Genomic DNA, 57,671 nt, shown 5'->3' with positions numbered 1-57,671 from the left:
TCCTCGCGGAGCGGGACCGGATCGCCCGCGAGATGCACGACATCGTCGCCCATTCGCTCGCGGTCGTGATCGCGCAGGCCGACGGTGGCCGGTACGCGGCCTCGCCCGAGGCCGGGCGGTCGGCCCTGGTCACGATCGGCGACTGCGCCCGGCAGGCGCTGGGCGACCTCCGGCGGATGCTCGGTGTCCTGCGGGACGGTCCGGCGTGACCGCCACGCCGATCCGTGTCCTGCTGGCCGACGACCAGGCGCTGGTCCGGGCCGGCTTCCGGATGGTCATCGAGTCCCAGGCGGACCTGACAGTGGTCGGCGAGGCGGGTGACGGTCTCGCCGCGGTCGACCACACCCGGCGCCTGAACCCCGATCTGGTCCTGATGGACGTGCGGATGCCGGTGCTCGACGGCATCGAGGCCACGCGGCGGGTGCTCGCCCTGCCTGACGCGCCGAAGGTCCTCATGCTCACGACGTACGACCTCGACGAGCACGCGCTGGCCGCGATCCGGGCCGGGGCGAGCGGCTTCCTGCTCAAGGACGCCACCCCCGAGGAACTGCTGGCCGGGATCCGGACGGTGCACGACGGGGACTCGGTGATCGCCCCCTCCACCACCCGCAGGTTGCTGGACCGGCTGGCGCCCCCGCTCGATCCCGTCGCGACCAGGTCGGCGGCGACGCTGACCGGGCGGGAGCGGGAGGTGCTGGCCGGGATGGCCCGCGGCTGGTCCAACGCCGAGATCGCCGAGTGGCTCGTGGTCGCGCCGGGAACGGTGAAGACCCACGTGGGCAACATCCTGGCCAAGCTGCGAGTGCGGGATCGGGTGCAGGCGGTGGTCCTCGCCTACGAAGCGGGAGTGGTCCGGCCCGGCGAGCGGTGACGGGCGCAGGTGACGTCGGTCCGGGGCAGGGCTCCGCCGAGCAGGTACGACTCGACGGCTTCGGTGACGCAAGACGTCGCGTCGAAGAGATAGATCCCGTGCCGGAAGGCGCCGTCCAGCGTGACCATCCGGGATCCGGTCAAGGCGCGGCGCAGCGCCAGTTGTCCGGCATACGGCGTGACCGGATCCCCCGTGGCGCCCACGAGCAGCGCGGGACGGTCGTCACCGATCGGAACGGGTGCTTCCGCAGGCGAGACGGGCCAGAAGGCGCAAGGCGTGATGTGCCGGGCAAGCGGGCCGAACAGGGGCTCGGCGGCCCGATGCGCCCGGATGTCCCGGTAGTAGCTTTCAGGATCGCGCGAGGCTGCGCGGTCCGCGCACTGGTTCGCGACCGTGGCGCTGAACCCGAACGACGGCTCGACGTTCGGGTCGGTGTACAGGGAGAGTTTCCACTCCTGCGTGGGTGTCGGCGTGACGGTGAGGCCGCGGGCGGCATCACGCAGCACGGCGACCTGGGAGCTGAACTCCGCGTAGAACGCGTCGCTGTCGTCGACGGTGAGCAGCAGGCCGGGGAGCATCGCCGCGTCGACCCGGTGACCGCCGACGCGCAACGGTTCGCGGGCGGCGGCACGGGCGATCCGGTCCACCGTGGCCAGGACCTCGTCCGTGGTGGCGCCGAGGCGATGGCGTGCGTCCCGGCGGGCGGCCCATTTCACCCAGTCGCGCAAGGCAGCGGCGTCCGCCGGCGCGGTTTCCCGGGTGAGCGCGGGACCGGCGGCCTCGGGGGCGGCGGCGCTGTCGAGCACCATCCGCTCCGTGCGCCGAGGGAAGAGCTGGCGGTAGACCGCGCCGAGGTGGCTGCCGAAAGACCAGCCCAGGTAAGAGATCTTCGCTTCCCCGAGGGCGGCTCGCACGAGGTCCAGATCACGCGCGATGTCGCGGGTGGACGCGTGCGCGAGGAGATCGCCCCGGTCGGCGCACCTCTCCGCGAGATCCCGCGAGACCGCCACGCTGCGGTCGAAAGAAGCCCGGTCCGGGCTCGCCAGCTGAGCGCTGTGCAGGTACCGCCCGGTGGGCCAGCCGCATTCCAGCGGTGCGCTGAGCCCGAAGAACCGCGGGTCGATCCCGACGAGGTCGTACCGCGCCGCGAGCGACGGCGAACCGGACGGAACCTCCGGTGGCAGCCCTTGTGCCAGTAGGGCCACGCCGTCACGGGAGGGGCCGGGACCGCCGGTGTTGACCACCAGGGTGCCCAGGCGGCGCGTGGGGTCGGTCGCGGCACGGCGCGCGACGGCCACCGAAAGGGTCCGGCCGTCCGGATCGGCGTGGTCCAGCGGCACGGTGACCTCACCGCAGGTCGCCCCGGCGGCGACGAGCCGTTGCCCCGTCTCGTCCTCCGGCCCGGTCCGGCAGTCGTGCCAGTTGATCCGTTGCGCCGGGAATGCCGAGGCCGGTTGTCCGCCGCACGCCAGGAGCACGATCGCAAGGCCCGCGGTGAGTACTTTCCTTCGCTTGGTCATACCTGGACGCTAAGCGCGGAAACCCGCGGAGACCTCTGCCCTCAGGCCGAAATCCGCTCCTCGCGACTACTCCCGGAGGCATAGGGTGCCCGGCGGAACGGGGCGGCCAGGGTCGGCAGGACGTGGCGGCGATTGCGGATCAGGGCGGCGAGCGCGATGACCGCGTAGACACCGCACAGGACGTAACGCGCGGTCTGGCCGGGCAGCGCGAACTGCACCGCGAACAGGCCGAGCAGCGTCCAGGCGGCCCAGCGCGGGAAACGCAACGCGAGCAGCGCGGCGACCCCCAGCAGGGTCTGGGTCGCGGTGAGGAGGAATTCCTCGATCTGACGGGCGTCCAAGCGCAGCGCGCCACCACCACCGCCGAGGACGTAGGCGATCGGCAGGCTGCCGACGAGCAGCGTCCATTGGTTGACCTTGCTGGAAAGCAGGGTGCCGATCGCCGCGCCGCCCTTGCCGCGGAGCGCGAACAGGATCGCCACGATGAACTCCGGCGCCTCCGACGCCAGCGGCGCGAGCCACTGCACGAGCAGGAACCGGTCGATGCCCAGATCCGTCCCGACGGCGATCAGGTTGTGCGCGAACGGTTCCGCACTGGCGAGAATCACCACGGCCGCGAACACGAACAGCGTGGTCACGAGGATCCGGCGGGACCGTCGGGGCAGGGCGCCCAGAGTGGCGGCCGGGCCGACCAGTTCGGGTTCGCCCGGTTCGGCGCGGGAGACCTTCCAGAGGTAGAACACGAAGAAACCGAGCAACGCGAAGCCGAGGACCAGCGAGATCTGCCCGGTCCCCGGGATGACGAACGCGACGATCGAGGCGATCGCGAGGAAACCGAGCTCGATCCGGTACGGCGCGTCGAGGATCAGCTCGCGGACGGTGGCGCCGCTGCGTTTCTTCGCGACGGCGAGCGCGATCAGCACGACGGTCGACCAGCCGAGGCCGAGCAGCAACCGGTTGGAGCCGGTCATGTTCGCCGCGGCATAGGCGATGTATTCGGGATTCGAGCCTGCCGTGTAGGCGAAGTACAGGTCCACCGCGTACTCGGGAAGCACCGCGATGACGGCCAGCACGGCGATCGCGAGTCCGCCGGAGATGTCCACCTGCGCGGCTTCGGCGGCCCAGGCAAGAAGGAAAGAGGCCGCCACGACGGCCAGCCCGAACAGCAGCAGACCGGCCACCGCTCCCGGTTCGGCACCGGAGAACCGCAGGACGAGTGCGGGCACGGTGAGCCCGGCGCACAGGCCGATGGGCCTCAGTCGGTTGACGATCACGGACCGAGATTCCCGTCGGCGGACGGGTTACCACAACCGTTTCCTTTTTCCCCGACTCAGCGAGAATTCTCTTGCGGGACAAGGAAACCGGAAGATCGTCATGCCGAAACCGGGACGTCGCCCCGCCGGAGTACCCGGCTTGGCCTGCTCCTGCGTTCCTCGCGAACGACCGCGACGGCCGGGAAGGGTGTCGCGTCCGGCTGCCGAAGGCGTGCCCGCGAGCCGGACCGGGAAGTGCGCCCGATCACACCACGCGGGCAGGCCGAAGGCGATCAGCCCCGGGCGTTCGGATCGATCACGTCGCCCGCCAGCCCGGTGGCGGCGTCCCCGAGGGCGCCGGTGGAGTCGACGACGCCCTGACCGGCCGCGGTGGCCGAGTCGACGGCGTCCTGGCCCGCGGCGGTGGCACTTTCGGCAAGGCCCTGACCGGTCTCGGCCAGTCCGCCGGTGGCCTGGCCGACCTGGTCGGCGGCGCCGGAAAGGTCGACGCCGGTCAGTTCGCCGACCTTGTCGCCCGCGCCGCCCAGAAGTTCGGCGGCCTTTTCCTTCAGCGAGTCGAACAGGCTCATCAGGGATACTCCTCGGGTCGGTCGTGCGAAGGCGGCTGAAAGTTCACCGTACAGGACAAATCGGGCACGGTGCGCGACAGCCGTCGCTCCGGACAGGTGAAATACCGGGGAGCGTTCAGAGACAGGGCGGCCGGTAGCGATCGATCGAGAGGCCGCGAAAGTCGAGCTTGTTCGGGGTCTTGCCGACGAAGACCAGTCCTCGCGCCTCGGTCAGCGCCGAAGCGAAGGAGTAGCCGGGCGTGCCCAGCTCGGGCAACGTCGTCCAGGCGTCGGACTTGAAACCGAAGAACTTCTTCACGATCTTCCCTCCGGTCGACGGCACCTTCGTGAGCCACTTGTCGCCGCCACTCCAATGCGACGCGGGACGCAGTTGGACGTAGAGGTCGTCGGTCGCGCTGTAGGTCATCCAGAAACCGGCGGACTTCGAGAGATCGGCCTGCGCCTCGAACTGATTTCCCAGCCAGACGACGACCACGTGCCATTCGGCGTTGAGGAAGGTCACCTTCGCCGCGTAACCGCCGCGTTCGCGGACGAGCAGGCTGCCGGTCGGCGGCACCGTGGTGCCCTCACCGGAGGCGAGCCAGTGCTGCAACCGGTCGATCGACGGAGTGGCGCATTCACAGCCGTGCCGTGACGGATGCCCACCGGAGGCGTTCGCGACGACACCTGGGCCGATCAGCGAGGCCAGGAGCATCGACGCGATCACCGCGAGCGTACGACCGAAAGGAACCCTGGATCCTCCGCGCATCCCTGGAAGTTAGCACAGCGATCACCGAAAACCGCCACACAGTGGGAAAGCGGGCGCCCATGCCCCACTCAGCGGGAAATGTCCTTTGTGGACAATTGCGCGAGCTCGGCGGCGAACAGTACGGCGGGATCGAACCCCATGCCGGCGAAGTGCCCGGCGAGCTCGAGAGACAGGACACCGTGGATCCGGGTCCAGAACGTCACGGCACGACGGAGAACCGCCGATGACACCGGCAGTCCGCCCGCCCACTCGCGATGCTCCCCGAGATGGCCGTCGAAGGCCGTCGCGCACCCGTCGTCCGGGTCCGCCGCATGCACCTGGAGCAGCACGGCCATGATCTCGTTCGAGATCTCCGTGGTGTCGCCAGGCGCGCGATAACCGGGGATCGGCGTTCCGTAGAGGAACAGGTACCGCTGCGGGTCCGCCAGCGCCCACTCCCTGATCGCGTAGGCGACTTCGGCCACGCCGCCCGGCCCTGCCGCCGCCTGGACGGCGTCAGCGAGGCTTCGATAGGCGTCGCGGATGAGGTCCGTGATCAGGTCGTCACGGCTGGGGAAGTACCGGTACAGCGCGGGGCCGCTCATGCCCACGTGCTTGGCGATCGCGTTGAGGGACAACGCGGACACGCCCGTCGTGGCCAGCTGCTCCCACGCGTGCCGTTTGATCTCCGCGCGTACCTGTGCCCGGTAACGCTCACGCGAAGTCTTCACGTCCGTGTCCATCGATCACCCTTCCAGACCTGGTTAGAGGTTATCACTTCACCTATTGACACTCACCCATTGTGGTTATAGCTTCTAACTATCGCAACTGAAGCTAACGAGGGCTGATCCACTACCGGACCGAGACCCTGATCAAGGCTCCGCTGAGCAGGATCTGACGGCTCCAGACCGACGTCGAACGCTGGCCGTCCTGGCAGGAGCCGGTGCTGAGCAAGGATCTCAAAGCCGCCGCCGAGTCCCACTGCCGACCGTATCTCGAAGCTACCCCGACCTCAGGAGGAAACGATGTCCACTCAGACGCTCGACCGCGAAACCACCGTCCGCCGCGCCCCGCGTTCCGTCATCATCTCGGCCTGGGCCGTCCCGATCATGATCGTCGGCCAGTTCGCGATGATCGCCATCGTCCCGGTCGCCCTCGTCCTGATCGGCACTCTGCGCGACGCACGGCTCAAGGCGCTCCGCTGGGGCGCGATCGCCCTCACCGCGGCCTACGCCACGCCCTTGGCGCTCTGGGCGATCGGCCCCGAACGCGCACAGAGCCTCTCCAAGGACATGCACCCGGTCTTCGCCGCGATCATCGTGGCCGTGGGAGTCGCGTTCGCCGTCGCCTGTCACGTCCTGCGCCGGAAGTCCCGCAAGTAGGTGACTAGTTGCGGGGAGGGCCGTCGGTGAACGAAGGAATCACGCCGTAAGAAGCCTTCCGGGAGGCCCGGCGCAACGTCGCGAGCACGGCGGGCCCCAGCACCAGGATCGCCACCGCGTTGGTGATCGCGCGCCCCGTGTCCCATCCCGCCGTCGAGGTCAGCAGGGTGAACACGGCGAACCGGTGCAGGTTCTCCAGCAGCGGGGCGCCGGGGACGTAGGAGATGTGCCCGTCGTGGTAGGGCACTTCGGCGTCTGTGATGAACGGCCAGAACCACAGGTTCATCAGGAATCCGAACACATACGCGACGAAGATCCCGTACGCCACCAGCATCGCGATCTCGGCTTTGCCGGTGACGCGGCGCGGCAGCAGTCCCGCGCCCATCCCGATCCACGCCGAGCACATCATCTGGAACGGCAGCCACGGTCCCACCCCGGCGGTCAGCAGCGCCGAGGCGAACAGCGACGTGCAGCCCAGCACGAAGCCGAAGCCGGGTCCGAGCACCCGCCCTGCGAGCACCAGCAGGAAGAACACGGTCTCGATACCCGCGGTCCCCGCCCCCAGGGGCCGCAGGGCCGCGTTCACCGCGGACAGCACGCCGAGCATCGCGAGAGCCTTGGAATCCATGCCCCCTTCGGACATCTCGGCCAGCACGATGACGATCAGGATCGGCAGGATCCCGATGAACACGAACGGCGCGTCCGGGCCGTGCTGCATCGACTGTGGTTCGACGCGGACCAGGAGCGGCCAGATGAACATCATCAGTCCCGCGAGCGACGCGAGGCCGAGCACCGTTGCCGAGCGCGGACCGAGCCGGACCGCCGGTGCCGTGCTCACGGGACCTCCCGCGGAAGCGCCGATCGGACCTCTTCGACGGTCAGCCAAGGCTCGCCGAGGATCTTCGCGATCTGCGTGGCGAACGCCGGGGAACCGCCGAGCACCTCGCCGGTCGGGCCGTCCGAGACGACCTCCCCTTCCGCCATCACGATCACCCGGTGCGCGATCGTCGCGACGAACTCGACGTCGTGGGTGGCCACGACGATCGCCTTGCCCTCGGCGGTGAGCGTCGCGATCATCTGTGCCAGCGCCGCCTTCGCGGTGTAGTCGAGGCCGCGGGTCGGTTCGTCCAGCAGCATGATCCTCGGCGCGGCCGACAACTGCACCGCGAGCACGAGCGCGAGACGCTGCCCCTCCGAAAGGTCACGCGGATGCGACGCGGGGTCGATGCCCGGAGCGAGCCTGTCGAGCAGGTTCCGGCAATGCCCCGGCTCCGCACCCGATTCCGCGTCGGCGGCCTCGCATTCGGCGGCGACGGTCTGCAGGTACAGCAGGTCGCTCGCGGTCTGCGGCACCATGCCGACGAGGGCGCGGGCCGCGGCGCTGCTCAGCGTCTTCGGATCCTGGCCTTCGACGGTGACCTTGCCACCCTGCCGGGGGCCGGAGCCCTGCACCGCCCACAGCAGCGAAGACTTGCCGGAGCCGTTGCGCCCCATCATCGCCAGCACCTCGCCGGCGCGCAGGGTCAGGTCGACCTCCCGCACCGCGACCTTCGGCCCATACCGCACGACGACCCCGGACGCGGTCAGCAACTCTTCGCCGACGGTCGCGTTCCGCGCGGGCGGAGTCCCCAGCGCCAGTGAGGAGGCGCGCCGCCGGGCGTCGCGCACCGACATCGGCAGCGGATCCCAGTCCGCCAGCCGTCCCAAGTGGACGATCGGCGGCGCGATGGGCATGTCCTTCAACACTTCCGACGGGGTTCCGTCGACCACTCCCCCGGTGCCCTCGACGTGGATCATCCGGTCCGCGAACGGGATCACACGTTCCATCCGGTGCTCGGCCATCAGCACCGTCGTGCCGAGGTCTTCCACCAGCCTGGCCAGCGTCGCGAGCACCTCCTCGGCCGCGGTCGGGTCCAGCGCCGACGTCGGTTCGTCCAGCACCAGCACCTTGGGATGGGTGGTCAGCACCGCGCCGATCGCCACCCGTTGCTGCTGGCCGCCGGACAGTGTCCGCAGCGCACGCCTGCGCAGTTCCGCGATGCCGAGGAGGTCGAGCGTCTCCTCCACCCGGCGGCGCATCACCTGCGGGCTCAGGCCGAGCTGCTCCATGCCGTACGCGAGTTCGTCCTCGACCGTGTCGGTGACGAAGCCCGCGAGCGGATCCTGGCCGACGACGCCGACCAGATGCGCGAACTCGCGCGGCGGGCGGGACCGCGTCGTCACGCCGTCGACCGAGACCGTGCCCTCGAGGTGACCGCCGGTGAAATGCGGGACGAGACCGTTGATCGTGCCGAGCAGCGTCGACTTGCCCGCCCCCGTCTGGCCCGCGAACAGCACGAGTTCGCCTTCGCCGATGGACAACGTCACGTCGGACAGCACCGGTTCGGTGCGGCCGTGATAGGTGAACGAAACGTGGTCGAGTTCGATCATGCGTGCGCTTCTTCTTCGAGTGCGGCGTACGGGGGTTCGGGGACCGGGGTCAGGAACGCGGGAAGCACGCCGATCAGCACCCCGAGCAGCGGCCCCCACGACAGCGCCGGCCAGGACAGGTCGATCAGCGACGGGTTCATGTTCATCGGGTTCACGCTGGACGTGACGAACAGGGTCACCGCGACACCGATCCCGCTGACGGCGACGACGATTTCCGGCAGGTGCCAGCGATCGGGCCGGTAGCGGGTGCGCTGGACGCGCTTGCCCGCCGACCAGAACCCGATCAGGCCGATCACGAGCCCCACGGAAAGCACCGGTGCGGCGAGGTAACGGGGCGTCGAACCGTCCAAAGTGGCGTAAACGCCGACGCAGACACCGATCAGGCCGACGATCATCAGCGTTCCCGTGATCAGCCTGGTCCGCGCTTCGACCAGTCCCGCGCGGCCGTAGCCGCGTGAGTCCATCGACGCGGCGAGCTGCAGTGAGCGGGAAAGCGCGTCCTCCAGCACCGGGATCAACACGGTGTGCAGGGCCTTCACCTTCTTCTTGCCCGAGCCGCCGCGCAGTTTGCGGGCCCGCCGGACCCGCAGCACGCTCTCGGCGAGTTGCGGGAACACCGACAGCGCGACGATCACCGCCGTGCCCACTTCGTACAGTGCCGGCGGCATCGCCTTGAGCAGCCGTTTCGGGTTCGCGAGCGCGTTGGCCGCGCCGAGGCAGATCACCATCGTCGCCAGCCGCATCCCGTCGTAGAGCCCGCCCAGCAACGATTCCGCGGACACGTCGCCGAAGAGCCGGATGCCCGCCGCCCATTCCGGCAGCGGGATTTCGGGTAGCCGCAGGATGATCGTGGACCCCTCGGCGCCGCCGAACACGATCCGGAAGAACACGCGGATCGCGACGATGAACGCGCCGAGGTACAGGTAGAGCCGGAACGCCAGCGCCCACGGCGCCTCACTGCGCCGGGCCACGACGACGTATCCCGCGACCGCCACGATGGTCAGCAGCAGCCACGGGTTCGTCGTGCGGGTCGCCGCGACGGCGAGCCCCAGCGCCCACACCCACCACGCGGCCGGATGCAGATCGCGCGGCAGGAAGTAGGACGTCATCAAACTCCTTGTGCGCGTTTGCGTCTGCGGGCCACCAGGAATCCTGCCACGCACAACGTCAGTACAGCGGCGCCCGCCGCCCAGGGCGCCCAGTCGCTGGCTCCGGACTCGCGTTCGATCACCGCGTTGACGTCTTCGGCGTTCTCACCGCCGGTGAACGCGACGTTCGACGACGGGTCCTGTGCCTTCGGCCGCGCCGAGGCGCTCGGACGCGGCTTGGGCGGCGGCAGCGCGCCGGAACCCGGCCCCGCGGCCGGAACCTCCCCGGCGCCGGGTTCCGCACCGGCCGTCGATTGTGGACCGTCGCCCTGCCGGCCGTTCCCGGCCTGTGGCCTCTGCTGCTGCTCGTTCGGGTCGCCGGTGACCGGCTTGGTCTCCTCGCGCGGCACGCATGGCTGATTCTCGGTGCCCGGCCGGACGGCGGAGACCCGCGGGACCGGATTGCTCTGTGCGGTGGCGTTCAGGGAGAACGACCAGCCCTCGAAACCACCGGGGGTGAAGTCGCGGTTCTTGACGCCCCACTGGCTGTAGTCCCACGCGCAGTTGTTCGAGGCGTGCCAGTAGGACCAATAAGCCTGCGCCGGTGGCGTGTCGACGCACAGCTCCCGGTACTTGTCGCGGCCGGTGATCGGGACGTTCTCGGCCGCGGACGGGCGGTTCTCGACCCGGCAGACGAACGACTCGCCCCAGCGCTGCACCCCGGCGATCTGGAAACCGGCGCCCTTGAGCGCGTCCAGTCCGGTACCGCGCGTGGCCTGCGGGTTGCAGCGCACGATGGTCGTACCGCCGAGTTGCTGGAAGTCCACCACCACGGTGACCCCGGTGGCGTCCTTGCAGAACCCGGGGTATCCCTTGCTCTGGTCGACGGCGTGCGCGGACGGCGCCGTGGCGGCGATCAGGAAGACCGCCGCCACCGCTGGGAGGACCCTCCTCACGGGATGGCCGGGTTCCTCGGCGTGACACCGGGCGGCGGGTTGGTGGTCGCCGACTTGTTCAGCGAGAACGACCAGCCCTCGAATCCGCCGGGGATCACGTTGCGGTTGAGGGCACCCGAGCTGCTGTAGGTCCAGGTGGAACCGGAACCGTCGGCGTTCCAGTAACCCCAGTACGCGCCGGCGGGCGGGGTGGTGACGCACGGTTCCTTGTAGCTCGGGTTGGTCGACAGCGGGATGGTCTCCGTCGCGGACGGGCGGCCTTCCAGGCGGCAGACGAAACCGAGTCCCCAGCGGGCGGTGCCGGCGACCGCGATCCCCGCGTCCTGCAACGCTTTGATACCCGTGCGGGCGGTGCCCGGCGCGGCGTTGGGCGAGCAGCGGGTGATCGTCGGCGCGGCGGTCCCGCCATTGCCGTCCAGTTCCTGGAAGTCGACCACGACGGTGACGCCGGTGAGCGCGTCGGCGCCGGTGCAGATCCCGTCGTAGCCCTTGGTGGTGTCGACCGCGTTCGCGGGTGCGGCGGACAGCCCGATCAGTCCGATGAGGACGGACGTGACGGCGAGCAGTCTCTTCATGGTGTTGCCCCCTTTTTCTTGATGGAACGGCGAAGTGCGAAGACGAGCGCGATCGCGGTGAGCAGTAGTACGGTCAGCCCGACGAGCCCCCAGATCACCCACCGCGGCTGTGAGTCGGACTGGGCCGCGGCCAGCACCTGTGTGCCGGACGCGGCGGTGCCGGCGGGCTGCGCCTCGGACAGCGGAAGCCGGATCGCGGGCGACAGCGGCGAATCCGCGGCGGTGAGCCACGATCGGCCCGCGACCCCCTGCGCGGCGGCCAAACTGGTCGGGAAGTCGGTCTTCCCGTCGCTCGCCGCGACGGATCCCTTGGCGAAACCGCCGTCGGCCTGGACCAGTTTGCCCAGTGACCGCGCGGTTCCGCTCGCGTCGAGGCCGGCGGTCTGCCGCGCGGCGGCGACGGCGGCGCTGAGCGCGACGTCCGGTTCGCCCGCCTCACCGGTCACCATGCCCTCACCGGTCGGCCGGACGCCGAGCGCGCCCACCGCGGCGACGAACGCCGACACGCGCCGCTCGGTCCAGCCGTCCGGGCGCCTGGTCGACGGCGCGGCGTCGGTGTGCGGACGGGCGGCCAGCGCGGTGACCGCGGCGGTGGTCGCGGCAAGGTCGCCGGAACCGCATTCCGCGGTGTCGAGGTGCTTCGGGAAGGTTCCGTCGGCGCACTGACGGGAAAGGAGCAGTTCGACCGCCGGGCCCGGATCGGCCGCGGTGGCGAGCACCGCCCAAGCGTGCCGCTCGACCGTCTCGTCGGCGTCGGCGAACGATCCGGCGTCGGTGAACTTCCCATCGGCGCCGCGCAACTTCACCAGATCGGCGCGCAACTGCCCGGCGACATCCGACTTCGCGAATTCGGCGACGAGCACGAGTTTCGCGAGCGGTTCGGCATACGACGCCTCGCCCTGCTCGTACGGCGCGCCGTGGGCGTAGGCCTTCACTGCTTCCGGCTTCAGCAGGAACTGTGAAGCGCGGGCGACCGTCTCCGGCTGCTGGTCCAGTGCCCGCAGGGCCAGTACCAGATCGGCGGTGGCGTCGTAGTCGACGTAGGTCTTGCCGTCCTCGGTGACCTCGACGTGGTCGCCGCCGGCGAGCCGGTTCGTCAGGTAGGCGCCGAGGCGGGAAGCCGGTGTCGCCGTGACCGGGGTGGCGATCGCCGTCGGCGGCGGGACCCGGGCGCCGGTGGACGCCCTGGGTGTGACGGCCTTCTTGGGTTTCGGCGTCGTGGTCTTCGGTGCGGGCTTGTTCTCCCGCGGTCCGGCCACGGGCGGGGTACTGGTGACGGTGACCGTGCTCGGCGCGGGCGCGCTGGTCGACGAGGACGTTCCCGGCGTCGGCGTCACCGATGTCGTCGTGGTCGTGGTGGTCGTGGTGGTGGTCGTCGTGGTCGTGCTGGTCGGCGCCGGATCGCTCGTGGTGGAAGCCGGGGTGCTGGTGGGCGACCCCGTTTCCGACGGTGTGGTCGGCGTTACCGAGACGCTGCTGGTCGGCGGCTGACCGCCACCCTTCGCGAGTGTGTAGAAGCCGATCTGCGCCAGTCCGAGCGAGGCCTGGGAACCCGCGCGGATCCAGGTGTCGAGCCCGTTGATGCCGGAGGTACGCGCGGCCTCGTAGGAAGCCGGGTCGTAGGCGATCGCGCCGAGTTCGCCCGCGAGCTTGTTGCCGGAGTCGGCGGTGGCGTTCGCCTGCGCGGATTTGAGGTACCGCACGCCCTTGTCCACCGCCGCGTCCGCGCCGCCCGCGTCGGCCAGTGCTTGGACGATCACGCCGGTGCTGTTGGTGTTCGGCGCCTCGGTGCCGACGCCGCCACCCCAGCCGCCACCGGCGCTCTGGTTCGCCTTGAGCCAGGACACGGTCTTGGCGATCGGGGCGTCGAGGCCGGTCGCGCCCGCCTTCCGCGCGGCCAGCAGCGCCGAAAGCGCGAGGCCCGTGGCGTCGCCGTCGGACGGGGACAGGTCGAGCGGCTTGCCCTCGTCACAGGTGGAGACCTTGTGGCCGTCCGGGGTGACGTGGTCGCCGGTCTCTTTCGTCGGGATGTAGGCGAAGAAGACGCGGAAGTAGCCCTCGGAACACTGCTGGGTCAGCAGTTTGTCGATGGCGAGCCGGTCGTTCTCGCCCACCGCGGCGAGCCCGATGACGCCGAGCGCCTGGCCGAACATGTTCGCGTTGTTGCTCACCGAGCCGGCGAGATCGGGGTCCTTGGAGTAGTCGCTGACGCGGCCTTTGTCGGGGCCCTGGCGCATGATCGCGCCCTTGGTCTCGGCGACCATGTCGTGACCGTCGAAGTTCCGGGGGTCGCGGCCGGCGACTTCCGCGGCGACCAGGGTCTTGGCCGCGGCGCCGCCGACGACGACCTTGTCGTACCCGGCGCCGGGAACCAGCCCGTCCCAGGTGAAGTAGTCGGTGGCGTGGCCTTGGTCGTCAAGGAACTTCACGATCGGTTCGGCCTTCGCGCCGTCGCCGGAGGCGTACATCGCGAAAAATACGTCGAGCATCAGGCCGTGGTCGGGCAGTGCGCCGCCGTTGGGGTTCTCGAGCGTGCCGTCCGGCTTCAGCTTCGTCGCGAGCCAGCGGGAATTCGCCTTCGCCGCGCCGGGATCGTTCGCGGCCGTCGCCGTCCCGGTGAGCAGTGCGGCGACCACGCCGACACTGACGGCGAACGCCACTGCGGCGAGATACCCGCGGCGCATGACCCCTCCTTGCGGCATTGCGGAGGACAGCGCGGGACGCCGCAGTCACCCCTGCTTATCGCGACAGTGGTTCGGACTTCTTGATCGTTCATCCGCCCGTGCGGTACCCCGGCTCGCCCTGGTGAAGGGCCCACGGTTGCGCGACAGCGCCGGATTTCGACCGGCTTCCCCGTCACGGGCGGCGGTGTTCAGTTGTCGAGCCCGCCGAGGTTAACACCCGATCACCTCCGGCAGGCACCGCTGACCAGGTCGGTTGCCAGGATCACATCGACACTCGCGCCCGGCGGTATCCCGGCGCTTGACCGGGATGAGATTCTTCGGTCGTCCGATTCAGCGCGGTCGTGGGGGAAGTCCGGTGAGAGTCCGGCGCTGTCCCGCAACGGTATGCCCTCCAGGCGAGCCCGGTCACCCACGTCGCGCGGTGTCACCGACTCCTGTCGTGGAAATGCGGGAAAGGGTTCTCATGAGACGTTTGGTTTTCGCTGTCGCCGTGCTGTGCGGCATCGGACTGGTCGCCGCCCCGGCGGCGACCGCGGCCACCCATGACAAGGCGGACGCCGCCGCGGGCTGGCTCGCCAGGCAGATGACCGACGGGGAAAGGTTCGAGGCCGACTTCGGCGGCCAGAAGTTCCCCGACCAGGGTTTGACGATCGACGCGATCTTCGCGTTCGCCGCGGCCGGGGTGTCGGACATGAACGCGGGCAAGGCGATCGCCTGGCTGGCGAAGCCGGAGATCATCACCGGCTATGTCGGCGGCGGAACCGAGGCTTACGCGGGCGCGCACGCCAAGCTGATGCTCGCCGCGCAGATCCGGGGCGAGAACCCGTCGTCGTTCGGCGGCGTCGATCTGAAGGCGGGCCTGCTCTCGCTGCTCACGCCGTCCGGCCGGTTCTCCGACCGCTCCGAATACGGCGACTACTCCAACGCCCTCTCGCAGTCGCTCGCCCTGCTGGCGCTGGACCGTACCCCCGGCGGCGCCCCCGCGTCGGCCGTGACTTTCCTCGCGGGCACCCAATGCGCGGACGGCGGTTTCCCGCTGAACTTCGGCGAAGCGACGTGTACGAGCGACGTCGACGCGACCGCCACGGTCGTGCAGGCCTTGCGTGCCACCGGTGACCCGGTGAACGCCGGCGAGGGCACCTCCTGGCTGGTCACGAAGCAGCACGGGAACGGCGGCTTCGGTGTCGGCACGAACGCGCCCAACTCCAACAGCACCGGCCTCGCCGCCCAAGCGCTGGCAGGCCACCGTCCCGCCGCCGCGATCAAGGCGCGGGGATTCCTGCGGTCGCTGCAGACCGGCTGCGCCGGCGCCGAGGCGGACCGCGGCGCGATCGCCTACGACGCCACCGGCCTGAACCCCGCGACCGCCCCGCGCGCGACCGCGCAGGCGATCCTCGGCCTGGCCAGGGTTCCGCTGAGCGATCTGCACGGCGGTGGCCGTCCGCGGGCGCCGGTGCTCGCCTGTCCGTGACGTGACCTCGTGAGTGGTAAGGACGGTTCCATTTGAGGGGTAAGGCAAACGTGTCGTGATCGAGTCTTCTGTTGTGAAGGCCTTCTTCGCCGGCTTCACGGTGGACCGTGAGTCCTTCACCGCGCCGTTCTGGACTGGCCGGCGAGGCCGGCCGTATACCGAGTGTCCACACGGGACACTCCTTGGCGGCAAGATATCCGATTGATACCCATACGCGTAGTTCCACACGGGGGTCGTGAGTGATAAAGAGGGTTAGAACGCTCTTTACCACTCACGACCCCCACGCGGAGTGCACAAGTCGGGCATTTTGATCGGGATCGGTGTCTCTTATGGACAGTCAAGAATGCGCCAGCTCGCTGTGGCGAGCCCGCTCCCGCCGCCACCACATTTGCCCTACCCCTCAATAACCGTCCTTACCACTCACGAGTGGCATCACTCGCCGGCCGCGACGCGGCGGGCGAGTTCCACGCGTGACCGGACGCCCAGTGCCGTGAAGATGTTCCGCAGATGGTGATCCACCGTGCGATGGCTGATCACCAGCCGCCGCGCGATCTCCTTGTTCGTCTCCCCCGCCGCCACCAGCCGGGTGATGGCGTCCTGTTGAGGCGTGAGGCCGGCGAGTGACCGGTGCGGCGCGTCGACCGTCTCGCCGGTCGCCCGCAGCCCGGCGCGGGCCCGTTCGGCGAACCGTGCCGCGCCGACGTTTTCGAAGCCTCGCAGGGCATCGCGGAACTGGTCGCGTGCGTCGCGGGTCCGGCGGTGCCGTCGCAGCAGGGTGGCGTAGGCGAACCGGGTCCTGGCGAGTTCCACCGCACCGCCCGCCCTCCGGTGCGCCTCGATGGCCAGCCGGAAACGCCGTTCCGCCACGGCCGGATCCGGCGCGGTCAGCGCGTGACAGCGATGACTCAGCGCGAGCCAGCAGGGTTCCGCACCGGCCAGGGTCCAGCGGTCGAACACCTCCAGCGCGGCCAGGGCGCGTTCGGGCCGTCCGGAACAGACGGCCGCCTCGACGAGTTGCGGGGTGGCCAGCACGCGGATCACCGGCTGGTCGCCGGAGACACCCGAAGCGAGGTCTTCGAGCCTGCTCAGTGCGTCGTCGGGCCGGTCTTCGGCCAGGTCCAGACAGGCGTTCGCCCACGCGGCGACGGCGGCGGGCCTGCCGAGACCGCGTTCGGTGATGCCCTCGGCCGCCTCGTCCAGTTCCGGCGCGCGGTCACCGAGGAGCGCGGCCGCCAACCCCAGCAACGTCAGATGCTCCATCCGGAGGTTGTGGGGCGCGCGCAGGCCGTCGCGGGACGCCGCCCGCGCACAAGGGAGGCGGTCGAGCGCGATGGCCGAGAGCGACAGGTAGACCAGCGCCCACGGCAGTTCAGCGTGCCGTGAGCCGAGCCGCGCCCGGCTCACGGCCGCGGCCGCGTATTCGTGCGCCCGTTCGGCATGGCCGCGGGCGAAGGCAGCTTCGGCGGCCCACACGGCGCCGGCGACGTCCGTGCCGGCCATCCCCCTGGCGACGGCCTCCTTCAGCGGAGCGACGGCGTCGCCGTGACGTCCGGCGTAAACCGAGGTCAAGCCGCGGAAATGCGCGAAGGCCAGCCCGTCTCCGGCCGGGACCGTCCGCGCGAGCGCCCGGTAGCCGCTCAGGTCACCGCCGAGCCTCCGGGCTTCGCCCGCCAGCAGGAGCGCGGCGGCCGGATCGGGCAGCAGTTCCGCCGCCGTGCCGAGTTCGTGGGTGGCGACGGCGGGATCGCCGTCACGCAGCTCGATCTCCCCGTGCAGCAACGCCACGGCGCCCGGTTCGGCGTCGACCCTGGACAGCAGCAGCCGCGCCCACCCCGGTCTGCCCGCCTGCCAGGCCGCGTCCGCCGCGGACAGCAGCCGGGCCGCCCGCGTGGACGGATCGGCGGTCAGGGCGGCGGCGCGTTCGAGCTGCCGTGCCGCGGCCGCGTGATCCACCGCCGGTGCGGCGGCGAGCGCGTCCGCGAGTGGCTCGGACGGTATGGCCGTCGCCATCGCGCGATGCCAGAGCGCGTCCGGTCCCTCCTCGGCGGAGGCCAGCCGCGCGTGCGCCGCCCTGCGGTCGGCCGGGGACGCCGCCGCGTACCAAGTCGCCTTCCTCGCGGAAAAGTCCATACAGGCGGCGAGAAACCGGAGGCGCTCGTCGAACCGCATCGCGTCGAGCTCGGCCGCGTAACGAGGCAGACGCTCCCGCAGGATCGGCGAAACCGGCTCCCGCCCGGCCGCCTGCGCGGGCGTCAGCGAAGCAGCCAGCGCGACCAGATCGGCGGGATTCCCCTCCCCCAGTTCGACCAGCTGCGGACGTACCCCGGCGGGTACGCCGCGGTCGCGCAGCACCTGGTCGGCGGCGGAATCGGTCAACGGCGCCAGCTCGACGGAGTCGAACTCGTCGGATCCGGATCGCGACGCGAGCACCATCCCGACCGGCGCGCCCACCAGCCGCCGGGCCGCGAAACCCAGCGCCGCCAGGGATTCCGGATCGACCCACTGCGCGTCGTCGACCCAGCAGATCGTCGGCGCCGAAACGGCGCCGAGCCGATCTCGCGCCTCCGCGCCGCTGGAGACCGGCGCGCCGAACATCCGATGCAGGGCGCCGTACGGCAGCGCGCTTTCGACCCGCAGTCCCCGCACGCCGACGAGCCGGACACCGACCGTGGCACGCAGCGCGGTGAGCAGGGCCGATTTACCCAGGCCTTCCGTGCCGCGGACCAGTACGGCGCTCCCGGCGACCGCCCGCAGCCCGCCGAAGAGGTCATCCCTGCCCCGCAGCGGGTACACGACGTCCCGGACAGGCATCGGCGCCTCCTCGAAATCCCCTTCGATGAAACACCAGGCGCAAGTGTTTCACAAGGTCTTGCTCGGCACGCGTCCTTCCACGAGGGCTCCGAGCAGCGTCGACGCCGCATCGAGATCGGGTGTCCGGGAGGCGAGGACGTCGGAGTACAGGAAGGCCTCCCCCAGACGCACGATGGCGTAACAGAGGCTGTCCAGGCCGACACTGGGCACGAAACCGCCGTCGTCGACGTCGCGGCGCAGCAGCTCGACATGCGCCGCGATCACCCTCGGCTGGACACGTCCGTCCGGGTCGGTGAGCAGCCTGATCGCCAGCACCGGCTCGTCGTCGAGGAAGCGGCGGAACCCGGCGCTCGCCGCGAGCACGGAGCGGTACTCGCGCATGATCGCCAGGCAGCGCAGTTCGCCGGCCGCGTTGCGCACCACGTCGCCCTCTTCGCGCTCCCAGGTGCGCGCGGCGGCCGTCAGGGTGCGCTCGGACAGGTAGTAGAGGGCATCACCGAGCAGGTCTTCCCGGTTTCCGACGCGGCGGAACAGGGTGCTGCGCGAGATGCCCAGATCCTGGGCGAAGGCGGAGGTGTCGACGCGGACGCCGCGATCGATCCACCGCGCCGCCGCGCGGACCATGTCCTCGGCTGAGGGATTCACGATCGCCGATCGTACGGGCGCCCGGCCGGACGAGGACGACCGCTGACCCAAGACCGGCGATTTCACCGATGCAGTCCCCTCCGGCCGTTTGCCAGAGTCCAGCACCACGGACTGTGTTCAACGGCGAACGGAGACGGCACCATGCGGAGTACGACCCGGATCCTTTGTGGACTGGCCACCGTCGCGGCACTCACTGTCGCTCCCACGGCCTACGCCGCCGAGAACCCCTACGAACGAGGCCCCGACCCGACGGAAAGCAGCATCGAAGCCTCCCGCGGTTCGTTCGCGGTGTCCCAGACTTCCGTGTCGAGTCTGGCCGTCATCGGGTTCGGCGGCGGAACCATCTACTACCCGACCAGCACCGCGCAGGGCACGTTCGGCGCGGTCGCCATCTCGCCGGGGTTCACCGCGACCCAGTCGAGCATCGCGTGGATCGGCCCCCGGCTGGCGTCGCAAGGGTTCGTCGTGTTCACCATCGACACCAACACCATCTACGACCAGCCCGACAGCCGCGGCGACCAGCTGCTGGCCGCGCTCGACTACCTGACCCAGCGCAGCGACGTCCGCTCCCGCATCGACACCTCCCGGCTAGCGGTCGCCGGGCACTCGATGGGCGGCGGCGGCTCGCTCGAAGCGGCACAGGACCGGCCGTCACTGCAGGCGGCCGTGCCGCTCGCGCCGTGGAACACGCAGAAGTCGTGGTCCTCGCTGCGGGTGCCGACGTTCATCATCGGCGGCGAGTCCGACACGGTCGCGCCGGTGGCGTCGCATTCGATCCCGTTCTACACCAGCATTCCCGCCTCGGCGGAGAAGGCGTACATGGAGCTGGACAACGCGAGCCACTTCTTCCCGAACACGGCGAACACGACCATGGCCAAGTACACGATCTCGTGGCTGAAACGGTTCGTGGACAACGACACCCGCTACGAGCAGTTCCTCTGCCCCGCCCCGGACGACCGCACGATCAGCGACTACCGGGACACCTGCCCGCACGCCTGAGCGTCACCGGTCCCGGCGCACCCGCGCCGGGACCTTCATGCGCCGTTGGGAGTTCTTGCGTGACCCTGTCGACCTTCGGGATGTCCGGCGTGTCGGTGGTCGAACTCAAGGGCGGTGCCGGCAAGGACCTGACGCCGGTCCTGGTGACCGGCCTCGGCGAGGCCGCCATCGAGACGGACGACTCGGCGGCGAACGACGCCCCGCCGCCCAACGGCATTCCAGCGGGAAAGGCGGGCAACTGAGCGTTGGCTGTGGCACGCTCTGACGCGTCGCCCAGTCGCTGAGGAGTACCGATGCCGCCACTGATCTATTCGATGAGCGTGTCGCTCGACGGTTTCATCGCGGCACCGGGTGGTGACCTCGAGTGGGGCGCCCCCGAGCCGGAAATGTTCGGCTTCCACGTCGAACAGACCCGCCACCTCGGCGGATACCTGTGCGGGCGCCGGGTTTACGAGGCGATGCTGGTCTGGGAGACCGCCGAACAGACCATGTCCGACGAAGCTCAGCTGGAGTTCGCCCGGCTCTGGCGGCCGATCCCGAAGGTGGTGTTCTCGCGGACGCTGACCTCGGTGGAAGGCAACGCGCGCCTGGCGACCGACGACCTCGCCACAGAAGTCGAGCGGCTTCGCGACCAAGCAGGCGACGGCGTGGTGGCCATCGCCGGGGCGGAGCTCGCCGCGGCCGCCATCGCCGAAGACCTGATCGACGAGTACCGCCAGTTCGTCTGCCCGGTCATGCTCGGCCAGGGCACCCCGTACTTCCCGCCCCTGGCCGAGCCGCTCGGCCTGCGGCTGGCCGAGTCCCGGATCATCGGTTCGAAGGTCGTCTACCTCCGCCACGAACGCGTCCGCTGACTCACCTCGCGGGCAGCACGCGCCCCCGCACCTCGCCGAACCCGATCCGCGCGCCGTTCGCGCCGGGCGCGGTCCCGGTGATCACGACCTCGTCGCCGTCCTGCAGGAAGGTGCGCTCCTCCCCCTTGACCGTGAGCGGTTCCTTTCCGCCCCAGGACAATTCGAGGAACGCGCCGCGCTCGTGCTTCTCCGGTCCGGAGATCGTGCCGGAGCCGTACAGGTCGCCCGTGCGCGACGAAGCGCCGTTCACCGTCAGGTGCGCGAGCATCTGGGCGGGCGACCAGTACATCTCGCGGAACGGCGGGCGGCTGACCTCTTCGCCGTTCCACTCGATGACCAGATCGATGTCGAGTCCCCACGGGTCGCTCTCCCGCAGGTACGGCAGCGGCTCCGGATCAGTCTGACCGGGCAGCGGGATCCGCGCGGCCTCCAAGGCCAGGATCGGCACCACCCAAGGGGAGATCGAGGTCGCGAAGCTCTTGCCGAGATGCGGGCCCAGCGGGACGTATTCCCACGCCTGGATGTCGCGGGCCGACCAGTCGTTGAGCAGGACCGCGCCGAAAACATGGCGGGGGAAGTCATCCGGGGTGATCGGGGTGTTCAGCGGGGTTCCGGTGCCGACGATGAACCCCATCTCGGCCTCGATGTCCAGCCGCGCGCTCGGCCCGAACACCGGCGCCGTGTCGGCCGGGGCCTTGCGCTGACCGCTCGGGCGCACGATGTCCGTGCCGGAGACCAGGACCGTGCCGGACCGCCCGTGATAGCCGACCGGGAGGTGCTTCCAGTTGGGCAGCAACGGTTCCGCGTCGGGGCGGAACAGCCTGCCGACGTTCGAGGCGTGGTGTTCGGAGGCGTAGAAGTCGACGTAGTCCGCGACCTCGATCGGCAGGTGCAGGGTCACCCGTCCGACGGGATGGACCGCGCCGTCGGGGATCTCGCCGGTGACCAGGTCGCGGATCCGCTCCCGGACCGCCACCCAGCGATCGTGTCCCTGCGCCATGAACGGGTTCAGCGACGGCGCGGCGAACACGTCGTCGCCGAGCGCCGCGGCCAGGTCGACGACGGAGTCGCCGACGCGCACGCCGACGCGCGGGGAATCGCCGTCGACGGAGAACACGCCGTACGGCAGGTTGTCGATCCCGAACAGGGAACCTGCGGGGATGTCGATCGTGGTCATGCCTCTCCTCGGGGCGCCTCGAGCAGGCCGAGTCCGGCCAGTTCGGTCAGGGGGTCGGTGATACTGCAGGTACCGAACGACGTGAAGCCCGCGCGGACCGCGGCGACGCGATCCGCGTCCAGTGCCCGGAGCCGTCCGGCGATGACGGCACCGTCTCGTTCGGCGAGAACGGCTTCGGCGTCGCCGCCGGTGAGGACGGCGTCGGTGGCGAGCATCAGGTTGAGGAAGCCGTGCTGTTCGAAGCCGGTCTCCGGATCGGTGTTGCGGAGAGCGTGGTGCAGCCCCGCGGTGGCCTTGAAGGGAACGCCGGCCCCGACGGCCGCACGGACCGCGGCGGCGAGTTCGGCTTCGCCGGGGTACAGGTCGGCACGGACGCCGCCGGTGCGGAACTTCGCGTGGTGACCGGTGCCGGAAAGGGCGGTCAGCAGCGGGACACGCCGTTCGTCACGCGGGATCTCGACGAAAACCGGTGCGGTGGCGCGGGAAATCGCGGCGAGCACTTCGTCAGGGCCCATCCCGTCCGGGACGGCGATCTCGAGCGCGTCGAGTTTCACCGGCAGCGAGGCGACGGCCGCGAGCGCTCCATCGAGCTGCGCGGGTCCGCCGGGCAAGGTCACCGAGACCGGCAGCGGGGCCTCCCGGTCACCCAGCACTTCGCCGAGGTCGCCGAGCGCGGTGGCGGCGATGACCAGTGGCCCGACGAGGCCGGCGTACCAGGCGGAGACGTGCTCGTCGTGCGCCGCGACGGCGTCCGGCAGCGGGGCCAGACCCGGCGGGAACACCGCGGCGTCGTCGCACAGCCCGGCGAAGAGCGCGGGAATCCGTCCGCCGTCCACCATGGTCTCCTCCTCGCCGATTTAGTTCACACTTTGACTATCCATCGGGCAGCGTAGTCCCGTCTTCCGGGCGACGGGAAGGCCTACTTGCGGCTCCGGGTACCGAACTCGGCGCGGCTCGTGATCAGCTTGCCCAGCAGCATCACGAGGATGCGCTGTTCGGTCTCGGTCAGTGCGTTCGTCCAGCCGAATTCACGCTCGTTGTGCTCGCGGAAGACCGAGACCATCTCCTCGCGGCCCGCCTCGGTCAGCGACAGCTGAACCGAACGTCCGTCCCGCTCGTCCGGGACCCGGTGGAGCATCCCCTCCACGACCAGCGTCTTGACCAGATTCGAGACCGCCGCCCGGCTCATCCCGGTCAGCCGGGCCGCGCTGGTGGGTTCGAGCGGTCCGGCGAGCCAGACCACGAACAGCAGGCGGAACGCCGACCACGACCGCCCGCGCGGCCGGTGCACCGCGGCTTCGAGGTCGTAGGTCACCAGGTCGGACGCGCGATTGAGGGTCAGCAGCACCTCGGTCGCCAGCTGGTGCCGGAAGCCGTACTCCTGCGCGAGCCGCCGGTTCGCCAGCGCCACGAACGACCAGAAGTCGAGCCCGGCCGCGTCCACAGCGTCCACAGCGTCCACGTCTTCCATCGACGAACACTAACCCGGCCCCGCGAAAATGGTCAAAGTCGAAACTACTTTTACCCGGAACTCGCGTGCTTGGAGCCGGATCACGCGTGCTTCCAGCCGGAAGACGCTGTTCCGCCGCCAAGCACGCGAGTTCCGCCTTCAAGCACGCGAGTTCGGTCGTCGCACACCTGGATGTTTGTCCATCTTGCACGCTTGATCATGGATGTTCCTCCATGGCGCGCCGCCAATCGTCACCTGTTTGCTGGTGGCATGAGCAAAACGGAAGTGCCACCCGGGACCGCCAAGGCCGTCCGGGTGGCCGCGGGGGACCTGGTCCGGATGATCGACGTCGAGGGCGGTCAGGTCGGTGACGTGTTCGCGTTCCGGGACAGCGGCGGGACCGAACTGACCGAGCATCACAGCGCGGCGCACACCCGCGCCGGCGTCGACAGGCTGTTCCCCGCCGTCGGCGACTCCTTCCTGACCGACCTGCGCCGCCCGATCCTCACGCTGGTCGAAGACACCTCCCCCGGCGAGCACGACATGCTCATCCCGGCCTGCGACCCGGCCCGGTACACCGCGCTGGGGGCTCCGGGTCACCGGTCCTGCGCCGCGAACCTGCGCGAGGCGCTGGAGGAATCCGGCCTGAGCTTCGCGGGCCCGACCCCACAGCCGATCAACGTCTTCATGCGCGTCCCGGTCGGGGAGGGCGGACGCCTGAACTGGCTGACCGCGTCCTCGCGACCCGGCGACGCGGTGACCCTGCGGGCCCGCATGGACTGCGTCGTCGTGGTCTCCGCCTGCCCGCAAGACCTCGTCCGGATCAGCGACGCCGGACTCTCCCCGCTCGCCATCGAAACCGTCCACAATGGAGGAAACCGGTCATGACGACCACCGTCGAACACGTCCACCCCGCGCTGGCGCCGATCACACTCGGCGGTCTCGCGCTGCGCAACCGCTACGCCGTCGCCCCCATGTCCCGCGTCTCCGCGCGGCCGGACGGCACCCCGACCGGCGAGATGGCCGACTACTACGCCGAATTCGCCCGCGGCGGCTTCGGACTGGTGTTCAGCGAGGGCACCTACCCCGACAGCGCGGCCAGCCAGGGGTATATCAACCAGCCGGGCCTCGCGCGGGACGAGCACGTCGCGGGCTGGCGCGTGGTCACCGCCGGAGTACGCGCGGCGGGCGGCCGGATGATCGCCCAGCTCATGCATGCCGGGGCGATCGCGCAGGGAAATCCGCACCAGGACCACACAGTCGCCCCTTCGGCCGTCCAACCGCGCGGGGAGATGATGCGCGCGTATGGCGGCTCCGGGCCGTGGGCCGTCCCCCGCGAGCTGACCACCGCCGAGATCGACGACGTCATCGACGGCTTCGCGGCCGCGGCGGTGCGTGCCCGTCAGGCCGGGTTCGACGGCGTCGAGGTGCACGCGGCCAACGGTTATCTGCTCGACCAGTTCCTCACCGACTACACCAATCGGCGCACCGACTCCTACGGCGGGCCGGTCGCCAACCGGATCCGGCTGACCTCCCGTGTCGTGACCGCCGTCGCCGAGGCCGTGCCGGAGCTGGTGACCGGTGTGCGGTTGTCGCAGACGAAGGTCAACGACTTCACCTATCGCTGGCCCGGCGGCCGCGACGACGCCGAGGTGATCTTCGCCGCGGTCGCGGAAGCGGGCGCGGACTACCTTCACATCGCCAGCGAGGGCCGGAACTGGCTCGAGACGGCGAGGCTGGCGGACGGCGGCACCCTCACCGCCCTCGCCCGGCAGGTCACCGGGCTGCCGGTGATCGCCAACGGCGGGATGCACGACCTCACCCAGGCGCACGAGGTGCTCACCGGCGGGCACGCCGATCTGCTTTCGCTCGGGCACGGCGCGCTGGCCAACCCCGATCTGCCCGCCCGCGTCGCCGCGGCGGAACCGCTCGCCGAATTCGATCGGGCGATGGTCTCCCCGACGGTCACGGTGGCGAACGCGCGCCGCTGGCGGGAGAGTCGGCAGGCGTGACGGAAACAAGCTGGCACGGCGGCGCGGCCGCGGTGGCGACCCTGACCTTCGACGTCGACGCGGAATCCCCGATCCTCGCGCGAGGGTCCGGCTACGCCGGACACCTGTCGACCATGTCCCATCAGGCCTACGGGCCCCGGGTCGGGGTGCCGCGCATCCTCGACCTGCTCGACGAACTGGCCGTGCCCGCGACGTTCTTCGTGCCGGGCTGGGTCGCCGAACAGCGGCCCGGTCTCGCCGCCGCGATCGTGGAGCGGGGGCACGAGGTGGCCCATCATTCCTACAGCCACCGGCCGCCGACCACGATGACCGCCGCCGAGCAGCGAGCCGATTTCGAACGGGGCATGGCGGTCTTCGCGGCGCAGGGCATCGAGATCAGCGGGCATCGCGCGGCGGGCTGGGAGTCCACTTGGGACACACCGGGGCTGGTGGCCGAACACGGGTTGAGCTACGACTCGTCTCTGATGGCCGACGACCGGCCGTACCTGATCGAAACCGGGTCGGGCCGGATCGCCGAGCTGCCGGTGCACTGGTCGCTCGACGACTGGGAGCAGTACGCGTTCCTCCCCGAGCCGCGGATCGGCTCGGTGATCACGTCCCCGGTGCGGGTGCTGGAGATGTGGCGCGCCGAGCTGGACGCGATGCGCCGCCACCGGTGCCTGTTCAACCTGTGCCTGCACCCGTTCCTGTCAGGCAGGCCGGGACGGCTGGCCGCCGTGCGCGCGCTCATCGAGTTCGGGCTCGGCCTCGGCGACGTCCGGTTCGCCCGGTGCCGTGACGTGGCGGCCGCGGCGCTGGCCGACCCGGCCTTGCCCGCGGAACCGTTGCGGCGGCTGGAAGTCGACCCGGCGGTCTATCCGGACTGAGCCGCCTCCAGCGCCAGGAACAGGTCGACCCGGTCCGCGGTCCGCCCGACGTCGCGGCCGGTCAGCTCGGTGACCTTGGCCAGCCGGTTACGCAGGGTGTTGACGTGCACGTACAGGGCCGCGGCGGTGGCCGCCCACTGACCGTCGTGGTCGAGGAACGCCCGCAAGGTCGTCTCCAGGTCGCCGTCGCGGACGCGGTCGTGCTCGCGCAGCGGGCCGAGCAGGGCGTCGGCGAAGGTGTGCCGCCACTGCTCGTCGTGCGACTCCAGCAGCAGCCGGTAGCTGCCCAGTTCGGCGAAACTCGCCGCGACCGGGCCGCCGCGCCTGCCACGGAGCACACGGCAGGCTTCGCGGCTGCGCGACAACGGCACCCGCAGCTCGGCCGCGCCGGACACCGGATCGGCGAGCCCGACGACCACACGCCCACCGGAGAGCCGGTGCGACACCGCCGCCGCCAGCCGCGGCGCGAAGCCGGCGGGCGACTGCCGTCCCGACCGGAACGGCAGCACCGCCACGACGTCCTGGCTGCCCGCCGCCACGACGGCGGGCAGCCCGTCCGCCAGCAGGAAGTCCGTCACGGCCTCCGCCATCCCCGGCGGGGTCGCGGCGTCTTCACCCGCGAACGCCAGCGCGATCACCGCCAGCGGCCCGTCCGGATCCACCCCGAAGGCGCGCAGCCTGCCGGGCACCTCCGCGGCGCGCTGCGCGCCGGAGAGCACCATGTCCAGCAGTTCGACGGCGAACCGCATCTCGATCGCCTGCACCGCCTGGTGCCGGGCCACCTCCAGGCTGAGGTAGCGGGCGGTCTGCTCCAGCGCGTCGCGCTCCTCGCGCGTCAGCCCGGCCACGGGCCGCAGGCACAGCAGCGCGGCGTCCGCGTCGCCGATCGCGCCGACCGGGAACAACGCAGCCCGCGTCCCCGCGCCGAGATCCGCCTCCAGCGGCGGCGGATGCCCGGCCAGTGCCTCCGCCGCGGCTCGCGACTGCCCGGCGTCCAGTTCGGCACCGGCGGACGCCAGCTCCCGGCCCATCCTGTCCACGACCGCCAGCGGGAGCTCGTGTTCACGGCGGAGGACCGCGAGCACCCCGGACGCGCCCGCGCCTCTCGACAGCGCCGAGGTCAGCTCGTCCCCTCGGCGCACCAACGACATCAGCGCGTTCTGCCGGTCCGTGGCCTGGATCGCCGCCGCGGCGCGGGTGACCGCCGTGAACGGCACCGCCACCGAGATCTCCAGCAGCGGCAACCCGGCTTCCCGGCAGGCGTCGGCGAGCGCCGGAGGCGTGTCGCGCTGTTCCACACGCAGCCCGAAGATGATCCCCGCCGCTCCGGCACCGACCACTCTCGCGACGAAGTCGGCCGGATCGACACGGTCCAGCCACAGGCCGTTGGTCAGCACGACCTCGTGCTCACGCACGTACGGCCCGGGGTCGGGCAGCTCGGTGTTGTGCACCCACAGCACCTGCTCGGTCAGCGCCCCGTCGCGGCCGGGGACGACCACCCGCAGTTCCAGAGCCGGGTCCTCGACCAGCGCCGCCAGGGTCAGCATGACTGTGAATATATCCAGCCGCGTACGTCCTTTATGGATGAACGGCCATTTCATCGTTTTGTCATGAGCGCTGGTTAGCGTGCCTCGAAAACCCTTCAGGATTCGAGGAGACCCACTGTGACGGCAGTTTCCCGCACGATCGCCGAGCGCTACACCCTGCTCGAGAAGCTGGGTGGCGACGGGACGGCCGTGCTGTGGCGCGGCGAGGACGGGCCGGACGGCCCCCAGGTCGTGATCAAGGAACTGCCGCTTCCCGCGCTCGACGAGCCCGGCCGCGCCGCCCTCGCGGAGCGGCTCCAGCGTGAAGCCCGCGTCGCGGTGGATCACCCGTCGGTGGTGCCCGTCCACGATGTCGTGGTCACGGACGGGACGGCGTTCCTCGTGATGGACCTGGTCGAAGCGCGGACCTTGGAGGAACTGGCGTCCGCCGGCCCGCTGCAGCCGCGGTTCGTGGCCGAAATCGGCGGGCAGGTGCTCGGCGCGCTCGCCGCCGCGCACACGGCGGGTGTCGTGCACGGCGACGTGCGGCCCGCGAACATCCTGGTGGGTCCCGACGGCGCGGTGAAGCTGACCGGCTTCGGGATCGCCAAGGCCCTCGACCCGGCGGGCACGCCCGCGTTCCTCGCCCCCGAAACGATCGCGGGGCACGAAGGCACTCCCCACTCCGATCTCTGGTCGCTCGGCGTGACCCTGCTCAGCGCGAGCGAGGGCGGGAATTTCTTCCAGCGGGGGAACGTCGCGGCCACGCTGTACGCCGTCGTCAACGAGCAGCCGCCCTTCACCCGGACGTTCGGGCCGCTCGCGGACGTCCTCCGCGGGCTGCTGGCGAAAGCACCGCAGGCGCGCATGCTGCCGGACCACGCGCTTCCGCTGCTGGCCCAGATCGCGAGCGGGGTCGAAACCCCGGTGCCGATCCCGCCCGCGCAACCGCGCCCCGGCCTGAGCACGCCCTCCGTGTTCGCGGTCCTGGCGGGGGTGGCAGGCATGCTCCTCGGCTTCTCTGTGCTCACAGACGCGATGCTGATCCATCGCGCGTACTACGTGTTCGACTTGCTCTGGCCGCCGATGCTGCTAGCCCGTGTCGGCATCGTGCTGGCGGGTGTGCTCTGGGTGGCCGGTGGCGGTCTCCTGCTGGCGAGGGTCCGCCATGGACAGGTCATGCTCAGCACCGCCGGCGGGCTGACGCTGGTCGCTGTGCTGATGCTGAACGCGGTCGACGACGAACGGGAGTACTTCGGCCTCGCCCTGCAACCCGGCCTCACCCTTGATGTCCTCGCCCTCGTCTTCGCCATCCTCCTGACGATCACCGTGTGGTTCGTCCCGGCCGAACGCCCTGCTGTGAGCTGATCCGCTCACAGCAGAGAAACCGGCGGGCGGCCGCGCCCCGGCGGCATGGTCGGGGCATGACCGACTACGAGAAGCAGCCACTCTTCGACCAACGGCTCCGGGAACGGTTCTTCAGCCAGCGTGTGCTGGTCCTCGACGGCGCACTCGACGACGACAACGGGACGGTCCTCACCACCCAGCTGCTGTCACTGGCGAGCGAGGATCCAGGCAAGGACATCGCGTTGTGGATCCACTCGCCGGGCGGTTCGGTCCCCTCGATGCTGGCCATCCGCGACGTGATGCGGCTCGTTCCGTGCGACGTCGCCACCCTCGCGCTGGGACTGGCGTGCAGTGCCGGGCAGTTCCTGCTTTCCGCGGGCACCCCCGGCAAGCGGTTCGCCCTGCCGCACGCGCGGATCCTGATGCACCAGGGTTCGGCGGGCATCGGCGGCTCAGCCGTCGAGGTGGAGGTGCAGGCGGACGACCTGCGCCACACACGGGACACCGTGCTCGGGCTCATCGCCGAAGACACCGGGCAGCCCATCGACCGGATCTTCGCCGATTCCCTTCACGATCGCTGGTTCACCACCGAGCAGGCACGCGAATACGGCTTCATCGACCACATCGTCGAGAGCCTCGGCCAGGTCGTCCCCGTCCGCACCCACAAACTCGGCCTCGGCACGGAAAGGGGTGCGGGCGTATGAGCACCTACACCATTCCCAACGTCATCTCCCGCGGTCCCGCCGGCGAGCGGATCATGGACGTCTACTCGCATCTGCTGTCGGAGCGGATCATCTACCTCGGGACCGCGATCGACTCCGGGGTGGCGAACGCGTTGATCACGCAGCTGCTGTATCTGGAGGCGGACAACCCCGAGCAGGAGATCAACCTCTACATCAACACCGAGGGCGGCGACCCGTCGGCGATGCTCGCGCTGTACGACACCATGCGCTTCATCAAGGCACCGGTGGCGACGACCTGCGTCGGCCAGGCCGTCGCGGCGGGCGCGATCCTGCTGGCCGCGGGCGAGGCGGGGCACCGGTTCGTCCTGCCCCACACCCGGGTGGTGCTGCACCAGCCCGCGGCGCAGGGCCGCGGCACCATCCCGGACCTCATCCTGCAGGCCGACGAGGTCGTGCGGGTGCGGACGCAGCTGGAGGAGATCCTTTCCGCGCACACCGGCCGCACCGTCTCGGATCTCCGGCACGACACCGACCGGGACCGCGTGTTCGACGCGGCGGGGGCCGTCGCCTACGGGCTCGCGGATCGCGTCCTCGACGAACGCGCTTAGTGAGGGGTAAGGCAAACGTGGCGTGTCCTGGTGGCGGGCCTCGTGAGTGGCAGGGACGGTTCTATTGAGGGGTAAGGCAAAGGTGGCGTGTTGCGTGCCGGAGGCCGGCTGATCGCGATCTTACCGTCCACAAGAGACACTAAACTCCTCTGCGTGTCCGATTTGAGCGGTTTTCGCGGGGGTCGTGAGTGGCAATGATCGTTCTAGCCCTCTTTACCACTCACGACCCGCGCGAGAACTGGACATCAGGACATCAATCGGGCACACAATCCGCGCGAAGTGTCCCTTGTGGACACATCGCGCCGAGGTCATCCCCGCGAGGCAGTCCGGAACCCTGCTGTCCGGGGCGGCCATCTCATCGTGAGTCGGCGAGGACGGCCTGTGCGGCAGGGGTTCGATCACGCCACGTTTGACTTACCCCTCGATAACCGTCCCTGCCACTCACGAGCCCTACCACGGTCCGCCGCTCAGTTCGCCTGAAATACGTGCACCTGGCCGACCATGCGCCCCGCCACCGCCAACGTCGTGAAAGCCACTTTCGGGACATCCAACGTCGCGAAAGTGGCTTTCGCGACACGCCCCCACACCACGCCACGTTTGCCGTACCCCTCAATAGAGGTCGTCCGTCCGATCACGCGGCCATGAGCACGGGCCCTCGCGGGCGGCGGCCGACCGCGAGGCCCGTGCTGCCGCCCCGGCTGATCGTGCCCGCGATACCGAAGAGCAGGTCCGCCAGGTCGAGCCCGAGCGCGCCGGTGACCGCGGCGATCATCTCGCTGGACGGCTCCTTGCGGCCGCGCTCGATCTCGGAGAGGTACTGCGGCGAGATCCCGGCGCGTTCGGCGATGTCGACGAGGCGGCCGCCCTGTTCCTCCCTCGCGGCGCGCAAGCTCCGGCCCAGCACGTCACGCCACAGCGGTTCCGGTTCGGGACGCTTCTGGTGGAAAGGGAGGATGTCCGCCATACGGTCATCGTGACATCGGGCCGGGGCCCACGTATGCCGTTCCGCTCAAGGCGAAACCCGGGCCGCGTCAGGAGCGCGCTCCGGCGGCAGCCAGGAACTCCAGTACCAAGTGGAACAGCACGCCGTGGGTCATCCGACGACCGACAATCCGCTCTCGGTCGCGAGGATCCCCGCGACCGAGACGGCCTGCTCGCCGGTGATCTTCGCGCCGCGCAGGGTCAGCAGACCGCGGACGCCGGACAAACGCGAGCCGCGGAGATCGCAGTCCACCGCGGCGGTCGCCGCGAATTCCGTTTCGGTGAACTCACAGTCCACGAAGGTCAGCCGGGACAGGTCACCGGAGAACACCGTCTCCCGGAACGAACACCCGGAGAACACGACCGAACCCTTCACCCGCTCGACCGTCACCGACGCGTAGTCGAACCGCGCGTTCTCGACGTACAGATCGGCGGCGGAGGTGATCGCCACCCCCAGTCCGATCGCCCGGCAACGCAGGATTTCGACCCGGCGGGCCGCCAGTTCGCGGATCGCCGCGTTGGACAGGTCGACGCCTTCGAGGACCACATCGGAGAGCGTCAACCTGTCGAGCCGGGCGTTCGCCAAGGTCACTTCGGAGACGAGGGAGTGCGCGATCTCACCGCCGCCTCGGGCCCCGTCCTGCTCACCGCCGTCGAGGTGGACCGAGTCGAAATCGAAATCGCCCCGGAAAACGGCGGGTTCGCTTTCCAGGCCGTCGCGCTCGACCGAAGGGCGCCGCACCTTGATGCCGTCGAAATCCCGGAACTCCATGATCCGGACCGTACCCGCCCGGATCCGCGGGGACGTCGCCGCCCGGCGGCGAGATCGTCTTCCGATCACCCCCGTGTCCGCAAACCTTTTCCGGCCACACTGTCCGCACCGGAACCCACTGGTAGATTCCGGGGCAGGGGGTTGAGCCGCCAGCCCTTGCCGGCACCACCCTGAGCAGGAGCACCGATGACGACCGACGTCGCGCGGCCCCACCCCCGGCACTCCGGGGACGGCTGGACGCTGGAGACCCACGAATCCGACGGGCTCACCGTGTACACGATGATCGGCGAGTTCGATTTCGCGGTGTCGGCCGAGTTTCGGCAGGTGATCGAGGACAATCCGCCGTCGTCCGGCCGCGCCGTCGCGGACATGACCGAGGTCCGGTACTGCGACTCGAGTTGCCTTCAGGTCCTCCTCCGCCTCGCACAGCGGCTGCGCGGCCGGTTCGCCGTCGCCACCTCGGTCCACGCCGTCGTCCGGCCGATCAGTCTGCTGAAGCTGGACGAGCTCATGCCGGTCCATCCGACCGTCGAGGCCGCGCGCTCGGCACTGGCTCACCGCCCATGACCTCGCCCGACGCCGCCTTCCAGCAAGACATGTCGGTCACCGAGTTCGCCATGGCCGACGACGTGCACGGGCTCGCCGAGGTGCGCGCGTGGACCCGAGCGACGCTGAGCGGACTGCCCGAGGAGATGATCACGGACGTCGTGATGGTCGTGGACGAACTCAGCTCGAACGCGCTCCGGCACGCCCGTGCCCCGTACCTGGTCCGGCTGCGGCACGTCGGCGGCAGGCTCCGCGTCGAGGTGGAGGACGGCGCGCCCGGATCACCGGCCAGGCCCGGCCCGCCGACCGGCACCGGTGGCCATGGGCTCACGCTCGTCGCCCTGTCCACGACGGCGTGGGGCCAGACGGCCCGCCCGGAGGGCAAGACCGTGTGGGCGGAACTGGACATCGGGCGCGCCGATGACTGAACCGGTGATCGCCGCCCCGGCCACGACCGGGCGGAGCTGGGACACGGCGCCATCGCCCGCTTTGGTCGTCGACGGTGACGGAGTCGTACGGGACCTCAACGACGCCGCCCGCGCCCTGTTCCCTGAGGCACGCCAAGGACTCCCATTGGGACATGGTGCGCCTTCTTGGCTGTCGGACGCCCACCCGGGCGGGATCGTCCACGGTCCGGCGGGCGACCGTGCCTGGGCCGCGTCGCCGGTACCGCACGACGGCGTCGTCACCTGGTGGCTGACCGACGAGACCGAAACCGAAGCCGCCCGCGAGCTGTTGCTGCGGGAACGGCGGCGCGTCGCGTTCCTCAGCGATGCCTCGGCGGCGCTGCTGAGTTCGCTCAACGTCGAACGCTGCATCGAGGTGGCCGCGCGGCTGGCCGCCGAACACCTGGCCGGGGCCGCGGTGGTGCTGGCCCCGGCGGTCCAGGGTGCTCATCCGGCGGCGTCGTGCGTCCGCGGCGAGGCCGTGACCATGTCCAGGCTGATCATCGACCCCGCCGGCCTGCCGGGATTGGACGAGGCACTGCGGGGCTTCCCGCCGGTGCCTTCACGCTGGCTCGACCCCGGGACCGCGCCGTCGTGGGTCCTGCCCGCCGGATTCGGCCCGGCCACGTCGATCGTCGTCACACCCTTGCCGGGACACGGTGTGCCCGCCGGGGCGCTGATCCTGCTGCGCACCGGCGACCAGGCTGCGTTCACCGAACAGGAAGAGATCTTCGCGCGGCTGTTCGCGGCCCGCGCGGGCGCCGCGATCTCGGCGGCTCGGATGTTCGCCCACCAGGCGTCGACGACCGAGACGCTCATGCGCGAGCTCCTCCCGCCGCGCCTGGAGCAGCTCGGCGGCGTCGAGTTCGCCGGGCGCTACCGGCCCGCTCAGGACGAGGACCGGATCGGCGGCGACTTCTACGACGTCCATTCCGCCGTCGACACCGACGGGGACGAGTCGCTGGCCGTACTCGGCGACGTCTGCGGAAAGGGTCTCGACGCCGCTGTCCTCACCGGCAAGATCCGGACGACACTGCGCGCGCTGCTGCCGATCGCCGAAGACCACCATCGGCTGCTGAGTCTGCTGAACGCCACACTGGTGAGCCAGGAGGACGGCCGGTTCGTCACCCTCGCCCTGGCCTCCGCCCGCCGGGAGGGCGACGCGGTACGGCTGCGCCTCACCTGCGCGGGGCATCCGCCGCCGCTGGTGGTCCGTTCGGACGGCGCCGTCGAAGAAGTCGGCACCGGCGGCAGCCTGATCGGCGTGCTCCCCGCGATCCGGACGACGTCGGCGGAGGTCCTGCTCGCGCCCGGCGAGAGCTGCCTGCTGTACACGGACGGCATCGTGGAGGCCAAGGGCGGCCCGCTCGGCGACGAGATTTTCGGCGAGGAACGGCTGCACGCCGTACTGGCCGAATGCGCGGATCTGGCGGCCGACGCGGTCGCCGAACGCGTGCAGATGGTGGCCGCGCAGTGGATCGGCCGCCGGTCGCACGACGACATGGCGGTGCTGGTCATCACCGCCCCCCGCATCCCCCGGAGGCCCGGGACCCCGTGACGGCCGAGTACTTCGAACGACTGTGGCAGGCGGTGACCGCCGGCGACGAGTACGCGGCCGGAGAAGTCGTGGTCCAGGCGCTCGGCGCCGGCCTCGACGCGGAGAGCGTGCTGCTGGACGTCGTCGCCGCCGTGCAGCGCAAGGTCGGTCACGAGTGGGCGGCGAACCGGCTCACCGTGGCGCAGGAACACGCCGCGACCGCGATCAACGACCGGGTGCTCGCGGGCTTCGGCTACGTGCTCCCCCGGCCGCGAAAGCACCGGGGCCGCATCGCGGTCGCGTGCGTCGACGGCGAATGGCACGCCATGCCCGCGCGCCTGCTGGCCGAGGTGCTGAAGGTCCGCGGCTTCCACGTCGACTATCTCGGTGCCCAGGTGCCCGCCCCGCATCTGGTCGCGCACCTGCACCGCACCGGACCCGACGCGGTGGCGCTGTCGGCTTCGCTGGCGACTCGCCTGCCCGCCGCTCACGCGACGATCACGGCCTGCCAGGCGGCCGCGACCCCGGTGATCGCGGGCGGGGCGGCGTTCGGGCCGGACGGCCGGTACGCGCGGCTGCTCGGCGCCGACGCCTGGGCGCCGGACGCGCGGGAGGCGGCCGATCTCCTGACCTCTCCCCTGCCCCGGCCCCGTACCGGGCATCAGCCCCTCGACGACCTGCCGCATCTGGCCGATCAGGAGTACACCCTCGTTTCCCGCACTTCGGATGCGCTGGTGAAGGCGGTCCTGGCCGGCCTCGATGACCGTGTCCCGGCGATGCGCGGCTACACGAGCCGCCAACGTCAGCACACCGCGGAGGACGTCGCCCACATCGTCGAATACCTGACGGTCTCGCTGTACGTGGGCGACGAGGAACTGTTCACCGGATTCCTCGCCTGGACGGCGGAAATCCTGTCGGCCCGCCAAGTCCCGGCCGGTTCCCTGCTGCCAGCGCTGGAACTGCTGCGCGGCGAACTGCACGACTTCCCTCGTTCGCGGGCGATGATCGACGCCGCGCACGCGCGGTTGGGCGGCACCCTCACCGCATGAAGAAGGGGGCCCGCCCCGTCAGGCGGACCCCCGTCGACCAGCAGATCAATCCCGGACGCCCTTCACCGCGTCCTTGATCTTCTCGCCGGCCTGCTTGACGTTGGCCTTCCCCTGCTCCGCCTTGCCTTCGGCTTGCCACTGCTCGTTGTCCGTGGCGTTCCCGACGGCTTCCTTGGCCTTGCCCTTGAGCTCTTCTACCTTGTTCTCGGCCTTGTCGTTCATCGTGCCTCCCTTTGTCGCCGATGCCTTCGGATACCCGGCTCTCTCCGCCGGAAACGGCGTATCCGCCGTGGCATCCGACACGTTTGGATCGGGGAGCGGCCTGATCGGCGGGTACGGGACTTCCTGGTTCGACCGCATAGGCCGTTATACATACTTTCGGACCTGCTCAGCGTACGGCGGTACTTGTTCCGCGCTTTCCGGTTTGTCCGGCGTCGAATCCGCTTGCGACACGAACTCTCGTTCCGGAAATTCGCAACGGCGCATATTTCGATCGATCGACCAGTTGGAATAATCGAATTTCTGGCGACGATTACCTCGCCATTACCAATACATTTACTTACTGGTCTTTTCGAGTGATCAACCCACATGATCACCTTTGCGGAAAGACAACCCGCACGCGTTACCGCTAGCATCGCACTGTTCCCCGGACAGACTCGGCACGTCCTGTTCGCGCTGTCTGCCTCATTCACGACTTTAGTCGGGAGGTCGCGAGCGTGCGCTCGCCACGAAAAGCCAACGGAAACGGCTCGAAAATCCATCACGACGAAGGCACGGCGACCACCGCCCTGCTGCGCCTCGGCCGTTATCTGACCCGCGCGGAGAGTTCCGCGGATCTGCATTCCGTACACCTGACCGGTGGCCGGGAAGGCGATGCCTTCTACCGCGATCGCTGGAGCCACGACAAGGTGGTCCCGTCGACGCACGGCGTGAACTGCACGGGTTCCTGCCGCTGGAACGTGTACGTCTCCGACGGGATCATCACATGGGAGAGCCAGGATCCCGATTATCCCTCCGTCGGCCCCGACAAACCGGAGTACGAACCGCGCGGGTGCCCGCGCGGCGCCTCCTTTTCGTGGTATTCCTATTCTCCGACCAGGGTCCGTTTTCCATACGCGCGAGGCGTACTGGTGGAAATGTACCGGGAGGCGTTGAAACAGCACGGCGACCCTGTCGTCGCGTGGGCGTCGGTGATGGACGACCCGATGAAGAGGCTGTCCTATCAGCGCGCCAGGGGAAAGGGCGGATTGGTCCGGGTCGGCTGGGACGAAGCCGCGGAAATCGCCGCCGCCGCGCATGTGCACGCCATTTCCCGGTACGGCCCTGACCGGGTCGCCGGCTTTTCGCCGATCCCGGCGATGTCCATGGTCTCGCACGCGATCGGGTCCCGGTTCATGGCGCTGATCGGCGCTCCGATGCTCTCCTTCTACGACTGGTACGCCGATCTGCCGGTGGCCTCGCCGCAGGTCTTCGGCGATCAGACCGACGTACCGGAATCCGCGGACTGGTGGGACGCCGCGTACCTGATGATGTGGGGCTCGAACGTCCCGGTGACCAGGACACCGGACGCGCACTGGATGGCCGAGGCGCGCTACCGCGGGCAGAAGGTCGTCGTGGTCTCCCCCGACTACGCCGACAACACCAAATTCGCCGACGAGTGGCTGGCCCCGCATCCCGGCACCGACGCCGCGCTGGCGACGGCCATGGGGCACGTCGTCCTCACCGAGTTCTTCGCCGAACGGCAGGTGCCGTACTTCACCGACTACGTCCGCCGCTTCACCGATCTTCCCTTCCTGGTGACGCTGACCGAACGGGACGGCGCGTACGTGCCTTCGAAGTTCCTCACCGCCGCCGACCTCGGCGACACCGGGGCCGCGGAGCCGGACTGGAAGACCGTGCTCGTCGACGACCGCACCGGGGAACCGGTCGTGCCCAACGGTTCCGTCGGTTTCCGCTGGAACGAGCACGACCAGGGCCGCTGGAACCTCGACCTCGGCGACGTCGTGCCACGGCTGAGCCTGCTCGCCGATCCTGGTCACGAAGGCGTCGAGGTACTCCTTCCGCGGTTCGACGCGGAAGGGGTCCTGCGGCGCGGGGTGCCCGCCGTGGAACAGGGCGGGCAGCTGGTCACCACGGTGCTCGACCTGCTGATGGCGCAGTACGGGGTGCGGCGCGGCGACCTTCCCGGCCGGTGGCCGTCCGGCTACGACGACCCGGCGGAGCCGTGCACGCCGGCGTGGCAACAGGAGATCACCTCGGTTCCGGCCGAACGCGTCACCCGCATCGCCAGGGAGTTCGCCGAGACCGCGGAGGCCTCCCGCGGCCGGTGCATGATCCTGATGGGCGCGGGCACCAACCACTGGTTCCACTCCGACACCATCTACCGTTCCTTCCTGGCGCTGCTCACGATGACCGGCTGTCAGGGCCGCAACGGCGGCGGCTGGGCGCACTACGTCGGCCAGGAGAAGGTACGGCCGCTGACCGGGCACCAGACCCTGGCAGGCGCGATGGACTGGATGCGGCCCGCCCGGCAGATGATCGGGACCGCCTACTGGTACCTGCACACCGGCCAATGGCGCTACGACGCGCTGCGCAACGACGAACTGGCCTCCCCGCTGGCGCCCGGGAAACTCGCCGGGACCAGCGCCGCGGACACGCTCGCGCAGTCGGCGCGGCTGGGCTGGATGCCCTCGTTCCCCACTTTCGACCGCAACCCGCTCGACCTCGTGGACGAAGCCGAGGAAGCCGGGCTCGACCCCGTCCGCCACGCCACCGCACAGCTCCGCGAAGGCAAACTGGGATTCGCCGCGGAAGATCCGGACGCGCCGGAAAACTGGCCGCGGGTGCTCACGGTGTGGCGGTCCAACCTGCTCGGCTCCTCGGCCAAGGGGCACGAATATTTCCTTCGCCATCTGCTCGGCACCGACGCGAACCTGCGTGGCGAAGAGGCGCCGCCGGACGCGCGGCCGAAAACCGTGAAATGGCACGACACCGCCCCCGCCGGCAAATTGGATCTCATGCTGGCAATCGATTACCGGATGACCAGCACCACCTTGTTCGCGGATCTCGTGCTGCCCGCCGCGACCTGGTACGAAAAACACGACCTCTCGTCGACGGACATGCATCCCTTCGTGCATTCGTTCAACGCCGCGGTCGACCCGCCGTGGCAGACCCGCACCGACTTCGAGGCGTTCCACACCATCGCGAAGCGGTTCAGCCAACTCTCCGAACGGCATCTCGGAGTGCGCAAGGATCTCGTCGCCACCCCGATGACGCACGACACCCCGGGCGAAACGGCGCAACCGGGCGGGGTCGTCCGTGACTGGCGCGATGGCGACGTCGAGCCGATCCCGGGTGTCACCCTGCCGCGGCTGACCGTCGTCGAACGTGATTACCCCGCGGTGGCGGCGAAGCTGGCCACGCTCGGACCGCTGCTGGAGAAGCTGGGCGCCACCAGCAAGGGCCTCACCTACGACGTCGGCGAGGAAGTGAACTGGCTGCGCGCGAAGAACGGCGTCGCGACGACCGGGGCCGCGCGGGGCCAGGCGTTGATCGACACCGACATCAAGGCCGCGGACGCCGTGCTCGCCCTGTCGGGCACCACCAACGGACGGCTGGCCACCCAGGGCTTCCGCGAGCTCGAAAAGCGTGTCGGCACCGAACTGGCGCATCTTTCCGCCGAACACGAAGGCAAGAAGATCACTTTCGCCGACACCCGGTCCCGTCCGGCGCCGGTGATCACCAGCCCGGAGTGGTCCGGCAGCGAGAGCGGCGGACGGCGCTACTCGGCGTTCGTGATCAACGTCGAACACGGGAAACCGTGGCACACCCTCACCGGCCGTCAGCACTTCTTCCTCGACCACGACTGGATGCACGAACTCGGCGAGGCGCTGCCTGTCTACCGGCCGCCGCTGGGTTCACAGCACCTCTCCGGCGGGGCGGGAGACGCCGCGGAGGTCACCGTGCGCTATCTGACCCCGCACAGCAAATGGTCGATCCACTCGACGTACCAGGACAATCTGCACATGCTCACGCTGTCCCGCGGCGGGCAGGGGATCTGGATGAGCCCGGCCGACGCCGAGGCCATCGGCGCTCGCGACAACGACTGGATCGAGGCGGTCAACCGCAACGGTGTCGTGGTGGCCCGTGCGATCGTCTCCCATCGCATGCCGGCCGGCACCGTTTTCCTTTACCACGCCCAGGACCGGGCGGTGAACGTGCCGCGCAGCGAGGCCACCGGAAAGCGCGGCGGCACGCACAACTCGCTGACCCGGCTGCTGCTCAAACCCACCCATCTGATCGGCGGCTACGCCCAGCTCTCCTTCGGGTTCAACTACCTGGGCCCCACCGGCAACCAGCGCGACGAGGTCACCGTGATCCGCCGCCGTTCCCAGGAGGTGCGTTACTGATGCGGGTCATGGCACAGCTGGCCATGGTGATGAACCTGGACAAGTGCATCGGCTGCCACACCTGTTCGGTGACCTGCAAACAGGCCTGGACCAACCGGGCGGGCACCGAGTACGCCTGGTTCAACAACGTGGAAACCCGTCCAGGACAGGGATATCCGCGCCGCTACGAGGATCAGGAACGCTGGAAGGGCGGCTGGGAGCGGACGGCGAAGGGCAGGCTGCGGCTGCGAGCGGGCGGGCGGCTGACCAAGCTCACGAAGCTGTTCGCCAACCCGGAACTGCCGGAGATCTCCGACTACTACGAGCCGTGGACCTACGACTACGCCACCCTGATCGAGGCGCCGCTGGGCGACGACGTGCCCACCGCGGCGCCCCGGTCGGCCATCACCGGCGAACCCACCCAGCCCACCTGGGGACCGAACTGGGACGACGACCTCGGCGGATCCACCGAACACGGCGTCAAGGACCCGATCGCCGAGAAGCTGCGCGAAGAACTCGGCATCAAGATCAAGTTCGAGTTCGAGCAGAGCTTCATGTTCTACCTGCCGCGGATCTGCGAGCACTGCCTCAATCCGTCCTGTGTGGCCAGTTGCCCGTCCGGCGCGATGTACAAACGCGCGGAGGACGGGATCGTGCTGGTCGACCAGGACCAGTGCCGCGGCTGGCGGATGTGCGTCACCGGCTGCCCGTACAAGAAGGTGTACTTCAACCATAAGACCGGCAAGGCCGAGAAGTGCACCTTCTGCTACCCCCGGGTGGAAGCCGGGCAGCCGACGGTGTGCGCGGAAACCTGCGTCGGGCGCCTGCGCTACATCGGCGTCCTGCTCTACGACGCCGACAAGGTCACCGCCGCCGCGTCCGTCGCCGACGAACACGACCTCTACCCGGCGCAACTCGATCTGCTGCTCGACCCGCACGACCCCGCCGTGATCCGGGCCGCCGAGGCGGCGGGCGTCCCGCACGACTGGCTCACCGCGGCCCGGCGTTCGCCGGTGTACCAGCTGATCCACGACTACCGGCTGGCGCTGCCGCTGCATCCTGAGTACCGCACGATGCCGATGGTCTGGTACATCCCGCCGCTGTCACCGGTGGTCGACGCGGTCAGCGGCAGCGGCCACGACGGCGAGCACCGCGACAACCTGTTCGGCGCCATCGACGCCCTGCGCATCCCGGTCGAGTACCTGGCGGAACTGTTCACCGCCGGGGACACCGCGCCGGTCCGGCGTTCCCTGCGGCGGCTGGCCGCGATGCGGTCCTACATGCGGGCGGTGAACCTCGGGAAGGAGACCGACGAGGACATCCCCGCTTCCGTCGGCCTCACCGGGGAGCAGATCTTCGCCATGCACCGCCTGCTCGCGCTGGCCAAATACGACGAACGCTACGTCATCCCCACCGCGGGGGTCGGACAGGCGCACGACCTGGAGGGCATCGCCACCCGGTGCAGCCTCGACGTCGACGGCGGTCCGGGGATGGGCGGCGGGGAGTCCACAGTGGACCTGGTCAGCTGGGACGACGGCGCCCGGCCGGACGCGCTGTTCCCGACGCTGCGGGGGCAGAGCCGGTGAAACTCCTCCGCCCCCGGGTCGCCGTGGCCCGAGATCACGCGGCGCTGCGTCAGATCGCCGGATGGTGCCTGCAATATCCCGACGAAGCCGTCCTCGGCAAACTCGGTCTGCTGCGCGCCTGCCTCGACGAGACCACCGGCCCCGGCCACGAAGAACTCTCCCGCACGGTGGCCTATCTCGGACAAGGCGACCCCGGCGAGCTGGCGTCGCACTACATCGAGGTCTTCGACCGGAAACCCCGCCGGACACTGCACCTGAGCTGGTTCCTCGACGGCGACACCCGCCGCCGCGGCGAGACGCTGGCCGCCCTGCGCCGGTTCTACCGCACCCACGGGTTCGCACCCGCCGAAAACGAACTGCCGGACTTCCTCCCCGTGATCCTGGAATTCGCCGCCGCTGCGGGCCCCGACGCCGCCGGGCAGGTGCTCACCCGCTTCCACCCCGCGTTGGCTCTCCTGCACCGCAATCTGTCCACTATGGACACGCCGTATCGCGACGCCGTCGCCGCGGTGCTGGCCACCCTGCCCGCCGTACCCACGCCGCCGCCCGCCGATCCCCCGGCCGAGCTGGTCGGCCTCGACCCGTTCCCCACCGGCGCCGGAGGTGGCCGATGAGTTCCGGACCGGACCTGCTGCTGTGGGGCGCCGCGCCCTACGCGTCGATCGCGCTGCTGGTGTTCGGCACGATCTGGCGATACCGCCACGACAAGTTCGGCTGGACGAGCCGGTCCAGCCAGCTCCACGAGTCCAGGATCCTGCGGGTGGCCAGTCCGGTGTTCCACATCGGACTGCTGATGGTCATCGGCGGTCACGTGCTCGGCCTGCTCGTGCCGAAGGGCGTCACCGAGTTCGCCGGGCTCGACGAACACGGCTATCACCTGATCTCGCTCGGGATGGGCAGTGTCGCCGGGCTGGTCGCGATCGGCGGGCTTGGTCTCCTGCTCTGGCGCCGGTTGCGGGTGCCCGGGGTGCGCCGTGCCACGTCGGTCAGCGACCGGTACATGTACGTGGTGCTCGTGCTGGTGATGCTCGCCGGACTGGCGAACACACTGGTCGACAACGGCCTCCGTGGCGGCTACGACTACCGCGAGACGGTCTCGCCCTGGTTCCGCGGCATCCTGCTCCTCGATCCCCAGCCGGCTCTGATGGCGTCGGCGCCGCTGGACTACCGGCTGCACACCGCGCTGGGCATGCTGTTGTTCGCGCTGTGGCCGTTTTCCCGGCTGGTGCACGCTTTCAGCGCGCCGGTGCGGTACCTCCTCCGCCCGTACGTGGTCTACCGGCGCCGCGCTCCCGGCGGCGTCGGCACCCGCGACCCGCGCCGTGGCTGGGAATGACCCGGATCCGCCGCACCGCCTATGTCGCGCTGAGCTCGTTCGGGTGCATCGTGCTCATCGGCCTGTGCGCGATGCTCTCCGGCGCGCCCCTGCTGTTCCCCTCGCTCGGGCCCACCGCGTTCCTGGTGTTCGCGAGCCCGCAGGTGCCCGGTGCCAGCCCGCGCAACACGGTGCTCGGTCATCTGGCCGGTGTCCTGGCGGGTCTCACCGGCCTGGCCGCCACCGGACTGCTCTCCGCCGCCCCGGACCTGACGCATCCCTCCTGGGCCAGGGTCGGGGCGGCCGCGATCGCGCTGGGGCTCACCTGCGCCGCGATGGCCGCGCTGGAGATCTCCCATCCGCCCGCCGGGGCCACCACCTTGATCATCGCGCTCGGCCTCCTGCACACCGCTCCGCAGATCGTCGCGATCCTGGTGGGCGTGATCCTCATCGCCCTGCTGGCCGTGCTGGTCAACAAACTGTTCGGCGTGCCCTATCCCTGGTGGCGCTCACCCGGGCCCGCGCCGGCCAAGGTGACCGACCTGGTGCCGTGAGTGAACCGTCGTCCCTCGATCGTGGATCGCCGTGGCCCTGAACGGCCGATGTGCCGTTACGGCTTCCGGTCCTATCGTTCGGACGCATGGCAAGCGACTTGCAGCGGCGCAAGATCTCGGGTGTCTTCGCCGCGATGGACGTCGACGGCGACGGTTTCCTCGATGAACGGGACTTCCAGGCCTTGGCCGAGCGCTGGGCGCGGCGGCGCGGCCCGGGTGACGAACGGCGCCTGACCGGCATCATGCTGAACTGGTGGACGACGCTGCTGGCGGCATCGGATCTCGACCGAGACGACAAGGTCACCCTCGACGAGGTCCTGCTGGTGGTGGACAAGCTCCCGGACATGCCCGAGGCCGTGACCGCGACCGCCGACGCGATGTTCGAAGCGATCGACGAGAACGGGGACGGCCTGATCTCCGCGGCCGAGTACCGCCGGTTGATCGAGGTGTGGAACGGCCGCCCCACCGACACCGACGCCACCTTCCCGCTGCTGGACTCCGACGGCGACGGAATGCTGTCCCGGGACGAGTTCGCCGCGCTGTGGCTGGAATTCTGGGCGGGTGACGACGCGGAGGCGCCGGGCACCCTGGTCTTCGGCCCGCTCGCCGCCTGACGGCTTTCGGGCGGACCCGGCGTCCATACGGGCCAGACCCGGCCGGCCGGCACGCCGCGAACGTCCTACCGGCTCAGGATGGCAGCCGTGGACGAGGTGGCCGAGCGGATCCTGGAGCGTGTCACCGGCACGGGCGCGCCCTGCGTCTGGGTGACCGGACCGGCGGGTGTCGGCCGGACCACGCTGCTCGCCCGGCTGTCCGAGCGGCTTTCCGCGTCAGGGCGAGAGGTTTCGACCGTGCGCTTCACACAGGACGGAGACCTCGCACCTGGGAGTCATCCATGGCCTCCCCCTGCCGTCGGCGACAGGCATGTGCTGATGCTCGACGACACCCAGTGGATGGGAAGCGACTCCCTCGCGGTCCTGGCGGCGTTGATCCGACGCTTGGACGGTACGTCCGCCCGGCTGATCTGCGCCACGCGAACGCCGGTCCGTGACGCGGCCGGGAGACTCGCCATCGTGCGGCGGTTACGGGTCGACGGTCTGGTGGATCCGGTGCGGCTGCTGCCGTTGAAGGCGGCGGAGATCACGCGGCCGGTCGTCGAGGCGCTGGGCGCCGTCCCGAGCGCCCTGCTGCGGGACCGGCTGCACGAACTCAGCCGGGGGGTGCCCGCGGCGTTGCGCCAGGCGCTGGACCTGCTGCGCGCGCAGGACGCGATCCGGATCGTCGACCGGCGCGCGTACCTCGTCCCCGGCACCGTGGTGCCGCTGCGATCCGTGCATCTGGACCCCGAGCTGCTCGCCGTCGCGAAGGCGGCCGCCGTGCTGCATCCGCTCGGTGCGGCGATGCCGTCACTGATCAGCGAGGTGCTCGCGCAGGATCCCGCGGAAACCCTGGCGATACTGGAAACCCTGCGAGCCGACGGGGTGCTGCACCGCGGCCGGGGCTGGCGGTTCACCGTACCGGTCGTGGCCTATGCGCTGATCGCCGAACTCGGCCCCTTCGAGCGCCGGCGCCTCTCCGCGGCCGCCGTCACCGCGTTGTGGAACGGGACCGCGCACACTTCCGCCCCGTACTATCTCCCCGATCGGATCGCCGAGGCGGGCAAACTGATCGACCCGCGGCGCGCGCTGGCCGAACTGCTCGACAAGGCGGCCTTCCTGCCGGACGACCAGACCACCCGCGGCGCGCGATGGCTGCGCGCCGCGGTCGAACTGACCGAGGACCGGCCGCAGCGGGCGAGGGTGACCCTTCTCCACACCATGTGGTGTCATCTGAACGGCGATCACGAACAAAGTCTCGCGGGAACCCGGCGGCTGCTGGAGGAATTCCCCGACCGCCTTTCCGCCGACGCCGCGCAGGAGACCCAGTCGATCGCCGTCTGCGCGCTGCACAACTCCGGCAACACGGCCGAATTGGCGAGGATCGCCACGAACCCGCCGGACTGGTCGGTGGCCTCGAGCGCGATCGCGTTAAGCCTGCTGGACCGCTGGGCGGAAGCGGCCGAACTGCTGGCGGAGAACGATTCCTGGCGCACCGAGTCGACGGTGTCCGCGATGCTGGGCGAACTTTTCGGCGGTCTCGCCGAGCTCTGGGCCGGTCGTTCCGCACGGTTCGGCACGAACCTGACCGAGCGCGAGCGATGGCCGTTGAGGACGGCGCGGCGGCACCGGAACGACCAGATCACCTCGTACGTCACCGCTTTGCTGGTGCTGGGCGAACGAGCACGCGCGGAAAAGCTGCTCTCCGACGAAGACTTCCCCGAAACCGGCCTGCGCGACAGCGAACGTTCGATGCTCGCGGTCATGCGCGGCCAACCCGCTCGCGCGATCGACTTCGCCCACCGCAGCGTGGCCGACCGCTCGCGGCGCGGCTACGACACCGGCTCGGCCGCGATGCACCTGTCGACCGTGTCGGTCCTGCTGTCACAGGGACGGTTCACCGCGGCACGGGAACTGCTGACCGCCGCCCGCGCCACCGCACCGATGCTGGCGCATCTGCTCGACATCGCGGAAGCCCGGGTCGACATGGCCCTCGGCGAAACCGACCGCGCCGCCAAACGCCTGCACGCGGCCACGTGCGGACTCGCCGTCGGCACGGACATCGCCTGGGCCGATCTCGCGGAACTCGCGTTGCGGAAGAACGACCGGACAGGGGCGCGGAAGGCACTCGACGCGCTGGAGGAACTCGCTTCCGCGATGCCGACCGGACGGGTGCTGCTGCATCGTCATCTGGTCCGGGCCTGCCTCGGCCAGGAGCCCGACGGCGAATGCCTGTGGCTGGCCCGCGAACGCGAACAGCCGTTCGAACTGGCCCTCGCGGCCGAACGCCTGGTGCGCCACCACGCGACGGATCCCAAGATACTGACCGAGGTCTACGGGACACTCGGCTCGCTCGACGCGCTGCTCTACCGCGCGCGGCTGCGGAACCTGATGCGGGACAACGGGATCGTGCCCCCTGGCGATCAGGAGGAAACGGCCGCCGAGAACGAGGACCTGCTGGCACTGCTGGCGGGCGAAGGACTGACGAACGAGCAGCTGGCGAAGACCCTGCAGACGAGCCGGAAAAGCGTGGACGGACGGCTGAGCCTGCTCTTCACCCGGACCGGTTACCGCTCCCGGGTCGAGCTGGCCACGGCGCTGCTGAACGGCCGATACGCCTCGTGAACACGCCGGACATCCGGGTGGCCGTCTACGCGGCCGACCCGCTGACCACGGCGGGACTGATCGGCATCCTGTCGCAGGCCGCGACGCTCGAAGTGGCCGCCGGCCGGGGCGCGGACGTGCTGGTGGCCGCCGAGGACCCGGCCGGACGAGAACTCCCCGTACTGCGGCGGGCGGTGGCCGAACTGGGCGCCGTGCCCGGCGTCCTGATCGCCGGGCCGCTCCCGCCGTCCGGCCACCGCTCGGCCGCGGACGCCGGGGTGCGCTGTCTGCTGCCGCACCGGGCGGCCCGGCCGGAACGGCTGATCGCCGAGGTCACGGCCGCGCGATCGGCGGCCGCGACCTCCGCCGGGCGGCTGGCCGCCGGATACGACGCCCTGGTGGAGGGCCCGGCGCTGTTCCACGAACGCGAGATCAGCGTGCTGCGGCTGATCGCGGAGGGCAAGGACACCGCGGAGATCGGCGCGGCGATGGGCTACTCCCAGCGCACCGTCAAGAACATCCTGCATCACGCGCAGCGGCGGCTGGCCCTGCGGAACCGGGCGGAAGCGGTGGCCGAGGCCATCCGGGCCGGGCTGATCTGAACGGTGACGCGTCCGCGGGAGAAACCTCTAGATCACCCCGGCCCGCACCGCGTACGCGACGGCGTGCGGCCGGTTCTTCAGCTTCAGCCGTCCGGTGATGCCCTGGATGATGTGCTTCACGCTGCGTTCCGAGTAGCTGAGCTCACCGGCGATCTCGACGGTGTCCTTCCCTTCGGCCATCAGCCGCAGCACGTCGATCTCCCGCGTGGTGAGCCCGGCGGTGTTGACGCCCATCGGGTCGAGCACCTCGCGTTGCAGCCGTTCGACGTGCTTGAGCAGTTCGCCGAGCAGGCTCGGCGGGAGCACCCCGCCGCCGGTGGCCGCCGCGCGGACGGCGTGTGCCAGCCGTTCGCCGGTCGTGGCCGACCGCGGCAGTACCGCCACCACCCGGCATTCGATGGCGGGCACGAGTTCCGCCTCGCTGATCTGGCTCACCACGAGCACCACCGGCTTGCCGCCCTCGGCGGCGAGCCGTCGCAGCCAGAGCACGATCTCCGGGGTCAGCCATTCGGCGGCGAACACCAGCACGTCGGTCTCGGCGCGCTGTTCCCAGTCCCGGATGTCGATCCCCTGCTGCGTGCCCAGCTGGCTGGCCAGGCCGGCCGTGGTGATCGGATCGGGCGCGTGTACCGCCACGGTGATCTGTCGGGTTTCCGTGTCCACTTCGTCCCCTCCGCTTGTCCGCGGCCCCAGTCGGATGGGACACATTCTGCGAAGGAGCTCTTCACGAACTCTCCACGAGTTCTCAACGAGGCGTGAAGGACTTCGTGGCCTGCTGAAACGCTTCGACGTACTTGGGAAGCTCGTCCAGGATCTCGCGGAGCCTGCCCTCGGGTCCGGTGTAGTCCGGGTCGGCGAGGAGGGCGTAGCCGAAGGCCAGCGTCCGCCGAAGCTCGGCGATGCGGGCTTCGGCCTCATCGGCGTCGAGCACCAGCCTGCCGTTTCGGGCGAGGCTGAGCAGGACATCACCGGCGAAGTGTTCCTGATCCTGGCTCACTGTCACAGCATGCACAGCCACGCATGCCTTGGACCAGTGCCGCAGGACACTCTGCCCCCGAGAACGCCGGGCTTTGCCCGGTCGCCCCTCGGCTGACCAGATGCCGAAAACCACATGAACGGACACCGAACCTCGCGGGCGTTCACGGACGTGAATCCACCCGTATCGAACTGTCAGGCAAAACCCGAGAATGCCTCATGACCGACGGCAGAAACCCACACGATGGGTGCCCGATTGATTGCGAAACCCACATCGGCGCCACTAGGATTTCCGCTGAGCAGGGCACTCTTTTCGGCAGTCGGAAGCACAGGCGGCAGGTCATGGACGAGGTTTCCTCGCTGACGGTGCGGCTGCTGGGCGGCTCCCCTGCCCGCCACGGCGACGGCGAGATAGCGCTGGGTCCCGCCCAGCGGCAGGCCGTGTTCGCCACGCTCGCCCTGCGCGCCGGCCAGCTCGTCTCCCGCAAGGAGATCATCGACGCCGTCTGGGGCGAGCGGCCTCCGGACAGCGCCACCGGCATCGTGTACACCTACGTCTCCGCGCTGCGCCGCGCGCTGGAGCCCGTAGGCGAACCACTCGTCGCCACGCGCGCCGGCTACAGCCTCGACCTGCCGAAGCAGCAAATCGACGTCCACGTCTTCGAAGCCGAGCTGGAACGTGCCCGCGCGCACCGGCTCGCCGGCGCGCACCGGCGGGAACTGGAGTCGCTGCGGTCCGCGCTCGGGCAGTGGCGGGGTTCCGCGTTGAACGGGATCCCCGGCCCGTTCGCCGAGTCCCAGCGCGCCCGGCTGAACGAATTGCGCATGAGCGCGCTCGAACGGCAGGCCGAGGTCGCTCTCCACCTGGGCGGCTACCGCGAACTGGTGGGCGAGCTCGCCGTGCTGGTCGAGCGCCATCCGTTGCGCGAGGGCCTGCACCGCATGCTGATCACCGCCTTGTTCCGGTCCGGAAGGCAGGCCGAGGCGCTGGCCGCGTTCGACCGCGCGCGCGAGACGATCATCGAGCAGTCCGGCCTCGAACCCGGCCCGGAGCTGCTGGCCCTGCGGCAGCGGGTCCTGGACGACGATCCGGCGCTGCACCACCAGGACCAGCCGGAGCGGCATCGGCCGACACAGGCCCTGCCCGAACGTCCGTCCACCTTCGTCGGCCGGGAATTCGAACTCGGCCGGATACGACGGCACCTGTCCGCCCTGCTGGACGAAGGCCGCGGCGGGACGGTCTGGCTGGACGGCGAGGCGGGCAGCGGCAAGAGCGCGTTCCTGGCGGAGGCCCTCGCCACGGCGAGGAGCCGCACGCGCTGGGTCGAAGCCGATGAGCTGACCGGCGCGGTCCCGCTGAGCCTCATCGCCGACTGCCTCGGCGGTGAAGCGCTCAACGACCTCGGCAAGACGGTCACCGAGCTGTGCGAAGACGGGCCGCGGGTGCTCGTCTTCGAAGATCTGCACTGGGCCGACGAGGAAAGCCTCCTCGCCTGGCAGCGGCTTCACCGGTTCACCGCGCACCTGCCGCTGCTGCTGATCGGCTCGGCGCGTCCGCTCCCCCGTCGCCGCACGCTCGACGTCCTCCGCTCGCGGCTCGACGGCGAGGTCGTCTCGCTGCCGCCGTTCGACGGCCCTGCCGTCGCCGCGCTCGCCGAGGAGACCCTGGCCAGGGATCCCGGCGAGGACTTCCTCGGGTTCGCCGCCGAGTACACCGCCGGAAACGCCGGCTACCTGTGCGAACTGTTCGCCGAGTTCGCCGACGGCCGCGAGCCCGCCACCTCGCCGCACAGCCGGCTGGCCGCCGTGGTGGAAGATCATCTCGCCACGCTTTCCGTGCCGTGCAAACGAACGCTGAATTCCGCCGCGTTGCTCGGTTCGTCGTTCACGGTCGCCGACTTGACGGGCGTCACCGGCCGCGAACTGCGGGCGCTCATCGGAGCGGTCGAAGAGGCGCTCGCCGCGCGGGTGCTGGAAGCCGAGGGAGAACGTCTGCGGTTCCGCGTCCCACTGGTGCGTTCGGTGTTCGCCGCGAACACCCCGCCCGCCATCCGTGCCGTGCTGCACCAGGAGATCGCCGCGACCATGGCGGGCTCCGGCGCGCCCGCGGACCGCGTCGCCGAGCAACTGCTCCAGGTCGGCGACGAATTGACGGCGCGCTGGATCCCGCAGTGGCTGCTCGACAACATCCGCGTGCTGTCCACCGGACCGGCGGTCGAACTGCTCCACTTGCTTTCCCACCAACGGAATCTCACCGAGGAGCAGCACCAGAGCCTGGCGGGCGAACTCGCCGCGCTGCTGCTGCCCGAATCGGGCACCGCGGCCTCCTGGACCGCCACTCGCGCACTGGGGCCCGCGCAGCCCTGGTGCGCGCCGCTGCACGCACTCGCCCGGGTGCGCAACCCGACCGGCCCAAGGACGTCCTAAACTGCGGGGACACAGTAGTGATCCGGCCACTTTCGGTGCATGACGAGAAATGGAGCCGGCGTGACGAACGGGCTGCGCGTCGAGCTGCTCGGGCCGCCTCGTGCCTGGCTCGAAGACGTCGAGCTGAAGCTCGGGCCCGCCCGTCAGCGCGCGGTCTTCGCCACCCTGGCGGGGCGCCGCGGCCAGGCGATCTCGCTCGGCGAGCTGATCTCGGACGTCTGGGGCGAGTCGGCGCCCGCCAGCGCCACCGGCAGTGTCCACACCTACGTCTCCGGTCTGCGCGGCGCGATCCGCAAGGCGGGCGGCGACGCGCACGAGGTGCTCAGTTCGTCCGGATCGAGTTACGTGCTGCGGCTGGACCGTGAAGCGCTCGACGTCAGCCGGTTCGAACAGGACGCGGCGGCCGCCCGGCGACTGCTCGCCCACGCCGATCAGCGAGGCGCGGCCGCGCGGCTCACCGCCGCACTCGGCCTGTGGCGCGGCGAGGCCTATTCCGGCGTACCCGGCCCGTTCGCCGAAGCGGAACGCGTCCGGCTCGCCGAACTCCAGCTGACCGCCACCGAACTGCGCGCCACGGCCCTGCTCGGCCTCGGCGACCACCGCGAACTGGTGGCCGAGCTGACCACGCTGGTGCGGCGGCACCCGTTGCGGGAATCGCTGCACGAGACGCTGATGCGCGCCCTGCACGCCAGCGGGCGTCAGATCGAAGCGCTCAGCGCGTACCGCGAGGCCAGGCGAATCCTCCGGGACGAACTCGGCGTCGAACCCGGTGCCCCGCTGCGTGATCTGCACCAGCGCATCCTGGATGGCAGCGAAAAACCTGTCACCGGATCGAAACCGGTTCCGGTCCGGGTCGTGCCGCCGCCGGTGGCCAAGGCGATCGAACGCGGCGGCCAGTGCCACCTGCCCGGCCGTGCCAGGCAGGTCGAACGGCTGGACGGGTTCGTCACCGACGTGCTCGCCGGCCGCGGCCGTCCGGTCTGGCTCGAAGGCGAACCGGGCATCGGCAAATCGGAACTGCTGATCGCCGGGCTGGCGGGCGCCGCGGCGCGCGGCTGCCAGCTCGCCTGGACCGCGGCCGACGAGCTACGGCAACGGTTCCCGCTGCAGGTGATCATGGAATGCCTCGGGGTGCACCACGGCGCGGCGGATCCGGCCAAGGCCGAACTGGCCGGTGAGCTGAACGCGGAACCCGCGCACGGGAACTGGGGCCCCGCCGACCCGATCTTGTCCACTGTGGACAAACTGCTGGCGCTGGTCGACGAGACCTGCGCCGCGGGCCCGCTGGTGCTGGTGATCGACGACCTCCACTGGGCCGACGAGGCGAGTGTGCTGCTGTGGCAGCGCCTGGCCGCGGCCACCCGCCAGCTGCCGCTGCTGCTGGTCGCCGCCACGCGCACCGGGCACGGCCGCCGGGACCTGGCCCAGCTGCGTCGCGGGATCGAGGCGAGGGACGGCGAGATCATGCCGGTCGAGGTGCTGACCGACGACGACATCGCCGCCGTGTTCGAGGTGATCCTCGCGGCGAAGCTCGGGCCGAGCCTGCGCCCGCTGGTCCGGCGCGCGGCCGGTAATCCGCTCTACGCGAGGGAAATCGCGCACGACCTGGTCCGGACGGGTGCCGTGCGGATCAAGGACGGCGTGGCCGAGGTGACGGTGGACGGCACCGAGAACGCGCCGCGGTCGCTGCTGGCCGCGGTGGGCCGGACACTGGAAACCCTCGACCCGGTCACGACCGGGATCCTGCGCACCGCGTCGCTGCTGGGCGCGGAGTTCGCCGTCGAGGACCTCGCCGCGCTGGCGGACAAGGGCCCGCTGGAGGTCCTGCAGGAGCTGGAGCCCGCCACCACCGCGGGCGTCATCGAGTACGCCGGTGACAAACTCGCCTTCCACCATCCGTTCCAGCGGCAGGCGCTCTACGGCGGCATCGCCGAGCCGGTCCGCGCCGCGTTGCACCGGCGCGCCGCCGAATCGCTCGCGCGGGCGGGCGCGCCGATCAAACGGGTCGCCGAGCAGCTGGCGGCCGGGCCGGTGCCGTTCGACCCGTGGCTGGTGGGCTGGCTCACCGCCAACCACGTCGCGGTGTCCAACCGTGCCCCGCATATCGCGGCCGATCTGCTCCGCGGCGCGCTCGACAGCACGGTGCCCACCGGCGAGCAGCGGGAGACGCTGATCGCCGCGCTGGTGCGCGTGCTGTTCCGGCTCGAACAGGATCCGGAGGCCGAGGCCGAACAGGCGGTGAAGACCGTCCGCCACAAGGCCGATCTGGCGCAGATGCGGCACGTCCTCGCCGCGCTGCGGTACCGCCGGGGTGACACGCCCGGCGCGATCGAGGCGCTCGCCGACACCGCGGACGATCCGTCGATGCCGGAACTGTGGCGCACGAGCACCCGGACGCTGCTCGCCAACTTCCGGCGCGGAACCCTCGACGATCTCGACGAGACCGAACGGATCGCGCGGGGCCTGCACGCCGAGGCCGTCGAAGCGGGTGAACGGTATCCCGCCGCGCACGCGCAGCAGACGCTGTGGCTCGTGCACTCGATCCGCCGCGAGCACGACCGGGCCCTGACCGCGATCGACGCCGCGCTCGAAACCACCGGCGACGAGGCCGACCTGGCGACGCTGCGCTTCGACCTGCTCGACAACCGCCTCTTCACCCTGCAGAACCTCGACCGGCTCGGCGAGGCGGACGCCACGCTCCACGCCGGGTACGAGACGGCCGCACGGCACGGCCTGCCGACCGGTCCGCAGGTCTCGGCGGCCGTGCACTACTACTGGACCGGTCGCTGGGACGAGGCGCTGGCCGAACTGGACTCCGTCACCGAGGACGGCCCGGCGATCACCTTCTACGGTGTCCGCGAGCCGGGCGCCGCCGCCCTGCTGCTGCACGGGGTCGCCGCCCTCATCGCGGGCCATCGCGACGAACGCGTCTCCGTCCGCGCCCATCTGGAAGCGGCCGAGGCGCACTCGCCGTCGAACTCGTCCGAGCGCGAGAGCTGCGACTTCTACCTCGCGGCACAGGCGATGGCCGCGGAACAACGCGGCGAACTCGACGACGCGCTGCGACTGTTCGCGCCGGTGCTGCGCCCCGACTACGCCCGGATGATGCTGCGTCACCAATGGCTTCCCGACGTCGTCCGCGTCGCGCTCGCGGCAGGCGACGACGCCGTCGCGCGGGAAGCGCTCGCCGTCTGCGCCGAGGAGGCGAGCCAGGAGACCGTGCCCGCCAGGGCCACGGTGGCCGCCCTCCGATGCCGGGCGCTGATCGACGGCGATCCCGAAGGCATGCTGGCCGCGGCCGATCATTACCGCGAGGTCCGCCGCCCGATCGAACTCGCGGCCGCGTTGGAGGACGCCGCCGAACTGCTCGGCCGCGCCGGTTACCTCGAAGCGGCCACTCGCTCGCTCACCGAAGCGTGCGAGGTACTCGGGCCGGTCGGGGCCACCTGGAGCATCCGCCGGGCGGAAAGCAGGTTGCGCCGCTACGGCGTGCTCAGCCGCGCCGAGCGGGGTCCCCTGCACAGCGGGGCGCTGTCCCCGCTGGAACTGCGGGTCGCGCGGCTGGTGGCGGCGAAGCTGTCCAACCCGGAGATCGCCGCGGAGCTGAGCCTGCCCAGGAGGACGGTGCAGTCGCTGGTGTCCAGGGTGCTGACCAAGCTGCACGCCGATTCCCGCCTGACCGTCGGCGATCAGCTGCCGAGAAGACTCGCGTGACCGCGTTCATCACCGTACGACCGAGGAGAACCATGACCCGCGTGCTGGCCGGCTTGACGGCCCTCATGCTGCTGCTCACCGGCTGCTCGGGCACGCCGGAATCCGGCGGTCCGCTCAAACTCACCGTCGCCACCTTCGGCGAGTTCGGGTACGAAAAACTCTTCGACGACTACGAGAAGGCGCATCCGGGGATCACCATCGAGGGCCGGGTCGCCGACTTCGAGACACATCACCGCCAGCTCGCGACCGGGCTCGGCGCCGGACGCGGCAGCGCGGACGTGGTGGCGATCGAGGAGCAGTACCTCCCCAAGTTCCGCCAGTCAGGGGACAAGTTCACCGATCTGTCCGAGTTCGGCGCGCAGGGTCTCCGCGAGCAGTGGCCTGCCTGGAAATGGGACCAGGGCACCGCCGAGAACGGGAAGTTCGTGATGGGCCTCGGCACCGACATGGGCAGCCTCGCCCTCTGCTACCGCCGCGACCTGTTCGCAAACGCCGGCCTGCCGACCGATCGCGACCAGGTGGCCGCGCTGTGGCCGACCTGGGAGAAGTTCGCCGAAACCGGCGAGCGGTTCAGTGCCAAGGCGCCGGACGACGTCAAATTCGCCGATTCGGCGGGCACCGTCTACACGGCGATGCTCAACCAGGCTCAGGAGAACTACTTCTCCAAGGACGACAAGTTCATCGCCGACACGAACCCCAACGTGCGCAAGGCCTTCGAGCTGGCGGGCGGGATGGCGCTGAAGAAGGAGACCGCGGCGGTCACCACCTTCACCCAGCCGTGGACGGTCGCGATCAAGCAGAGCCGGTTCGCCGCCATCACCTGTCCCGCCTGGATGCTCACCCAGATCGAAGAGGCGGGAGGCCCGGAGCTCGCGGGCAAGTGGGATGTCACCTCGGTTCCGGGCAAGGCGGGCAACTGGGGCGGCTCTTTCCTGACCGTCCCGAAGCAGGGCGCGCACCGCAAGGAGGCTTACGACCTCGCCGTCTGGCTCACCGCGCCCGAACAGCAGAAACGGATCTTCCTGGAAAGCGGGCTGCTGCCGAGCGCGCTGGGCGCCTACCAGGACAGCGCGGTGCTCTCCCACACCAGCCAGTACTTCAGCGGCGCACCGATCGGCAAGATCTTCGCCGCGTCCGCCGAGGCCTTGCGGCCGAACTACCGCGGGCTGCGCGACGGTGAGGTGAGGCCGGTCTACGGGCACGCGCTCGGCCGCGTCGAAGAGGGAAAGCAATCGCTCGACCAGGCGTGGAACCAGGCCGCGACCGAAGGCCGCGCCGCGGCCGCCAACTGAGTGGAGGCGGCGTGACACGCGGGTTTCCGGCCGGGTTCCGTTGGGGCACGGCCACGGCGGCATACCAGATCGAGGGATCGACGACGGCGGACGGCCGCGGACCGTCCATTTGGGACACTTTCACCGCGCGGCCCGGTCTGGTGCTCGACGGCGCCACCGGCGACCCGGCCTGCGACCACTACCGGCGCTACCGCGAGGACATCGGCCTGCTGAGCGGACTCGGCGTGCCCTACTACCGGTTCTCCGTCGCGTGGTCGCGGGTCATGCCGGACGGCCGCACGGTCGAACCACGCGGCCTCGCCTTCTACGATCGCCTTGTCGACACGTTGCTGGAACACGGGATCACCCCGATGGTGACGCTCTACCACTGGGACCTGCCGGAGGCGCTGCAAGCGGAAGGCGGCTGGCCGAACCGTGATCTCGCGAGTCTTTTCGCCGACTACACGCTGACCGTCCACAAAGCACTCGGCGACCGGGTGCGGCAGTGGACCACGATCAACGAACCGTTCTGCGCCGCCTTCATCGGCTACGGCAACGGCGACCACGCGCCGGGCATCCGGGACGAGGGAGCCGCGCTGGTCGCCGGGCACAATCTCCTGCTCGCGCACGGCAAGGCCGCGCAGGCGCTGCGGGCGAACGGTGGCGAGCAGGAAGTGTCCATCGTGCTCAACTTCGCCCCCGTGCTGACCGATGTGGACGATGCCGCGCACCGCGAGGCCGCGCGCAAGTTCGACTTCCTGCACAACAGGTTCTTCCTCGATCCGCTGCTCGGCCGCGGCTATCCGCCCGAACTGCTGGCGGATCTGGCGCATCTCGGCACGCTGGAACCGGCGATCGCCGACGGCGATCTGGAGATCATCGCGCAGCCGCTGGACGTCCTTGGCGTCAACTACTACGCGCCGGCCCGCGCGGTCCCGCTGGAAGACCCCGAGGCCGACAGCAACTGCCCGCTGCCCGGCCTGCGCGGGATGGACGTCCAGCCGCCTCGCGGCGAACTGACCTCGCTCGGCTGGGAACAGCGGCCGGAGTGCTTCACCCGGCTGTTGCTGTGGCTGCACGAACACTGCCCCGGTCTGCCGCTCGTGATCGCCGAGAACGGTGCCGCGTTCGAGGACGAGGTCGTCGACGGCCGGGTGCACGACGAAAAACGCGTGCGGTATTTCGCCGAGCACCTCGCCGCCGTGCACGACGCGATCGAAGGCGGTGCCGACATCCGCGGTTACATGGCCTGGTCGCTGCTGGACAATTTCGAGTGGGCCATGGGGTACACGCAGCGGTTCGGCCTCGTGCACGTCGACTTCGACACCCAGGAACGGGTGCTCAAGGACAGCGCCCGGTTCTACGCGGACGTGGTGGCGCGGAACGGTCTCTAGCGGTTCCGACAGGGCGGGTCTGACGTCGCCGGAAAACGGCGACACTCCTCGAGGACTGCCGGTGGCCGACCGGCAACTTCGAGCGAGCCATCGATACACACCGGTTCGGCCTCGCGCACGCCGATGCCGACACCCAGGAACCAGTAACCAAACACATGGCGGCACCCAACAGTCTTCAGCCGTTCCGACACAGCGGACCTGACATCGCCAGAAAACGGCGACACTCCTCGAGGACTATCGGTGGCCGACCGGCAACTTCGAGCGAGCCATCGATACACACCGACTCGGCCACGCACACGCCGACTTCGACACCCACGAACCAGTAACCAAACACATGGCGGCACCCAACAGTCTTCAGCCGTTCCGACACAGCGGACCTGACATCGCCG

General features: G+C 70.3%; 52 protein-coding genes and 2 riboswitches (1 of these 54 running past the window's edge). Of the genes, 29 read left to right on the top strand and 23 right to left on the bottom strand.

What is annotated here, in order from left to right:
- Both H074_RS17135 and H074_RS17130 read left to right on the top strand, forming a co-directional pair.
- Positions 1-209 carry the 3' end of a DUF7134 domain-containing protein gene (locus H074_RS17135; protein ID WP_007031299.1) on the top strand. It extends 511 nt beyond the left edge of the window, so the window shows 209 of its 720 coding nt (coding positions 512-720); the start codon falls outside the window, past its left edge; it ends in the stop codon at positions 207-209.
- Complete coding sequence (locus tag H074_RS17130) at positions 206-871, top strand: response regulator (protein WP_007031298.1); 666 nt, start codon at positions 206-208, stop codon at positions 869-871. Before H074_RS17135 ends, H074_RS17130 begins: the two co-directional genes overlap by 4 nt.
- Here the strand turns inward: H074_RS17130 and H074_RS17125 are convergent.
- From H074_RS17125 to H074_RS17105, 5 genes are all read right to left on the bottom strand, one after another.
- On the bottom strand, positions 835-2,391 hold the full coding sequence (locus H074_RS17125) for an alpha/beta hydrolase (RefSeq protein ID WP_007031297.1): 1,557 nt from the start codon (positions 2,389-2,391) through the stop codon (positions 835-837). The genes H074_RS17130 and H074_RS17125 overlap by 37 nt on opposite strands.
- A 41-nt stretch (positions 2,392-2,432) precedes the next feature.
- On the bottom strand, positions 2,433-3,665 hold the full coding sequence (locus H074_RS17120) for a sodium/calcium exchanger membrane region (RefSeq protein ID WP_007031296.1): 1,233 nt from the start codon (positions 3,663-3,665) through the stop codon (positions 2,433-2,435).
- Between the two features lie 272 nt (positions 3,666-3,937).
- Positions 3,938-4,234: a hypothetical protein gene (locus H074_RS17115; protein WP_007031295.1), complete on the bottom strand. Its 297-nt coding sequence runs from the start codon at positions 4,232-4,234 to the stop codon at positions 3,938-3,940.
- A gap of 115 nt (positions 4,235-4,349) precedes the next feature.
- On the bottom strand, positions 4,350-4,982 hold the full coding sequence (locus tag H074_RS17110) for a hypothetical protein (RefSeq protein WP_235096795.1): 633 nt from the start codon (positions 4,980-4,982) through the stop codon (positions 4,350-4,352).
- 68 nt (positions 4,983-5,050) lie between these two features.
- On the bottom strand, positions 5,051-5,704 hold the full coding sequence (locus H074_RS17105; RefSeq protein ID WP_007031293.1) for a TetR/AcrR family transcriptional regulator: 654 nt from the start codon (positions 5,702-5,704) through the stop codon (positions 5,051-5,053).
- Positions 5,705-5,986: 282 nt separating this feature from the next.
- Here H074_RS17105 and H074_RS17100 point away from each other — a divergent pair, with 282 nt between their 5' ends.
- Positions 5,987-6,343 carry a hypothetical protein gene (locus H074_RS17100; RefSeq protein WP_007031292.1) on the top strand — a complete coding sequence of 119 codons (357 nt, stop codon included), beginning with the start codon at positions 5,987-5,989 and terminating at the stop codon, positions 6,341-6,343.
- Positions 6,344-6,347: 4 nt separating this feature from the next.
- On the opposite strand, the gene H074_RS17095 is transcribed toward H074_RS17100, so the two are convergent.
- From H074_RS17095 to H074_RS17070, 6 genes are read right to left on the bottom strand one after another with little or no spacing between them, the layout of a single operon-like run.
- Entirely contained in the window at positions 6,348-7,181 is an 834-nt protein-coding gene (locus tag H074_RS17095; RefSeq protein WP_007031291.1) for an ECF transporter S component family protein, read from the bottom strand.
- Complete coding sequence (locus H074_RS17090) at positions 7,178-8,773, bottom strand: ABC transporter ATP-binding protein (RefSeq protein ID WP_007031290.1); 1,596 nt, start codon at positions 8,771-8,773, stop codon at positions 7,178-7,180. The genes H074_RS17095 and H074_RS17090 overlap by 4 nt, the downstream gene beginning before the upstream one ends.
- The gene (locus tag H074_RS17085; protein WP_007031289.1) at positions 8,770-9,882 is read right to left on the bottom strand and encodes an energy-coupling factor transporter transmembrane component T; all 1,113 of its coding nucleotides are present in this window, start codon (positions 9,880-9,882) and stop codon (positions 8,770-8,772) included. The genes H074_RS17090 and H074_RS17085 overlap by 4 nt, the downstream gene beginning before the upstream one ends.
- Positions 9,882-10,796 carry a hypothetical protein gene (locus tag H074_RS17080; RefSeq protein WP_007031288.1) on the bottom strand — a complete coding sequence of 305 codons (915 nt, stop codon included), beginning with the start codon at positions 10,794-10,796 and terminating at the stop codon, positions 9,882-9,884. The genes H074_RS17085 and H074_RS17080 overlap by 1 nt, the downstream gene beginning before the upstream one ends.
- Positions 10,797-10,813: 17 nt before the next feature.
- On the bottom strand, positions 10,814-11,392 hold the full coding sequence (locus H074_RS17075) for a hypothetical protein (RefSeq protein ID WP_007031287.1): 579 nt from the start codon (positions 11,390-11,392) through the stop codon (positions 10,814-10,816).
- Positions 11,389-14,076, bottom strand: a complete 2,688-nt coding sequence (locus H074_RS17070; protein ID WP_007031286.1) for a hypothetical protein — start codon at positions 14,074-14,076, stop codon at positions 11,389-11,391. Before H074_RS17070 ends, H074_RS17075 begins: the two co-directional genes overlap by 4 nt.
- Positions 14,077-14,156: 80 nt before the next feature.
- Positions 14,157-14,271, bottom strand: a riboswitch (cobalamin riboswitch).
- Positions 14,272-14,383: 112 nt separating this feature from the next.
- A riboswitch (cobalamin riboswitch) is annotated at positions 14,384-14,507 on the top strand.
- 32 nt (positions 14,508-14,539) lie between these two features.
- Here H074_RS17070 and H074_RS17065 point away from each other — a divergent pair.
- A complete protein-coding gene (locus H074_RS17065; RefSeq protein WP_007031285.1) occupies positions 14,540-15,547 on the top strand; it encodes a prenyltransferase/squalene oxidase repeat-containing protein in 1,008 nt (335 codons plus the stop codon).
- Positions 15,548-15,979: 432 nt separating this feature from the next.
- Here H074_RS17065 and H074_RS41280 read toward each other — a convergent pair whose 3' ends face one another.
- A complete protein-coding gene (locus H074_RS41280; RefSeq protein WP_007031284.1) occupies positions 15,980-18,358 on the bottom strand; it encodes a helix-turn-helix domain-containing protein in 2,379 nt (792 codons plus the stop codon).
- A 48-nt stretch (positions 18,359-18,406) separates the two neighbouring features.
- The gene (locus tag H074_RS17055; RefSeq protein ID WP_085940961.1) at positions 18,407-19,003 is read right to left on the bottom strand and encodes a QsdR family transcriptional regulator; all 597 of its coding nucleotides are present in this window, start codon (positions 19,001-19,003) and stop codon (positions 18,407-18,409) included.
- Between the two features lie 141 nt (positions 19,004-19,144).
- Between H074_RS17055 and bdeA the strand changes: the two genes are divergently transcribed.
- From bdeA to H074_RS17040, 3 genes are read left to right on the top strand one after another with little or no spacing between them, the layout of a single operon-like run.
- Positions 19,145-20,002 carry a bis(hydroxyethyl) terephthalate hydrolase gene (gene bdeA, locus H074_RS17050; RefSeq protein ID WP_007031282.1) on the top strand — a complete coding sequence of 286 codons (858 nt, stop codon included), beginning with the start codon at positions 19,145-19,147 and terminating at the stop codon, positions 20,000-20,002.
- A gap of 59 nt (positions 20,003-20,061) precedes the next feature.
- Complete coding sequence (locus tag H074_RS41025) at positions 20,062-20,244, top strand: hypothetical protein (protein ID WP_007031281.1); 183 nt, start codon at positions 20,062-20,064, stop codon at positions 20,242-20,244.
- Positions 20,245-20,295: 51 nt separating this feature from the next.
- A complete protein-coding gene (locus tag H074_RS17040; RefSeq protein WP_007031280.1) occupies positions 20,296-20,856 on the top strand; it encodes a dihydrofolate reductase family protein in 561 nt (186 codons plus the stop codon).
- A 1-nt stretch (position 20,857) separates the two neighbouring features.
- Here H074_RS17040 and fahA read toward each other — a convergent pair whose 3' ends face one another.
- The 3 genes from fahA to H074_RS17025 form a co-directional block, all read right to left on the bottom strand.
- On the bottom strand, positions 20,858-22,033 hold the full coding sequence (gene fahA / locus H074_RS17035) for a fumarylacetoacetase (protein WP_007031279.1): 1,176 nt from the start codon (positions 22,031-22,033) through the stop codon (positions 20,858-20,860).
- Positions 22,030-22,872: a hypothetical protein gene (locus H074_RS17030; RefSeq protein ID WP_007031278.1), complete on the bottom strand. Its 843-nt coding sequence runs from the start codon at positions 22,870-22,872 to the stop codon at positions 22,030-22,032. The genes fahA and H074_RS17030 overlap by 4 nt, the downstream gene beginning before the upstream one ends.
- An 80-nt stretch (positions 22,873-22,952) precedes the next feature.
- Positions 22,953-23,504: a MarR family winged helix-turn-helix transcriptional regulator gene (locus H074_RS17025; protein WP_039922677.1), complete on the bottom strand. Its 552-nt coding sequence runs from the start codon at positions 23,502-23,504 to the stop codon at positions 22,953-22,955.
- A 249-nt stretch (positions 23,505-23,753) separates the two neighbouring features.
- Here H074_RS17025 and H074_RS17020 point away from each other — a divergent pair, with 249 nt between their 5' ends.
- From H074_RS17020 to H074_RS17010, 3 genes are read left to right on the top strand one after another with little or no spacing between them, the layout of a single operon-like run.
- Positions 23,754-24,371: a DUF1989 domain-containing protein gene (locus H074_RS17020; protein ID WP_039922674.1), complete on the top strand. Its 618-nt coding sequence runs from the start codon at positions 23,754-23,756 to the stop codon at positions 24,369-24,371.
- Positions 24,368-25,495 carry an oxidoreductase gene (locus tag H074_RS17015; protein ID WP_007031275.1) on the top strand — a complete coding sequence of 376 codons (1,128 nt, stop codon included), beginning with the start codon at positions 24,368-24,370 and terminating at the stop codon, positions 25,493-25,495. The genes H074_RS17020 and H074_RS17015 overlap by 4 nt, the downstream gene beginning before the upstream one ends.
- Complete coding sequence (locus tag H074_RS17010) at positions 25,492-26,361, top strand: polysaccharide deacetylase family protein (protein WP_007031274.1); 870 nt, start codon at positions 25,492-25,494, stop codon at positions 26,359-26,361. Before H074_RS17015 ends, H074_RS17010 begins: the two co-directional genes overlap by 4 nt.
- Here the strand turns inward: H074_RS17010 and H074_RS17005 are convergent.
- On the bottom strand, positions 26,349-27,908 hold the full coding sequence (locus H074_RS17005; RefSeq protein ID WP_007031273.1) for a PucR family transcriptional regulator: 1,560 nt from the start codon (positions 27,906-27,908) through the stop codon (positions 26,349-26,351). The two genes, H074_RS17010 and H074_RS17005, sit on opposite strands and share 13 nt — an antisense overlap.
- Before the next feature lie 117 nt (positions 27,909-28,025).
- Here H074_RS17005 and H074_RS17000 point away from each other — a divergent pair, with 117 nt between their 5' ends.
- The 3 genes from H074_RS17000 to H074_RS16990 are packed head-to-tail and all read left to right on the top strand — an operon-like array spanning position 28,026 to position 30,525.
- Positions 28,026-29,255, top strand: coding sequence for a serine/threonine-protein kinase (locus H074_RS17000; protein WP_007031272.1), 1,230 nt, complete (start codon positions 28,026-28,028; stop codon positions 29,253-29,255).
- Positions 29,256-29,311: 56 nt separating this feature from the next.
- Complete coding sequence (locus H074_RS16995; RefSeq protein WP_007031271.1) at positions 29,312-29,938, top strand: ClpP family protease; 627 nt, start codon at positions 29,312-29,314, stop codon at positions 29,936-29,938.
- The gene (locus H074_RS16990) at positions 29,935-30,525 is read left to right on the top strand and encodes a ClpP family protease (RefSeq protein WP_007031270.1); all 591 of its coding nucleotides are present in this window, start codon (positions 29,935-29,937) and stop codon (positions 30,523-30,525) included. The genes H074_RS16995 and H074_RS16990 overlap by 4 nt, the downstream gene beginning before the upstream one ends.
- 631 nt (positions 30,526-31,156) lie before the next feature.
- Here the strand turns inward: H074_RS16990 and H074_RS16985 are convergent.
- A complete protein-coding gene (locus H074_RS16985; protein ID WP_007031269.1) occupies positions 31,157-31,489 on the bottom strand; it encodes a helix-turn-helix domain-containing protein in 333 nt (110 codons plus the stop codon).
- A gap of 129 nt (positions 31,490-31,618) precedes the next feature.
- Entirely contained in the window at positions 31,619-32,278 is a 660-nt protein-coding gene (locus tag H074_RS16980; RefSeq protein ID WP_007031268.1) for a pentapeptide repeat-containing protein, read from the bottom strand.
- 186 nt (positions 32,279-32,464) lie between these two features.
- Here H074_RS16980 and H074_RS16975 point away from each other — a divergent pair, with 186 nt between their 5' ends.
- Genes H074_RS16975 through H074_RS16960 form a run of 4 tightly spaced genes read left to right on the top strand, consistent with a single transcriptional unit; the run spans position 32,465 to position 35,856 of the window.
- Positions 32,465-32,845, top strand: coding sequence for an STAS domain-containing protein (locus tag H074_RS16975; protein WP_007031267.1), 381 nt, complete (start codon positions 32,465-32,467; stop codon positions 32,843-32,845).
- The gene (locus H074_RS16970) at positions 32,842-33,252 is read left to right on the top strand and encodes an ATP-binding protein (RefSeq protein ID WP_007031266.1); all 411 of its coding nucleotides are present in this window, start codon (positions 32,842-32,844) and stop codon (positions 33,250-33,252) included. The genes H074_RS16975 and H074_RS16970 overlap by 4 nt, the downstream gene beginning before the upstream one ends.
- Positions 33,245-34,828, top strand: coding sequence for a PP2C family protein-serine/threonine phosphatase (locus H074_RS16965; protein WP_007031265.1), 1,584 nt, complete (start codon positions 33,245-33,247; stop codon positions 34,826-34,828). Before H074_RS16970 ends, H074_RS16965 begins: the two co-directional genes overlap by 8 nt.
- Positions 34,825-35,856: a cobalamin B12-binding domain-containing protein gene (locus tag H074_RS16960; protein ID WP_007031264.1), complete on the top strand. Its 1,032-nt coding sequence runs from the start codon at positions 34,825-34,827 to the stop codon at positions 35,854-35,856. The genes H074_RS16965 and H074_RS16960 overlap by 4 nt, the downstream gene beginning before the upstream one ends.
- 45 nt (positions 35,857-35,901) lie before the next feature.
- Here H074_RS16960 and H074_RS16955 read toward each other — a convergent pair whose 3' ends face one another.
- The gene (locus H074_RS16955; protein ID WP_007031263.1) at positions 35,902-36,078 is read right to left on the bottom strand and encodes a CsbD family protein; all 177 of its coding nucleotides are present in this window, start codon (positions 36,076-36,078) and stop codon (positions 35,902-35,904) included.
- Positions 36,079-36,572: 494 nt separating this feature from the next.
- Between H074_RS16955 and H074_RS16950 the strand changes: the two genes are divergently transcribed.
- From H074_RS16950 to H074_RS16915, 8 genes are all read left to right on the top strand, one after another.
- Positions 36,573-40,265 carry a nitrate reductase subunit alpha gene (locus H074_RS16950; RefSeq protein ID WP_007031262.1) on the top strand — a complete coding sequence of 1,231 codons (3,693 nt, stop codon included), beginning with the start codon at positions 36,573-36,575 and terminating at the stop codon, positions 40,263-40,265.
- Positions 40,265-41,830, top strand: coding sequence for a nitrate reductase subunit beta (narH, locus tag H074_RS16945; protein WP_007031261.1), 1,566 nt, complete (start codon positions 40,265-40,267; stop codon positions 41,828-41,830). The genes H074_RS16950 and narH overlap by 1 nt, the downstream gene beginning before the upstream one ends.
- Positions 41,827-42,444, top strand: a complete 618-nt coding sequence (gene narJ, locus H074_RS16940) for a nitrate reductase molybdenum cofactor assembly chaperone (RefSeq protein WP_007031260.1) — start codon at positions 41,827-41,829, stop codon at positions 42,442-42,444. Before narH ends, narJ begins: the two co-directional genes overlap by 4 nt.
- Positions 42,441-43,166, top strand: coding sequence for a respiratory nitrate reductase subunit gamma (gene narI / locus H074_RS16935; RefSeq protein ID WP_007031259.1), 726 nt, complete (start codon positions 42,441-42,443; stop codon positions 43,164-43,166). The genes narJ and narI overlap by 4 nt, the downstream gene beginning before the upstream one ends.
- Entirely contained in the window at positions 43,163-43,699 is a 537-nt protein-coding gene (locus H074_RS16930; RefSeq protein ID WP_007031258.1) for an HPP family protein, read from the top strand. Before narI ends, H074_RS16930 begins: the two co-directional genes overlap by 4 nt.
- 86 nt (positions 43,700-43,785) lie before the next feature.
- Positions 43,786-44,313: an EF-hand domain-containing protein gene (locus H074_RS16925; protein ID WP_200865787.1), complete on the top strand. Its 528-nt coding sequence runs from the start codon at positions 43,786-43,788 to the stop codon at positions 44,311-44,313.
- 78 nt (positions 44,314-44,391) lie between these two features.
- Positions 44,392-46,920: an ATP-binding protein gene (locus H074_RS16920; RefSeq protein ID WP_235096794.1), complete on the top strand. Its 2,529-nt coding sequence runs from the start codon at positions 44,392-44,394 to the stop codon at positions 46,918-46,920.
- Entirely contained in the window at positions 46,917-47,501 is a 585-nt protein-coding gene (locus tag H074_RS16915) for a helix-turn-helix transcriptional regulator (protein WP_007031255.1), read from the top strand. The genes H074_RS16920 and H074_RS16915 overlap by 4 nt, the downstream gene beginning before the upstream one ends.
- 27 nt (positions 47,502-47,528) lie before the next feature.
- Here the strand turns inward: H074_RS16915 and H074_RS16910 are convergent, their stop codons facing one another.
- Complete coding sequence (locus H074_RS16910; protein ID WP_007031254.1) at positions 47,529-48,164, bottom strand: helix-turn-helix transcriptional regulator; 636 nt, start codon at positions 48,162-48,164, stop codon at positions 47,529-47,531.
- Between the two features lie 82 nt (positions 48,165-48,246).
- Entirely contained in the window at positions 48,247-48,498 is a 252-nt protein-coding gene (locus H074_RS16905; protein ID WP_039922673.1) for a hypothetical protein, read from the bottom strand.
- Between the two features lie 320 nt (positions 48,499-48,818).
- Here H074_RS16905 and H074_RS16900 point away from each other — a divergent pair, with 320 nt between their 5' ends.
- From H074_RS16900 to H074_RS16885, 4 genes are read left to right on the top strand one after another with little or no spacing between them, the layout of a single operon-like run.
- Positions 48,819-50,903 carry an ATP-binding protein gene (locus H074_RS16900; RefSeq protein ID WP_007031252.1) on the top strand — a complete coding sequence of 695 codons (2,085 nt, stop codon included), beginning with the start codon at positions 48,819-48,821 and terminating at the stop codon, positions 50,901-50,903.
- 60 nt (positions 50,904-50,963) lie between these two features.
- A complete protein-coding gene (locus H074_RS16895; protein ID WP_007031251.1) occupies positions 50,964-54,617 on the top strand; it encodes an ATP-binding protein in 3,654 nt (1,217 codons plus the stop codon).
- 32 nt (positions 54,618-54,649) lie between these two features.
- Positions 54,650-55,909 carry an ABC transporter substrate-binding protein gene (locus tag H074_RS16890; RefSeq protein WP_007031250.1) on the top strand — a complete coding sequence of 420 codons (1,260 nt, stop codon included), beginning with the start codon at positions 54,650-54,652 and terminating at the stop codon, positions 55,907-55,909.
- Between the two features lie 11 nt (positions 55,910-55,920).
- Positions 55,921-57,282: a GH1 family beta-glucosidase gene (locus H074_RS16885; RefSeq protein ID WP_007031249.1), complete on the top strand. Its 1,362-nt coding sequence runs from the start codon at positions 55,921-55,923 to the stop codon at positions 57,280-57,282.
- 175 nt (positions 57,283-57,457) lie between these two features.
- Here the strand turns inward: H074_RS16885 and H074_RS41590 are convergent.
- Positions 57,458-57,671: hypothetical protein (locus H074_RS41590; protein WP_235096793.1), on the bottom strand; the 214-nt coding region annotated here is incomplete at its 5' end.

It is taken from the genome of Amycolatopsis decaplanina DSM 44594, from assembly GCF_000342005.1.
In the GTDB taxonomy this organism is placed as follows: Bacteria; Actinomycetota; Actinomycetes; order Mycobacteriales; family Pseudonocardiaceae; genus Amycolatopsis; species Amycolatopsis decaplanina.
This window is presented reverse-complemented; position numbering and strand designations above follow the sequence as displayed.

Coding starts and splice junctions, on each gene's coding strand:
- narI (WP_007031259.1), top strand. CDS start 42,441: ATGAGTTCCGGACCGGACCTGCTGCTGTGGGGCGCCGCGCCCTACGCG.
- H074_RS17105 (WP_007031293.1), bottom strand. CDS start 5,704: ATGGACACGGACGTGAAGACTTCGCGTGAGCGTTACCGGGCACAGGTA.
- bdeA (WP_007031282.1), top strand. CDS start 19,145: ATGCGGAGTACGACCCGGATCCTTTGTGGACTGGCCACCGTCGCGGCA.
- H074_RS17030 (WP_007031278.1), bottom strand. CDS start 22,872: ATGGTGGACGGCGGACGGATTCCCGCGCTCTTCGCCGGGCTGTGCGAC.
- H074_RS17015 (WP_007031275.1), top strand. CDS start 24,368: ATGACGACCACCGTCGAACACGTCCACCCCGCGCTGGCGCCGATCACA.
- H074_RS16975 (WP_007031267.1), top strand. CDS start 32,465: ATGACGACCGACGTCGCGCGGCCCCACCCCCGGCACTCCGGGGACGGC.
- H074_RS16930 (WP_007031258.1), top strand. CDS start 43,163: ATGACCCGGATCCGCCGCACCGCCTATGTCGCGCTGAGCTCGTTCGGG.
- H074_RS17040 (WP_007031280.1), top strand. CDS start 20,296: ATGCCGCCACTGATCTATTCGATGAGCGTGTCGCTCGACGGTTTCATC.
- H074_RS16985 (WP_007031269.1), bottom strand. CDS start 31,489: ATGGCGGACATCCTCCCTTTCCACCAGAAGCGTCCCGAACCGGAACCG.
- H074_RS16925 (WP_200865787.1), top strand. CDS start 43,786: ATGGCAAGCGACTTGCAGCGGCGCAAGATCTCGGGTGTCTTCGCCGCG.
- narH (WP_007031261.1), top strand. CDS start 40,265: ATGCGGGTCATGGCACAGCTGGCCATGGTGATGAACCTGGACAAGTGC.
- H074_RS17005 (WP_007031273.1), bottom strand. CDS start 27,908: ATGCTGACCCTGGCGGCGCTGGTCGAGGACCCGGCTCTGGAACTGCGG.
- H074_RS17020 (WP_039922674.1), top strand. CDS start 23,754: ATGAGCAAAACGGAAGTGCCACCCGGGACCGCCAAGGCCGTCCGGGTG.
- H074_RS17115 (WP_007031295.1), bottom strand. CDS start 4,234: ATGAGCCTGTTCGACTCGCTGAAGGAAAAGGCCGCCGAACTTCTGGGC.
- H074_RS16900 (WP_007031252.1), top strand. CDS start 48,819: ATGGACGAGGTTTCCTCGCTGACGGTGCGGCTGCTGGGCGGCTCCCCT.
- H074_RS16920 (WP_235096794.1), top strand. CDS start 44,392: ATGGCAGCCGTGGACGAGGTGGCCGAGCGGATCCTGGAGCGTGTCACC.
- H074_RS17085 (WP_007031289.1), bottom strand. CDS start 9,882: ATGACGTCCTACTTCCTGCCGCGCGATCTGCATCCGGCCGCGTGGTGG.
- H074_RS16990 (WP_007031270.1), top strand. CDS start 29,935: ATGAGCACCTACACCATTCCCAACGTCATCTCCCGCGGTCCCGCCGGC.
- H074_RS17025 (WP_039922677.1), bottom strand. CDS start 23,504: ATGGAAGACGTGGACGCTGTGGACGCTGTGGACGCGGCCGGGCTCGAC.
- H074_RS17070 (WP_007031286.1), bottom strand. CDS start 14,076: ATGCGCCGCGGGTATCTCGCCGCAGTGGCGTTCGCCGTCAGTGTCGGC.
- fahA (WP_007031279.1), bottom strand. CDS start 22,033: ATGACCACGATCGACATCCCCGCAGGTTCCCTGTTCGGGATCGACAAC.
- H074_RS17100 (WP_007031292.1), top strand. CDS start 5,987: ATGTCCACTCAGACGCTCGACCGCGAAACCACCGTCCGCCGCGCCCCG.
- H074_RS17075 (WP_007031287.1), bottom strand. CDS start 11,392: ATGAAGAGACTGCTCGCCGTCACGTCCGTCCTCATCGGACTGATCGGG.
- H074_RS16995 (WP_007031271.1), top strand. CDS start 29,312: ATGACCGACTACGAGAAGCAGCCACTCTTCGACCAACGGCTCCGGGAA.
- H074_RS16965 (WP_007031265.1), top strand. CDS start 33,245: ATGACTGAACCGGTGATCGCCGCCCCGGCCACGACCGGGCGGAGCTGG.
- H074_RS17110 (WP_235096795.1), bottom strand. CDS start 4,982: ATGCGCGGAGGATCCAGGGTTCCTTTCGGTCGTACGCTCGCGGTGATC.
- H074_RS16955 (WP_007031263.1), bottom strand. CDS start 36,078: ATGAACGACAAGGCCGAGAACAAGGTAGAAGAGCTCAAGGGCAAGGCC.
- H074_RS17125 (WP_007031297.1), bottom strand. CDS start 2,391: ATGACCAAGCGAAGGAAAGTACTCACCGCGGGCCTTGCGATCGTGCTC.
- H074_RS17090 (WP_007031290.1), bottom strand. CDS start 8,773: ATGATCGAACTCGACCACGTTTCGTTCACCTATCACGGCCGCACCGAA.
- H074_RS16890 (WP_007031250.1), top strand. CDS start 54,650: ATGACCCGCGTGCTGGCCGGCTTGACGGCCCTCATGCTGCTGCTCACC.
- H074_RS16980 (WP_007031268.1), bottom strand. CDS start 32,278: ATGGAGTTCCGGGATTTCGACGGCATCAAGGTGCGGCGCCCTTCGGTC.
- H074_RS41280 (WP_007031284.1), bottom strand. CDS start 18,358: ATGCCTGTCCGGGACGTCGTGTACCCGCTGCGGGGCAGGGATGACCTC.
- H074_RS16970 (WP_007031266.1), top strand. CDS start 32,842: ATGACCTCGCCCGACGCCGCCTTCCAGCAAGACATGTCGGTCACCGAG.
- H074_RS17065 (WP_007031285.1), top strand. CDS start 14,540: ATGAGACGTTTGGTTTTCGCTGTCGCCGTGCTGTGCGGCATCGGACTG.